The organism is Streptomyces sp. G-G2 (genome assembly GCF_030063135.1).
In the GTDB taxonomy this organism is placed as follows: Bacteria; Actinomycetota; Actinomycetes; order Streptomycetales; family Streptomycetaceae; genus Streptomyces.
In genome coordinates, this window is sequence record NZ_JASISO010000021.1 from 1 (window position 1) to 57405 (window position 57405).

Annotated in this window: 48 protein-coding genes, 1 tRNA gene and 5 pseudogenes (1 of these 54 only partly in view); 30 read left to right on the forward strand and 24 right to left on the reverse strand. The window is 72.4% G+C overall.

The window, feature by feature from the left end:
- Positions 1–122 precede the first annotated feature (122 nt).
- The 3 genes and pseudogenes from QMF80_RS18030 to QMF80_RS18040 form a co-directional block, all read right to left on the reverse strand.
- Positions 123–305: pseudogene (locus tag QMF80_RS18030) on the reverse strand (SUMF1/EgtB/PvdO family nonheme iron enzyme); the annotation flags it as partial.
- Between the two features lie 73 nt (positions 306–378).
- Positions 379–663 (reverse strand): annotated as a pseudogene (locus QMF80_RS18035) (sulfatase-like hydrolase/transferase); the annotation flags it as partial.
- Between the two features lie 28 nt (positions 664–691).
- On the reverse strand, positions 692–1060 hold the full coding sequence (locus QMF80_RS18040; protein WP_283454484.1) for a hypothetical protein: 369 nt from the start codon (positions 1058–1060) through the stop codon (positions 692–694).
- 692 nt (positions 1061–1752) lie between these two features.
- On the opposite strand from QMF80_RS18040, the gene QMF80_RS18045 reads away from it, so the two are divergent.
- Positions 1753–3387: a glycoside hydrolase family 71 protein gene (locus tag QMF80_RS18045; protein WP_283454487.1), complete on the forward strand. Its 1635-nt coding sequence runs from the start codon at positions 1753–1755 to the stop codon at positions 3385–3387.
- Between the two features lie 219 nt (positions 3388–3606).
- Complete coding sequence (locus QMF80_RS18050; protein WP_283454489.1) at positions 3607–4758, forward strand: aminotransferase class V-fold PLP-dependent enzyme; 1152 nt, start codon at positions 3607–3609, stop codon at positions 4756–4758.
- 26 nt (positions 4759–4784) lie between these two features.
- Here the strand turns inward: QMF80_RS18050 and cobF are convergent, their stop codons facing one another.
- Entirely contained in the window at positions 4785–5537 is a 753-nt protein-coding gene (cobF, locus tag QMF80_RS18055; RefSeq protein WP_283454491.1) for a precorrin-6A synthase (deacetylating), read from the reverse strand.
- Between the two features lie 33 nt (positions 5538–5570).
- Here cobF and QMF80_RS18060 point away from each other — a divergent pair, with 33 nt between their 5' ends.
- The 4 genes from QMF80_RS18060 to QMF80_RS18075 all read left to right on the forward strand — a co-directional run bounded on the left by QMF80_RS18060 (position 5571) and on the right by QMF80_RS18075 (position 8984).
- Positions 5571–6326: a (Fe-S)-binding protein gene (locus QMF80_RS18060; RefSeq protein WP_283454493.1), complete on the forward strand. Its 756-nt coding sequence runs from the start codon at positions 5571–5573 to the stop codon at positions 6324–6326.
- 116 nt (positions 6327–6442) lie between these two features.
- Positions 6443–7957 carry a lactate utilization protein B gene (locus QMF80_RS18065; RefSeq protein ID WP_283454495.1) on the forward strand — a complete coding sequence of 505 codons (1515 nt, stop codon included), beginning with the start codon at positions 6443–6445 and terminating at the stop codon, positions 7955–7957.
- Positions 7954–8586 (forward strand): LutC/YkgG family protein, encoded by a 633-nt coding sequence (locus tag QMF80_RS18070; RefSeq protein WP_283454497.1) that lies wholly within the window; start codon positions 7954–7956, stop codon positions 8584–8586. Before QMF80_RS18065 ends, QMF80_RS18070 begins: the two co-directional genes overlap by 4 nt.
- Positions 8587–8591: 5 nt before the next feature.
- Entirely contained in the window at positions 8592–8984 is a 393-nt protein-coding gene (locus tag QMF80_RS18075; RefSeq protein WP_283454499.1) for a VOC family protein, read from the forward strand.
- Positions 8985–8990: 6 nt separating this feature from the next.
- Here the strand turns inward: QMF80_RS18075 and QMF80_RS18080 are convergent, their stop codons facing one another.
- A complete protein-coding gene (locus QMF80_RS18080; protein ID WP_283454501.1) occupies positions 8991–9479 on the reverse strand; it encodes a DUF309 domain-containing protein in 489 nt (162 codons plus the stop codon).
- Between the two features lie 107 nt (positions 9480–9586).
- Between QMF80_RS18080 and QMF80_RS18085 the strand changes: the two genes are divergently transcribed.
- Positions 9587–9660, forward strand: a tRNA-Pro gene (locus QMF80_RS18085).
- Between the two features lie 98 nt (positions 9661–9758).
- Here QMF80_RS18085 and QMF80_RS18090 read toward each other — a convergent pair.
- Together QMF80_RS18090 and QMF80_RS18095 are read right to left on the reverse strand one after the other, a co-directional pair.
- Positions 9759–10997 (reverse strand): site-specific integrase, encoded by a 1239-nt coding sequence (locus tag QMF80_RS18090; RefSeq protein ID WP_283454503.1) that lies wholly within the window; start codon positions 10995–10997, stop codon positions 9759–9761.
- 1 nt (position 10998) lies between these two features.
- A complete protein-coding gene (locus QMF80_RS18095; protein WP_283454505.1) occupies positions 10999–11313 on the reverse strand; it encodes a helix-turn-helix domain-containing protein in 315 nt (104 codons plus the stop codon).
- 798 nt (positions 11314–12111) lie between these two features.
- Here QMF80_RS18095 and QMF80_RS18100 point away from each other — a divergent pair.
- From QMF80_RS18100 to QMF80_RS18115, 4 genes are all read left to right on the forward strand, one after another.
- Positions 12112–12333: a hypothetical protein gene (locus QMF80_RS18100; RefSeq protein WP_283454507.1), complete on the forward strand. Its 222-nt coding sequence runs from the start codon at positions 12112–12114 to the stop codon at positions 12331–12333.
- A 181-nt stretch (positions 12334–12514) separates the two neighbouring features.
- Complete coding sequence (locus QMF80_RS18105; RefSeq protein WP_283454508.1) at positions 12515–12904, forward strand: hypothetical protein; 390 nt, start codon at positions 12515–12517, stop codon at positions 12902–12904.
- Positions 12905–13458: 554 nt separating this feature from the next.
- A complete protein-coding gene (locus tag QMF80_RS18110; protein WP_283454510.1) occupies positions 13459–14238 on the forward strand; it encodes a transposase in 780 nt (259 codons plus the stop codon).
- Positions 14239–14277: 39 nt separating this feature from the next.
- Positions 14278–14592: a transposase gene (locus QMF80_RS18115; protein WP_283454512.1), complete on the forward strand. Its 315-nt coding sequence runs from the start codon at positions 14278–14280 to the stop codon at positions 14590–14592.
- A gap of 8 nt (positions 14593–14600) precedes the next feature.
- Here the strand turns inward: QMF80_RS18115 and QMF80_RS18120 are convergent, their stop codons facing one another.
- Positions 14601–15014 carry a HEAT repeat domain-containing protein gene (locus tag QMF80_RS18120; RefSeq protein WP_283454514.1) on the reverse strand — a complete coding sequence of 138 codons (414 nt, stop codon included), beginning with the start codon at positions 15012–15014 and terminating at the stop codon, positions 14601–14603.
- Between the two features lie 194 nt (positions 15015–15208).
- Here QMF80_RS18120 and QMF80_RS18125 point away from each other — a divergent pair, with 194 nt between their 5' ends.
- Complete coding sequence (locus QMF80_RS18125; protein WP_283454516.1) at positions 15209–16744, forward strand: hypothetical protein; 1536 nt, start codon at positions 15209–15211, stop codon at positions 16742–16744.
- 268 nt (positions 16745–17012) lie between these two features.
- Here the strand turns inward: QMF80_RS18125 and QMF80_RS18130 are convergent.
- Positions 17013–17328: pseudogene (locus QMF80_RS18130) on the reverse strand (aquaporin); the annotation flags it as partial.
- 88 nt (positions 17329–17416) lie between these two features.
- Here QMF80_RS18130 and QMF80_RS18135 point away from each other — a divergent pair.
- Positions 17417–18469 (forward strand): enoyl-CoA hydratase/isomerase family protein, encoded by a 1053-nt coding sequence (locus QMF80_RS18135; RefSeq protein WP_283454518.1) that lies wholly within the window; start codon positions 17417–17419, stop codon positions 18467–18469.
- Positions 18470–18493: 24 nt separating this feature from the next.
- Here QMF80_RS18135 and QMF80_RS18140 read toward each other — a convergent pair whose 3' ends face one another.
- Complete coding sequence (locus tag QMF80_RS18140) at positions 18494–21226, reverse strand: ATP-binding cassette domain-containing protein (protein ID WP_283454519.1); 2733 nt, start codon at positions 21224–21226, stop codon at positions 18494–18496.
- A 74-nt stretch (positions 21227–21300) separates the two neighbouring features.
- On the opposite strand from QMF80_RS18140, the gene QMF80_RS18145 reads away from it, so the two are divergent.
- On the forward strand, positions 21301–22110 hold the full coding sequence (locus QMF80_RS18145) for a TetR/AcrR family transcriptional regulator (RefSeq protein WP_283454522.1): 810 nt from the start codon (positions 21301–21303) through the stop codon (positions 22108–22110).
- On the opposite strand, the pseudogene QMF80_RS18150 reads toward QMF80_RS18145, so the two are convergent.
- The 5 genes and pseudogenes from QMF80_RS18150 to QMF80_RS18170 all read right to left on the reverse strand — a co-directional run.
- Positions 22101–22289 (reverse strand): annotated as a pseudogene (locus QMF80_RS18150) (short-chain dehydrogenase); the annotation flags it as partial. The gene QMF80_RS18145 and the pseudogene QMF80_RS18150 overlap by 10 nt on opposite strands.
- 214 nt (positions 22290–22503) lie before the next feature.
- Positions 22504–23862, reverse strand: a complete 1359-nt coding sequence (lysA, locus tag QMF80_RS18155; RefSeq protein WP_283454524.1) for a diaminopimelate decarboxylase — start codon at positions 23860–23862, stop codon at positions 22504–22506.
- Positions 23863–23872: 10 nt separating this feature from the next.
- Positions 23873–24199, reverse strand: coding sequence for an SAV_915 family protein (locus QMF80_RS18160; protein WP_283454526.1), 327 nt, complete (start codon positions 24197–24199; stop codon positions 23873–23875).
- Between the two features lie 218 nt (positions 24200–24417).
- Positions 24418–24989: pseudogene (locus QMF80_RS18165) on the reverse strand (hydrolase).
- A 59-nt stretch (positions 24990–25048) separates the two neighbouring features.
- On the reverse strand, positions 25049–25495 hold the full coding sequence (locus QMF80_RS18170; protein WP_283454528.1) for a MarR family winged helix-turn-helix transcriptional regulator: 447 nt from the start codon (positions 25493–25495) through the stop codon (positions 25049–25051).
- A gap of 120 nt (positions 25496–25615) precedes the next feature.
- Between QMF80_RS18170 and QMF80_RS18175 the strand changes: the two genes are divergently transcribed.
- Positions 25616–26398, forward strand: coding sequence for a hypothetical protein (locus QMF80_RS18175; RefSeq protein ID WP_283454530.1), 783 nt, complete (start codon positions 25616–25618; stop codon positions 26396–26398).
- A 68-nt stretch (positions 26399–26466) separates the two neighbouring features.
- A complete protein-coding gene (locus tag QMF80_RS18180) occupies positions 26467–27765 on the forward strand; it encodes a cytochrome P450 family protein (RefSeq protein ID WP_283454552.1) in 1299 nt (432 codons plus the stop codon).
- A gap of 116 nt (positions 27766–27881) precedes the next feature.
- Here QMF80_RS18180 and QMF80_RS18185 read toward each other — a convergent pair whose 3' ends face one another.
- The 7 genes from QMF80_RS18185 to QMF80_RS18215 form a co-directional block, all read right to left on the reverse strand.
- Entirely contained in the window at positions 27882–28967 is a 1086-nt protein-coding gene (locus QMF80_RS18185; protein WP_283454554.1) for an alpha/beta hydrolase, read from the reverse strand.
- Between the two features lie 331 nt (positions 28968–29298).
- The gene (locus QMF80_RS18190) at positions 29299–30159 is read right to left on the reverse strand and encodes an anti-sigma factor (protein ID WP_283454556.1); all 861 of its coding nucleotides are present in this window, start codon (positions 30157–30159) and stop codon (positions 29299–29301) included.
- Positions 30156–30728, reverse strand: a complete 573-nt coding sequence (gene sigK, locus QMF80_RS18195) for an ECF RNA polymerase sigma factor SigK (protein ID WP_283454558.1) — start codon at positions 30726–30728, stop codon at positions 30156–30158. The genes QMF80_RS18190 and sigK overlap by 4 nt, the downstream gene beginning before the upstream one ends.
- A 61-nt stretch (positions 30729–30789) precedes the next feature.
- Entirely contained in the window at positions 30790–31989 is a 1200-nt protein-coding gene (locus QMF80_RS18200; protein WP_283454714.1) for an oxygenase MpaB family protein, read from the reverse strand.
- Between the two features lie 56 nt (positions 31990–32045).
- Positions 32046–33077: a polyprenyl synthetase family protein gene (locus QMF80_RS18205; RefSeq protein WP_283454560.1), complete on the reverse strand. Its 1032-nt coding sequence runs from the start codon at positions 33075–33077 to the stop codon at positions 32046–32048.
- The gene (locus QMF80_RS18210; protein WP_283454562.1) at positions 33070–33390 is read right to left on the reverse strand and encodes a hypothetical protein; all 321 of its coding nucleotides are present in this window, start codon (positions 33388–33390) and stop codon (positions 33070–33072) included. Before QMF80_RS18210 ends, QMF80_RS18205 begins: the two co-directional genes overlap by 8 nt.
- Positions 33391–33695: 305 nt before the next feature.
- Positions 33696–35372, reverse strand: coding sequence for a ricin-type beta-trefoil lectin domain protein (locus QMF80_RS18215; RefSeq protein ID WP_283454564.1), 1677 nt, complete (start codon positions 35370–35372; stop codon positions 33696–33698).
- Positions 35373–35554: 182 nt separating this feature from the next.
- On the opposite strand from QMF80_RS18215, the gene QMF80_RS18220 reads away from it, so the two are divergent.
- From QMF80_RS18220 to QMF80_RS18255, 8 genes are all read left to right on the forward strand, one after another.
- The gene (locus tag QMF80_RS18220; RefSeq protein ID WP_283454566.1) at positions 35555–36211 is read left to right on the forward strand and encodes a TetR/AcrR family transcriptional regulator; all 657 of its coding nucleotides are present in this window, start codon (positions 35555–35557) and stop codon (positions 36209–36211) included.
- 16 nt (positions 36212–36227) lie between these two features.
- Positions 36228–37148: a serine/threonine dehydratase gene (locus QMF80_RS18225; protein ID WP_283454567.1), complete on the forward strand. Its 921-nt coding sequence runs from the start codon at positions 36228–36230 to the stop codon at positions 37146–37148.
- Between the two features lie 541 nt (positions 37149–37689).
- Complete coding sequence (locus QMF80_RS18230) at positions 37690–39021, forward strand: ABC transporter substrate-binding protein (RefSeq protein ID WP_283454569.1); 1332 nt, start codon at positions 37690–37692, stop codon at positions 39019–39021.
- On the forward strand, positions 39018–40034 hold the full coding sequence (locus QMF80_RS18235; protein WP_283454571.1) for a carbohydrate ABC transporter permease: 1017 nt from the start codon (positions 39018–39020) through the stop codon (positions 40032–40034). Before QMF80_RS18230 ends, QMF80_RS18235 begins: the two co-directional genes overlap by 4 nt.
- The gene (locus QMF80_RS18240; protein WP_283454573.1) at positions 40031–40906 is read left to right on the forward strand and encodes a carbohydrate ABC transporter permease; all 876 of its coding nucleotides are present in this window, start codon (positions 40031–40033) and stop codon (positions 40904–40906) included. The genes QMF80_RS18235 and QMF80_RS18240 overlap by 4 nt, the downstream gene beginning before the upstream one ends.
- A 50-nt stretch (positions 40907–40956) precedes the next feature.
- Positions 40957–43992 (forward strand): alpha-mannosidase, encoded by a 3036-nt coding sequence (locus QMF80_RS18245; RefSeq protein ID WP_283454575.1) that lies wholly within the window; start codon positions 40957–40959, stop codon positions 43990–43992.
- A 258-nt stretch (positions 43993–44250) separates the two neighbouring features.
- On the forward strand, positions 44251–46266 hold the full coding sequence (locus QMF80_RS18250; protein WP_283454577.1) for an NADPH-dependent 2,4-dienoyl-CoA reductase: 2016 nt from the start codon (positions 44251–44253) through the stop codon (positions 46264–46266).
- Positions 46267–46324: 58 nt separating this feature from the next.
- Entirely contained in the window at positions 46325–46765 is a 441-nt protein-coding gene (locus tag QMF80_RS18255; RefSeq protein ID WP_283454579.1) for a PaaI family thioesterase, read from the forward strand.
- On the opposite strand, the gene QMF80_RS18260 is transcribed toward QMF80_RS18255, so the two are convergent.
- Positions 46747–47118, reverse strand: a complete 372-nt coding sequence (locus QMF80_RS18260; RefSeq protein WP_283454581.1) for a cupin domain-containing protein — start codon at positions 47116–47118, stop codon at positions 46747–46749. The two genes, QMF80_RS18255 and QMF80_RS18260, sit on opposite strands and share 19 nt — an antisense overlap.
- A gap of 150 nt (positions 47119–47268) precedes the next feature.
- On the opposite strand from QMF80_RS18260, the gene QMF80_RS18265 reads away from it, so the two are divergent.
- From QMF80_RS18265 to QMF80_RS18275, 3 genes are all read left to right on the forward strand, one after another.
- The gene (locus tag QMF80_RS18265; protein ID WP_283454583.1) at positions 47269–48303 is read left to right on the forward strand and encodes a PHP domain-containing protein; all 1035 of its coding nucleotides are present in this window, start codon (positions 47269–47271) and stop codon (positions 48301–48303) included.
- 33 nt (positions 48304–48336) lie between these two features.
- Positions 48337–49305: an isopenicillin N synthase family dioxygenase gene (locus QMF80_RS18270; protein ID WP_283454585.1), complete on the forward strand. Its 969-nt coding sequence runs from the start codon at positions 48337–48339 to the stop codon at positions 49303–49305.
- A 71-nt stretch (positions 49306–49376) separates the two neighbouring features.
- The gene (locus QMF80_RS18275; protein ID WP_283454586.1) at positions 49377–50243 is read left to right on the forward strand and encodes a helix-turn-helix transcriptional regulator; all 867 of its coding nucleotides are present in this window, start codon (positions 49377–49379) and stop codon (positions 50241–50243) included.
- A 12-nt stretch (positions 50244–50255) separates the two neighbouring features.
- Here the strand turns inward: QMF80_RS18275 and QMF80_RS18280 are convergent, their stop codons facing one another.
- Positions 50256–53684, reverse strand: coding sequence for an endo-alpha-N-acetylgalactosaminidase family protein (locus tag QMF80_RS18280; protein WP_283454588.1), 3429 nt, complete (start codon positions 53682–53684; stop codon positions 50256–50258).
- Positions 53685–53989: 305 nt separating this feature from the next.
- Here QMF80_RS18280 and QMF80_RS18285 point away from each other — a divergent pair, with 305 nt between their 5' ends.
- The 3 genes from QMF80_RS18285 to QMF80_RS18295 all read left to right on the forward strand — a co-directional run.
- On the forward strand, positions 53990–55255 hold the full coding sequence (locus QMF80_RS18285) for a Gfo/Idh/MocA family protein (RefSeq protein WP_283454590.1): 1266 nt from the start codon (positions 53990–53992) through the stop codon (positions 55253–55255).
- Between the two features lie 196 nt (positions 55256–55451).
- Positions 55452–55853 (forward strand): SH3 domain-containing protein, encoded by a 402-nt coding sequence (locus tag QMF80_RS18290; protein WP_283454591.1) that lies wholly within the window; start codon positions 55452–55454, stop codon positions 55851–55853.
- A 163-nt stretch (positions 55854–56016) separates the two neighbouring features.
- On the forward strand, positions 56017–57405 hold the 5' portion of the coding sequence (locus QMF80_RS18295) for a HelD family protein (protein WP_283454593.1). Its footprint extends 882 nt past the window's final position; only the first 1389 of its 2271 coding nucleotides appear in the window; it begins with the start codon at positions 56017–56019; its stop codon lies beyond the right edge, outside the window.

Below are 57405 nucleotides of genomic sequence, written 5' to 3' on the forward strand. Positions count from 1 at the left end.
CTGTGCCGGATCCTCGCACTCACGGCGGCGATCTGGCACAACGACAAGACTGGGCAGCCGGTCAAGCGGTCACTGATCGCCTACGACCACTGACCGCAACGACACCCCTTGGACTCATTCATCTAGGGCAGGTTCAAAAGTCCCGCCCGGTCCGCCGGCCGCGGGTCCGCGGCCACCCGGAAGCCGATGTTCCCCGCCGAGCTGTCGGGGGTGTTGCGGGTACGGGCCGCGACCCGGTAGCGGTTGCAGTACGAGTCGTGGCACATGTGCGAACCGCCGCGCATCGCCCGCTCCGGGGCGTCCGGCGCGAAGCGGTCCCGTGCGGTAGCCCGCGCCGCTCAGGTACCGCTGCACGGTGGTGTGCTGGTCGAGACTGTAGGAGGCCGAGTTGTTGCGCACGCCGTGGTGGTGCGCGTGGCGGCCGGAGAAGACGGGGGACCGCGACGGTGCGCAGAGCGGGGTCGCGGAGTGCCCGTGGGTGAAGGTGACGCCCTGGCCGCCGAGCCAGTCGGTGGTCCGGGGGATCGCCCAGTCGGTGTGCTTGGGCTGGTCGTCGGTGACGATCAGCAGGATGCTGGGCCGGGCACCGGACGCGGTCCGGCCCGCCGCGGGGGTGGCCGCCCGCTCAATGCCCGGGGCGTTGCGGTCCCGTCGCAGTCCCATGGCGGCGTTGTGGCGGGGGGGATTGCGGTCAGAGACGGTGCACCCGCTCCTGCTCCAGCGCCAGCGGGTACCGTCCCGCCGCCAGGATCCGTAAGCCCGGCGCCCGCGCGAGCAGCATCCGCAGCCAGCTCAGGGCCTCGGGGGTCAGCCGGTCGGAACCGTCCAGGACGAGCAGCATGTCCCGCTCGGCGAGCCAGGACGCCGCGTTGGCGGACCCGTACGGCAGGTAGGGCATCCCCGGTACGGAGCCCAGCGCGGCCACCAGCTCGCGGACCCCGGAGGCGTAGTCCAGGGTGACGACGGCGACCCCGTCGCAGAAGTTGGACGTGAGCCGCCGGGCCATCTCCCGCACGAGCAGGCTGCGCGGCCCGCCGAACCCCCCGGTGACGGTCAGCACCCGCCCCCGCCGTACGGCGGTGAGCAGCCGGGACAGCTCGGCGGACGTCGCCGGTAAGGTCCCCGTACCCGTCCCTGCACCCGTGTCCGTTCCTGCTCCCGTGTCCGTCCCTGACCCCGTGCCCGTCCGCGTGCCCGTCCCCGTGCGTCTCGATGCGTGTTCGGGTTCCCCCATCGGCACGATGCCCCCCATTGCATGCGTGGCCAAGCGCGGCAAGAGGGTTGATTCGAGCCGCATGCCGTCGATTATCCGCCACTGGGGGCTTAAGGCCAGGGGAATTTCGGATTCCGTCGAAGCCTCCAGGAGGCCGGGTCCGCTCGGGGCCACGCGGGCCGGTGCGTAGGACCGGACGGCGCCAACCCGCCTGTGACGACCGCCTGTTCGGGCGCGTGTTCCCTTCATCCGGGGGAGAGCCGGACGCGAAGTCCGCGCCGTCCGCCGGCCGTCAGGACGCGTTCCCGGACAGGTGCCAGGGCGAGAGCCGGGGAAGTCGTTCGGCGTAGTCGCTGTGGTCCCCGTGACGTACGTGCCGGGGCCCTCACCCGGAGAACGGTTGTCCGGATGAAGGGAATCGGCTCTACTGCTGTGCAGCCCCCGCACGGGGCATATTCCGGGAAGGGATCCAGATGAGAGCGCAGCGCCGGAGACGACCCTTATCGCACCGACGCCGTGCGGGCTTCCGGGGCAGATCCGTGCTCGCCGTGCTCCTCTCGGCCTTCTTCCTGGTCGGCGTCTGCGCCGCGACCGGGATCGCCTGGGACCCCTTCTCGGTGAGTTCCCGCCACGACCGTTCGGCGCCCGAGATCGGCGCCCCCTGGTCCGTCGGTCCCGAGGGCCGCTCGGGGACCGGGTCCGGAGCCGGTGCGGCGGCCGACTCGGCGGCGCCGAACGGCAGTCCGGCCCCCGACGGCACCGCGAGCGACGCCGCCCCGCCCGGCCGGGGAGCGGGGGACACCGCCGGCCAGCGGTCCGCGGGCGCGCTGCCCTTCGACCTGCCCGCCGCCGCCGACCTGCGCTCGGGCCGCAAGCTGGTCTTCGCCCACTACTTCACCCCCTACCCGCTCTCCCTGGACAACGCCAGCGCGGACAGCGACTACTACACGCGCAACTACCTCGCCCCGAACGGGGAGAACGGCAAGCACGAGCGGTACGGCGGACTGCTGCGCGACCGGCCGCTGCCCGTCCAGCCCAAGGACGGCAACTGGCAGCTGGCCAACCTCCAACAGGAGGTGCGCACCGCCCGCGCGGCCGGGATCGACGGCTTCACCCTCGACCTGCTCTCCCTCTCCGGCGCGAACTGGGACCGCGCCAACCTGCTGATGGAGGCCGCCCGTTCGGTCGACCCGGCCTTCAAGGTCATGCTGATGCCGGACATGACCTCCCTCAGGACCGACGCCCCGGCCGTGCTCGCGGACGCGATCGCCGCGCTGGGCAGGGCCCCCGCCGCGCACCGCCTCTCCGACGGCCGCCTCGTCGTCTCGCCCTTCAAGGCGGAGGAGAAGAGCCCCGCCTGGTGGACCAAGGTCATGGACCGCCTCAAGGCGAAGCACGGCATCCGGACCGCCTTCGTCCCGCTCTTCCTCGACTTCGGCGCGAACGGCGCCCAGTTCGCCCCCATCAGCTACGGGTTCTCCGAGTGGGGCAGCCGCAGTTACGTCGGCCAGGACGGCTCCGCCAGTGACGTCCAGCGCACCCACGGCCAGGGCAAGATCTGGATGCAGCCGGTGTCGGTCCAGGACGCCCGCCCCAACCAGGGCGTCTACGACGAGGCGGGGAACACCGCCACCCTGCGGGCGACCTGGACGCACGCCATCGACGACGGCGCCGACTGGGTGCAGCTGACCACCTGGAACGACTACTCCGAGGGCAGCCAGTTCGCGCCCTCGCTGCACAACGGCCACGCCTATCTGGACCTCAGCTCCTACTACCTGGCGAAGTTCAAGACCGGCGCCTGGCCGAAGATCGTCCGGGACACCCTGTACCTGAGCTCGCGGACCCAGTTCGCGGCGGCGGACCCGACCGGGGCCCAGTCCCTGGTGATGTCCCTGCGCAAGGGCAGCGCCGCCCCCCGGGACACGGTGGAGGTGCTGAGCTTCCTGACCTCGCCCGCCACCGTCCGTACCACCGAGGGCACCGCGCACGACACCTACGACGCCGGGGCCGGGGTGCACTGCGAACTGCTGCCGCTGCGCACCGGCACCAGCTCGGCCCAGGTGGTGCGCGACGGGAAGGGCGGGGCGCAGGCGGAGCTGCCGTATCCGGTGGACCCCAAGGTCGAGGTGCAGGACCTCCAGTACTACGCGGCCACCAGCGGCCGGAAGCCCTAAAGGAGAGGGCTCCGGCTCCGGGGCGCCTCGTCGGGCGGGTCGCGCCGGACGGCCGGGTGGCGGAACTCGGCGCGGGCGGCGCCCTCCCGCAGGCCGTGCGGCCGTCCGCCGTGGCGTAATTGGCCCTTCCGGAGCACGCGGGCACCCCCGCATGATCCGGAAGGACAGCGCCGCCGTCCGGCGGACCCGCTTTACCGCGCCGCACACCCGGAGGTATCCGTGACCGAGCCCACCACCCCGTCCGCCTTCCCCGGCGGGGCCGGCCTCTTCCGCCTGGACCCGGACATCGCCCACCTCAACCACGGCTCCTTCGGGGCCGTGCCGATACCGGTCCAGGACGCCCACCAGGCACTGCGCGAGGAAGCGCACGCCGACCCCGACGCCTTCTTCGTCGAAGCCCCCGACCGGGTGGCCGCCGCCCGTACCCGGATCGCCGCCCACCTGGACCCGGACGCCGACCCCGAGACGATGGCCTTCGTCTCCAACGCCACCGAGGGCGCCAACCTCGCCCTGGGCGCCCTGCGGCTCGCCGAGGGCGAGGAGATCCTGGTCACCGACCACGGCTACGGCACCGTCGTCGAGGCCGCCGCCCGCCGCGCCCCGCTCACCACCGTCTCCCTCGACCCGGCGCTGCCCGACGAGGACGCCGTACGAAAGGCCGTACTGGCCGGGCTCACCCCGCGCACCAAGGTGGCCGTCCTCGACCACATCAGCTCGCCCACCGCCCGGGTCATCGCCTCGCCCGGGCTCCTCGCCGACCTCGCCGAGCGCGGGATCACCACCGTCGTGGACGGGGCGCACGCCCTCGGGATGCTTCCCGATCCGCTCGCCGGGCGGGCCGACTTCTGGTTCGGGAACCTGCACAAGTGGGGGTACGCGCCGCCCGGCAGCGCGGTGCTCGCCGTCGCCGACGCCGAGCACCGGGCCCGGATCCGGCCCCTCGTCCCCTCCTGGGAGCACCACCGGGGCTTCCCGCGCGCCGTGGAGGGCCGCGCCACCGTCGACTACACGGGCTGGCTCGCCGCCCCCGAGGGCCTGGACCTGCTGGCCCGGCTCGACGCCGCCACGGTGCGCGCCCACAACAGCGCGCTGGCCGCCTATGGGGCGGCCCTGCTCGCCAAGCTGCCCGGACTGGTCCCGCTGCCCCACACCGAGGGCCTGGCCATGCGGGCCCTGCGGCTTCCGCCGGGCATCGCGGAGACCCAGGACGGCGCCCGGGCCCTGCGGGAGGAGATCGCGGCGCGGCTGCGCATCCGGGTCCTGGTCTGGCCCTGGCCGGGCGGCGGCGGCATCCGGGTCTGCGGTCAGATCTACAACCGGCCGCAGGAGTACGAACGCCTGGCGGCGGGGCTCGCCGCGCTGCTGGGCTGAGCAGCGCCGTCGCGGTCCGGCCCGGCTCAGTTCCGGCGCAGCAGGTACGTGTCCATGATCCAGCCCTTGCGGGTCCGGGCCTCGGTGCGCAGCTCCTCGATCCGCGCGGCCACCTCGGCCAGCTTCCCCGAGACCAGGATCTCGTCCTCGGTGCCCACGTAGGCGCCCCAGTAGATGAAGAGGTCCTGGTCGAGGTGGTGGGTGAAGGCGTGCCGGGCGTCCAGCATCACCACCACGTCGTCCACGTCCTCGGGCCAGCCCTCGGCGAGGCGCCGCCCGGTGGTGATCTGGACGGGACGGCCGACCCGGTTCAGGTTGGTGCGGTGCCGCGCCAGCAGCGCGGACACGCTGCTGATCCCGGGTACCACCTCGTGCTCGAAGGCCACCCGGCCCCGCTCCAGCACCTCGTCGAGGATCGCCAGTGTGGAGTCGTACAGGGAGGGGTCGCCCCACACCAGGAACGCGCCGGTCTCCCCGTCCGCGAGGTCCTCGGCGATGAACCGCTCGAACAGCTCGGCCCGCGCGCTGCGCCAGCCGTCCACCGTCGGGGTGTAGTCGGCGGGGGTCCGGTCCCGGTCCGGGTCGCGGCCCTCCACCAGCCGGTGCCCCGGGCGTGCGTGCGCGTCGAGCATGGCCCGCCGTAGCCCGGTCAGGTCCGCCTTCTCCTCGCCCTTCTCCAGGATGAGGAACGCGTGCGCGGCGCCGATCGCCTTCACCGCCTGGAGGGTCAGGTGGTCCGGGTCGCCCGCGCCTATGCCGATCACTGAGAACTTTTTCACCGGGCCATTCTGCACCCGGCTATGGTGCGGGTCATGCGGGTCGCCCTGTTCGTCACCTGCGTCAACGACGCGCTGTACCCCTCGACGGGGATCGCCGTCGTGCGGCTGCTGGAGCGGCTGGGGGTCGAAGTCGACTTCCCCGCCGGGCAGAGCTGCTGCGGTCAGCCCCAGTACAACACCGGATACCGGTACGAGACCGAGCCACTGCTGCGCCGTACGGCCGGGGCCTTCGCCGGGTACGACCACGTGGTCACCCCCTCCGGTTCCTGCGCCGCGATGCTCCGGGAGCACTACCCGAGGATCGGGCGACGGGCGGCGGCGGAGGGCCGGAGCACGGAGCTGGCCGACCTGGCCGCCGGTCTGGCGCCCCGGGTGTACGAGCTGACCGAGTTCCTGGTGGACGTCCTCGGGGTGACCGACGTCGGCGCGTACTTCCCGTACCGGGTCACCTACCACCCCTCCTGCCACGGGCTGCGCTCCCTCGGCCTCGGCGACCGGCCGCGCCGCCTGCTGGCCGCCGTCAAGGGCCTCGAACTGATCGAACTCCCCGGCGCCGAGGAGTGCTGCGGCTTCGGTGGGACCTTCGCCCTCAAGAACCCCGAGGTGTCGGCCGCGATGGGCGCCGACAAGATCCGCCACGCCACCGGCACCGGCGCCCAGGTGCTGTGCGGGGCCGACAACTCCTGCCTGGCCCACCTCGACGGAACCCTGCGACGGGCCGGGAATCCGCTGCGCGCCCTGCACCTCGCCGAGATCCTGGCCGCGACCGAGGAGGACCCCGCGCGATGACCGGCACAGAAGGGAGGGGAGGCACGGAACCTGCGGGACGCACGGCACCTGCGGGACGCACAGCACCTCCGGGACGCACAGCACCTCCGGGAGGCACGGAACCCACGGACCTGGGCATGCCCGCCTTCCCGCAGCATCCGCCGCGCCCGCAGCATCCGGCGCAGCCGTCGGCCCCCGGGGATTTCCCGCCGTTCCGGGCCGCCGCGCGGGAGGCCGTACGGGACACGACCCTGGGGGCCAACCTCCGCCGCGCCACCCACACCATCCGCGACAAACGCGCCCGCGCCGTCGCCGAACTCGCCGACTGGGACCGGCTGCGCGCCGCCGGAAAAGCGGTCAAGGACCACACTCTGCGCCATCTCGATCGCTACCTGCTCCAGTTGGAGGCGGCGGTCACCGCTGCGGGCGGCGCGGTCCACTGGGCGGCTGACGCCGCCGAGGCCAACCGGATCGTCACCGGCCTCGTGCTGGCCACCGGAGAGCGCGAGGTGGTCAAGGTCAAGTCCATGGCCACCCAGGAGATCGGCCTCAACGAGGCACTGGAGGCCGCCGGGATCGCCGCCTACGAGACCGACCTCGCCGAACTCATCGTGCAGCTCGGCCACGACCGGCCCTCCCACATCCTGGTCCCCGCCATCCACCGCAACCGGGGCGAGATCCGCGACATCTTCGCGTCGGAGATGGGCCGTTGGGGCCGACCCGCGCCCGACGGCCTCGGCGACGACCCCCGCGAACTCGCCGAGGCGGCGCGGCTGCACCTGCGCGAGAAGTTCCTGCGCGCCAAGGTCGCCGTCTCCGGAGCCAACTTCATGGTCGCCGAGACGGGCACGATGGTCGTCCTCGAATCCGAGGGCAACGGGCGGATGTGCCTCACCCTCCCCGAGACCCTGATCTCGGTCGTGGGCATCGAGAAGGTCGTCCCCACCTTCCGTGACCTGGAGATCTTCCTCCAGACCCTGCCCCGGTCCTCCACCGCCGAACGGATGAACCCCTACACCACGATGTGGACCGGCACCACCGAAGGCGACGGGCCCCGCGCCTTCCACCTGGTCCTCCTCGACAACGGCCGCACCGACACCCTCGCCGACGAGGTCGGCCGCCAGGCCCTGCGCTGCATCCGCTGCTCCGCCTGCCTCAACGTCTGCCCGGTGTACGAGCGCGCGGGCGGCCACGCCTACGGCTCCGTCTACCCGGGCCCGATCGGCGCCATCCTCAGCCCCCAACTCCGGGGCACAGCCAGCGGGATCGACGCCTCCCTGCCCTTCGCCTCCACCCTGTGCGGGGCCTGCTACGAGGTCTGCCCGGTCGCCATCGACATCCCCGAGGTCCTGGTCCACCTGCGCGAACGCGTGGTCCAGGGCGGCCCGGTCACCCGCGAGGGCGTCCGGGTACGGATCCGGCCCGCCCGGGGCCACGCCGCCGAGCGCGCCGCGATGCGCGCCGCCCGGCTGCTGCTGGAGCGCCCGGGCGCGCTGCGCGCGGGGGAGCGGCTCCTGGCCCGCGCCCGCAGGCTGCGTCCAGACCGGCTGCCGGGGCCCGGCCGGGCCTGGACCGACACGCGCGAGCTGCCCGACCTCCCGGCGGAGCCGTTCCGCGACTGGTGGGCCCGGGAGCGGGGAGGCCGTACATGAGCGGCAGGGAACGCGTACTGGCCCGGATCCGCCGCGCGACGGCGGGCTCGGGGCCGGCGGCCGAGGTCCCCCGGGACTACCTCCGCGTCCACGGCGCCCGTACCCCCGAGGAGTCGGCGGACCTGCTCGCCGCCCACCTCGCCGAGTACCGGGCCACGGTGCACCGGGTCGCCGGGGACTGCCTCGCGCCGCTGCTGGCCCGGCTCCTGCGCGAGCGGGGCGCGCGGACGGTCCTCGTACCCGACGGGCTGCCCGCGCACTGGCTCGCGGCGGCGGACCCCGCCCGGGTGCCCGACCGAGCGGCCGCCACCCCGTACGAACTGGACGCGGTGGACAGCGTGGTGACCGGCTGCGCCCTCGCGATCGCCGAGACCGGCACGATCGTCCTCGACGGCGGACCCGGCCAGGGACGGCGCCGGATCACCCTCGTCCCCGACCACCACATCTGCGTGGTCCGGGTACCGGACCAGGTGGTGGACTCGGTCCCGCACGCCCTGCCGCTGCTGGACCCGACCCGCCCGCTGACCTGGATCTCCGGCCCCTCGGCGACCAGCGACATCGAGCTCGACCGGGTGGAGGGCGTACACGGCCCCCGCGCCCTGGAGGTCGTACTCCTCACCGCACAATAGGAAGCATGTCAGCGCACATCGCCCTCACCGCACTCCTGGTCCACGACTACGACGAGGCCATCGACTTCTACACCCGCGCCCTCGGCTTCGACCTGACCGAGGACGCCGAGCGCCCCGACGGGTCCCGCTGGGTCGTGGTCCGCCCGCCCGGCGCCCGGGAATCCGCCCTCCTGCTGGCCCGCGCCAAGGACGACGCCCAGCGCTCGCGCGTCGGGGACCAGACGGGCGGCCGGGTCGGGTTCTTCCTGTACACCGACGACTTCGCCCGCGACCACGGCCGGATGACCGCCGAGGGAGTCCGCTTCCTGGAGGAGCCGCGCCACGAGGCGTACGGTTCCGTCGCCGTCTTCCAGGACCTCTACGGCAACCGCTGGGACCTGCTCCAGCCCGCGTCCTGACAGCTCTTAGGACGCGGAACCGCCACCGCGCAGCCGGGGCGCCTCGCGCGCCGCGTCGACCACCGCCCCGTCCGCGACCCGGTGGGCCAGCTCTCCGGCCCACCGGACCAGGCCCGGTACGTCCATCCCGTGCGCCCCCGGCACCTCCGCGAGGGAGGCCGCGCCCCGGCGGAGCAGCCGCGCCCCGCCCACCGTGTTCCCCCGCGCCGCGTGGGTGAGCCCCACGGCGAGCTGTGCCAGCCCCCGCCACAGCGGAGCCTCGGCCTCCGGCCCCGACTTCCAGGCGTCCTCGAACACCTCGTGCGCGTGGAACGGCATCCCCGCGTCCAGCAGCCGCTGCGCCTCGCGCACCGTCCCGCCGGGAGTCCGCCGCACCCCCTCGGGTTGCCGCTCGACGCCCGCCGCCCCGTAGGGCAGGGGTCGCCCCAGCCCGTCGCGCGGACGCGCACTGCGCGCCCGCCCCGCATCGTCCCGGTCTCTCGCTTCCGCTGCCACACCCCCATCCTCGCCCCACCCCGTCACGGATGCGTACGCACCCCTCGGCGTGGGGTAATGTTTCCCATGCAACGCCGCCCGGGGGAAACCCCAGGTGACAGAGGCACCGGGACGTGGCGCAGCTTGGTAGCGCACTTGACTGGGGGTCAAGGGGTCGCAGGTTCAAATCCTGTCGTCCCGACTCGAAAGAGTCGAGGTCAGGGGCCGTTTTGGAGCAATCCAAAACGGCCCCTTGATCGTTTTTGGGGACCAGTTGGGGACCAGGACGGTCAGTGCGGGTCAGATCGCGGCGACGGCCGTGACTGGCAGCGAACGAGGTGCACGGAGCGCCATGAGGTGCGCAGACAGCGCGGCACCAGCTGCGGTGATCTGGCCGGCGTCGGGGTGCAGGTAGCGCTGAGTGGTAGTCAGCGAGCCGTGCCCGGCGATCTTGCGTAGGACGTGAAGCGGCACGCCGGCGTCGGCGAACCAGGTCAGTCCGGTGTGCCGCAGGTCGTGTCGTCGTAGGTGTTCGAAGCCGAGTTCCGTGACGACGTCGTCCCAGTGAGTGGCGTCGCGCAGGACGGCGGTGGAGATGCGACCGCCACGCGGTCCGAAGAAGATTCCGGGCATCGGGGTCATTGCCGACGGCCAGCAGCCGCTGGGCGACCATCGGCCGTACTTCTTCGATGAGGGGTACCTTGCGGGCGCGCTTTCCCTTGGTGGCTTTGTCGACGAGCCCGCCTTGGGCGGGGGTGGTCTGCCGTCGTACGGTCCAGATCCAGTTGTCGGTGTCGATGTCTCCTTGACGCGGACTCCGGATACCTCACCGATGCGGGCTGCTGTGGATGCGGCGAAGGCGACGACGTCACCCCAGCCCTGGTATTGGCCGTATGAGCGAGCGACCAGGGCTTTGGCGAGGGCCTGGAGGGTCTCCCAGTCCGGCAGGGCCAGCGCACGCGGATCGTTCAGTTCGTCCTCGACCTGCTGGTACTGGCGCTGCCAGCCGCTGACCCAGGCAGGGTTGACCTTGATGAGACCGTCGCGAACGGCCTGCTCCATGACGCGAACGAGGACGGCGATGGTGTTCTTCACGGTGGAGCGGCTGAGCTCGTCTGCGATCCACCGGTAGACGGTGCGGTCCACGGCGCCGTTGGTGATCATCCGAACCGGCAGGTGCCCGAGGGAGGGCACTACGCGCAGACGCCAACCGGCCATGTAGGGGTCGAGCGCCTTGAGTTCCAGCCCTCGAAGCGCGAGGTCCATGTTCGCGGTGCCGTAGTCGGCCAGCGGCATGGTGGCAAGCGACGGGTTGATGCCGGCCTGGGCGGCCTCGACCAGGGCCGAGATCCACTCCTGAGCTTCGTCCTCGGTCTCCTTGGCTTCGGAGACGGACTTGCGGGACTTGGTCTCGGGGTCCCGCCAGCGCACGCGTGCCCGGTAGGGCGAAGGGCGATTGGGCCGGTACTCGACATCAGCGGTGAGACGGACCCCGATCGGAACGGCTTCGACAGCGGCGGTGGGGGGCGCTATCGCCATGTCATGCCGCCTGTTCGGGATCGACACGGCGACTGCGCAGCCAGTGCTCGACGTCAATCGCGCTGTAGAGGGTGACGCGATCGGACACAGGGACGAACGGCGGCCCTTGTAGGGGTCGGGACGTGCGCCAGCGACGTAGCGTAGAGGGATCGACGTTCAAGATGCGCGCGAGCTCGTCGGTCGTGCGCCATTGGCCGGTGACCAGAGCCGGGGAAACGTTTCGTCCGCTCTTTGCGGATTCCTGGGATGACATGGGGTCCTTGCGATGGCGCAGAGCGCCGATCGGGCGAGTCGGTGCAAGAAGCAGGTCGGTCACGCTCCCCTGGGCGGAGGAATGGTGGGACGATGACCATAGGGGGAACGTTTGAAAAGTCCAGCGAAAAGCCACCGAGTTCGCACACGGAGAACAACTCCTCCGGCGGTGCGGTCGGCTTAGGGCCCATCCGAGGCGTCGGTTGCTCTCGAGGGTCCGCCGCTCACCGAGCGGTCACTGCGCCCAACCGGGACGATTTCGCCCTGCGGGGGACGGCGCGGGGCGCCCCGTTTGGTATGTGGCGCGGTGGTTGGCTTGGTCCAAAGAGTTCTGGGGGCCGCGGCGCTCCCGTAGCAGGGCGGCGCTAGGGAATATGAGATCGAAGCTGTGTCATCGGACGGCAGATGCCTTTCGGCTAGGGGGCAGGGAAGCAGCGGTGGAGTTTCGATCATCTACGCGATCCCCGGTTTCGGAAACCGGGGAATCCCAGCTATATTCCGCCGTGCATCAGCTGGCAAGGCGGCTGAATTGACCAACCGTCAGGCATGGCGTCGGCCGCAGGAGCATTGGGTGCTGTGGCTCAGGTCCCGGTAGTTCGCTACCTGGGGTCACGAGCACCGCTTGAGGTCGAGCTCCGGGGAGCAAGGGCGCGCGGTCGTTCCGTGGCTGGGGCCCGGAGTGATGGTCGTCGGTGGAGGGCCTCAGAACTGGGGCTCTGCCGACGGCGCGCTTGCGAGCGGCTGCAAGTCGTTGCCAGCCCAGAAACAACCAGCCTGGCCCTGCTGGCCAGGGCCAGAGCACTATCACCGCTGATAGCGGCCTGGCCCTACCCGCAGGGCCGGACCTGGGAGACTAGGGATCATGACCGACCGTCGACCGCTCTCGCTGCCCGCCTTCTCCGAGCCCGCTTCCGACGCTCCCGTACCCGCCCAGGCGGGTGGGCGCCGGCTGATGCCGGTCGAGCAGGGCGCCGACTTCCGCCAGCCGCCCGGCGAGACCGAGCCCGAGCCCGCACCCGCCCCGGCCCGACGTCCGCTCGCCCCCGGCGGCCTCACCTTCTCAGACCCGGACCGCCATATCTGAGCGCTACCACCACGGGTTGCGCCACGTCCAGGACCAGCTCACCACCTAGCCCCACCGCCCGGTGTGCCAGTGCCTCCACCTGGACAGTAGTCGTAGCCGGCCCGGCTCCCGCCTCGGATATCGTGTTCCTCTACGGGGTGCCATAACGGATGTGACGCCCCCCACCGGAGGTAGTCAGCGTATGAGTTCAAAGCGCAGCAAGAATCCAGCCCTGCCCGTACTTGACGACGCCTTCCGACTCGCTTCGGTCAAGGACGCCGAAGAGTCCACCCGTGACTTGGCCGCGCGGCTGGCCACCACCGAGCTGCGCCGCGTTTCCCACCCGGGCCGGGTCACCTGGGAGCCCACCGATCAGGCCGAGCCCGTACCGGCCCCGCCGACTGTGGTCGACGGTGACGGGGACCTGTGGCTGCGGGACCGGGGCACTGGCACCTGGACCATGCCCGAGTTCAACCCGAAGGATTTCCCGGCCCGCTGTGGCGAGGTTCTGACGTGGAACCAGCTTGCCCGCGAGTTCGGCCCGCTGACCGCACTGGCCGACGACCGCCGCATCGGCGGCGGCCGGCGCTGACCGCGCAGCCTTCTGGGATGACCGCGCCCCTGAAGCGCCCGTTACGGGTAGCTGGGAGCTCCAGCTCACCGCCGAGCTCGACGATGGCGGCGAGCAGGTGAGCGTGGTGGTGGCGTGCGACGGCCTCGAGCAGGGTGGTGCGGGCCTGGCGCCACCCGATGTCCTCGGTGCGGCCGGCGTCGGTGGACCAGCCGGGTAGCGGTCGGCCTTTAGTTGCCGTGGTGAGCGCGCGGCCCAGCTCGCCGATCGACTGCTGCCAGTCGGCCAACTGCCCGAGCAGGCCGCGCACCAGCTCGTCGACGGCGGCCGCCGGGCCGGCGCCGAAGGCCCGCGCTTCGGCAGCGGCCTCGGCGAGGACGTCTTCGTCCAGGTCCTCGAGGGCCTCACGCCACGGAGCGGCCGCAGCGTCGAAAGCGGCCGGGGCGGCGTGCAGCTCGGCGTCGAGAGCGGCGGGCGCCCCGGCGAACGGCTGTGCCGCCGCATGCACCTCGTCGCCGGACGCGCTCGACTGCTGGAGCTCCTGGAGCCTGCGCCGGTGCAAACGAGCCCCGCGAGTGCTCGGCGTCGACGAGTTCGCCTTCCGTAGGGGTCGGACCTACGGAACCATCCTCGTCGACGTGGAGGCCGGTCGAGTGGTGGATGTTCTGCCCGACCGGACCTCCGAGACCTTCGCCACCTGGCTGCGCGAGCATCCAGGCGCCGAGATCATCTGTCGCGACCGGGCCTCGGCCTACACCCGTGCGATCAAGGAAACGGCGCCTGACGCTGTGGAAGTCGCCGACCGCTGGCACCTGCTCCAAAACCTTGCCGCCGCAGTGGAGAAGACCTGCCACCAGCACCGCGCCTGCCTGCGCAAACGTGTCGACGAGGTGACCAACCGTATCCCGGAGGCGCCGCCTCTGATGCGGCTCCCGCTCCACGAACTACCGCGAACGCCGATCATCGACCGGACCCGGCACCGCCACGCTGATGTGCAGAAGCTCGTCGCCGCAGGCTGGACCATCAGCGCCATCGCCCGCCGTCTCCATCTCGACCGCAAGACCGTCCGGCGCTTTCGGGACACCGGCCTCGACCAGCTCCTGGCCTCAGCAAACGAACGCCAGCCGGCCGGAGTGCTGGAACCGTTCAAGCCGTACCTGAACACCCGCTTCACCGAAAGCCTCGGCCAGGTCAGCGGCAGCCGCCTCTTCCTGGAGATCTGCGAGCGCGGCTACCGAGGCAGCCGCCAAGTCGTACGCAGACACCTCACCGCTCTCCGCGCCGGCCACGCCGAACCCATCCGCGCCGACATACCCAGCCCCCGCAAGATCACCAGCTGGATCATGCGACCGTAAGACACCCTTCCACCCGATCTCGAACGCAGTCTCCTCGACGTGCGGATCGCCTGCCCGGACATCGCCCGCGCTTGCGACCTCGCCCGAGCCTTCGCTGAGCTCCTCCGACACCGGCGCGGGTTCCTGCTGACCGAGTGGATTCGCCAGGCCGAGCTGGACGCCCCGAAGCCAGTGAGCGGCTTCGTCGGCTTCCTCCGACAAGACCTCCATGCCGTCACCGCCGGACTCACCCTCCACTGGAGCTCAGACATCGTTGAAGGCCACGTCAACCGCGTGACAACACTCAAGCGAGCCATGTACGGCCGGGCATCCTTCACGCTCCTCCGGACCCGGATCCTCACTCAGGGTAAGTAGCGATCAGGTCACCGCAGCGGTTCGAGAATCCTGCGGGCCTCCTCGCTCACGGCTCTGTCTTCATCGGATGTCAACGCCGAGCACAGCACTGCGAGCCGTTCCCAGTCCTCCTCGGACTGACCGCAGACATTGAGGATCGCAGCATCAAGGTGATCGCCGGCATCGTCATCCGCGCTGGCGAGCGCGGTCAGCACCATGCGCAGACCGAGCACGTCCCCGCGTTCGAGCAGAGCCTCCGCCGTCTCCTGAGTGACGAACGTGTCGCGATCATCCAGCAACAGCCGGTGCAGGACCTCGGCTACCTCGGGAACCTCCGCGACGGCCGCCAGACTCCGGCCTGAGGCCGCTCTAACAGACCATGACGCCGAAGTGGCCTCCTGAAGGAATGGGGTCAGCTCGTCATGAGACTCGGAACGGGTCATGCCCCTCTCAGGGCCCCTTCTTGATTTCATGACCAATCGGGTGATGTCGGAAGGGATGAATGCCTGAATGAGGGGCCGCGGGTTATAACGTTTGATGCGTCATTAGGCGGTGTTAAACGTGTCGGGCCGATGCCGAGCTGAGACGGCCACTCCCGCTCGTCGAGGGCCGCGGAATCGCCGAGGAAGGCCAATACATGAAGGCACACGTCAAGATGCGCCAGGGGAATAGCAGAGCGGGGCATCCCTCACTGTCACGGACTCTCCTGACGGTGGGGTTGTCGATGGTCACCGCGACCGCGCTCGGAGTGGGCAGCGCCGAGTCGGCGTCTGCCGTGTCGGGACCCCATCAGCCGATCGCCTGTCCTTCGAGCCAGTCCTTGAACAACTACGCCACCGCCGACAACGTCTCGGCCGCCTTCACGAACAGCGGGAACACCACCAGCTACAAGTTCGACTCCCTCAAGAACGAGAACCCGGTCGGCGGGGTTCCAGGCCTGATTGACTACTGTGTCTACCCGGGAAACACCCAGCCCACCAATGTCACAGCGCAGGCAGCGGGGGCCAACGGCGCGGCGTGGATCGGTGCCACGAACCCCGATCATTTCGCGTTCTCGCGCCCGGACAGCGACCCGAGCAACATCCCGCTGGACGGAACCTCCACCACGATGGGCACCGCCACGTTTAGCGGCGCGGCTCCGACCAGCCAGAGCATCCTGCTCCACATCAACGACGCTGATGTGTGCCAGTCCCTCTACGACGGCAACATGCCGGGAAAGCCCGGCCACCACGACGGTAACATGCCGGGAAAGCCCGGCCACCACGACGGCAACAAGCCGGAAAAGCCCGGCCACCACGACGGCAACAAGCCGGGAAAGCACAACAAGAACAAGACGTGCTTCGTCAAGCCCACTCCTCCCTCAACCGCCTGCGACTTCGGCGGTCGGGCCCCCGGCACTGTCTACAGCGCCATCCCCACGAACTTCCCTGCCTGCGATCCCGCACCCAGTGAGGCTTTCGAGGCGCAGCAGGTGAGCGAGTTCGGCGACGAAGTCGGACTCAGTTCGACGGGGAACCTCAGATCGCTGACGGTCGACTTCCAGAGCTTCGGGTGCGGCACAAGCGGGCACTGGTACTCGGGCGACTGCGTGACGACCCCCGGAGCGACGTTCACTCACCCGATCACGGCGAACATCTACGCCGTGGACAACAGCAACCCGGTTCCGAAACCGGGTGCGCTCCTCGCCACGGTCACCCAGAACCAGACCATCCCCTACCGGCCCACAGCCAGCCCGGGATGTACCGGAGCCGACGCGGGCAAGTGGCTCAACCCCGCCAACAACAGGTGCGTGAATTCCATCCCGCAGCTGCTCACATTCAACTTCCCAGCCGGGACCGCCCTGCCCAGCCAGGTCATCTGGACAGTCGCGTTCAACACAACGCACTACGGCTACAACCCCATCGGCGAGAACACGACCTGCTTCCAGGCCACCACGACCAACCCGAATGCCCCTGGGTGCCCCTACGACTCGCTCAACGTCGGGACGAAGACCTATCCCGGGGCGCCTTACGTCGGAACTGACATCGACCCGAACGGGGCCTTCCTCAACTCCTCCTCGACCGGGGCTTACTGCGACGGTGGAGCGGGTGGCACCGGTACCCTCCGGCTGGACACGGCACCGACAGACTGCTGGGCCGACTTCAAGCCGCTCGGAGAAATCCGCATCGCATGACCGGGGAAACCGTGTGCTCCTGAACCCGGCGACTCATTCGCGGTGACATCTGCGCCTTGAGCGGAGAATGCACCGTGAATACCGGTCTGGCCCGTCACACCTTCGCGGTGACGGGCCAGACTGCTGTCGCGGGTCGGCCTGCCCACTGAGGAGCACGCGCAAGTCGCCGGGATGACGCCGAGCTGGACGGCGCCACCCTTGGCACGGTGCGGCCCGGGGATCACCCGTGCTTTCCTGCCCGGGCGTTGATGATGTCCGTGAGCCCTTGCAGCTCGCGGGCGTTGACGCCCGCGCCGCCGCGGCGGGCGGTCCACCACTCGGCCAGCGTCACGCCGGGTTGAAGTGGGCACCGGAGACCGGTCCGAGGAGGGCGATGAGGACGCCGAGGCCGAAAACGGTCGCGGTCGAGTTCGCGAGCAGCTGCAACGCGACGTCGTCGGTCAGCTTCGTGGCCTGGATCCCGGAGCCGACCACGACCGCGACGAGGGGGTGCCGACCAGCTCGGCGGCCGCACGGGCGACCAGCGGGTAGTCAGGCCGCAGTACGGTACTCCGCGCCCGCCCCGGTCCGCGGGTTCGGCACAATGGCGGTGGCGGCGGGAAGCCGGAGACGACGTGCGGCGCGCCGCCCCGGCACGGTCCGTCGGCCGTCCGCACCAGGGAAGGAACACTGATGAGCGCCGAGGACGACACGGTCCTGCTGACCACCGAGGGCCCGCTGGGCCGGATCACCCTCAACCGCCCCCGGGCCCTGAACTCCCTCACCCGGCCCATGGTGCTGCGGATCGCGGCGGCCCTGACCGCCTGGGAGCACGACCCGGCGATCTTCCAGGTCCTGCTGGACGGCGCGGGGGAGCGGGGGCTCTGCGCGGGCGGCGACATCCGCGCCATCCACGACGACGTCCGTGCGGGCGGTTCCGCCTCCGAGGCGTTCTGGCGCGACGAATACCGGCTCAACGCCAGGATCGCGGGCTACCCCAAGCCCTACGTCGCCCTGATGGACGGCATCGTGATGGGCGGCGGGGTCGGGGTGTCGGCCCACGGCAGCGTCCGGATCGTCACCGAACGCTCCCGCGTCGCCATGCCCGAGACCGGCATCGGCTTCGTCCCCGATGTCGGCGGCACCCACCTGCTCGGGCGGGCCCCGGGCGAGCTGGGCACCCACCTCGCCCTCACCGGCGCCGCCGTGGGGGCGGCCGACGCGCTGCTGTGCGGGCTCGCCGACCACTTCGTCCCCGCCGACCGGCTCGACGCGCTGGCCGCCGCCCTCGCGACCGCGCCCGTGGCCGACGTACTGCCCCGGTACACCGCGCCGGCTCCGGAGGGCGAACTGGCGGGGCGGCGCGAGTGGATCGACCGCTGCTACGCCGCCGACACGGTCGAGGCGATCGTGGAGCGGCTGTCCGGCCACGGCGACCCGGCGGCCAAGGAGGCCGCCGAGACCATCCTGGCCAAGTCGCCGACCGCCCTCAAGGTGACGCTGGCCGCCGTCCGCCGGGCCCGCGTCCTCGGCTCCCTGGAGCGGGTGCTGGCGCAGGAGTTCCGGGTCTCCTGCGCCATGCTGACCGCGCCCGACCTGGTGGAGGGCATCCGCGCCCAGGTGGTCGACAAGGACCGCAGACCCCGCTGGTCCCCGGCCGCGCTGGAGCTGGTCGCGGACGCGGAGGTCGAGCGCTACTTCGCCCCGCTCGCCGCGGACCGCGAACTGCGCCTGGGCCCCGGCTGACGGTGCCCGAGGGGACGCGGGCGCCTACGCGCCCACGTACTCCCGCAGGTGACGGGCCGTCAACGTGTCAGCCTCGGCGACCAGTTCGGCCGGTGTCCCCTCGAAGACCACCCGGCCGCCGTCGTGCCCGGCGCCCGGGCCGATGTCGATCAGCCAGTCGGCGTGGGCCATGACCGCCTGGTGGTGCTCGATGACGATCACCGAGTTGCCGCTGTCCACCAGCCGGTCGAGCAGCGCGAGCAGCTTGTCCACGTCCGCCATGTGCAGACCGGTCGTCGGCTCGTCCAGGACGTACGTCGAGGACGTCTCCGCCATGCTGATGGCCAGCTTGAGCCGCTGCCGCTCACCGCCCGACAGGGTGTTGAGCGGCTGGCCGAGCCGGACGTAGCCGAGACCCACGTCCATCAGCCGGCCCAGCACCGCATTGGCCTGCCCCGTCGGGAAGAACGCGTGCGCCTCGGCCACCGGCATGTCGAGGACCTCGCTGATGTTCTTCCCGCGCAGCCGGTAGGTCAGCACCTCGGGCGTGAACCGCTTGCCCGCGCACTCCTCGCACACCGAGGCCACCCCCGCCATCATCGCCAGATCGGTGTACACCAGCCCCAGGCCGTTGCAGTTCGGGCAGGCTCCCTCCGAATTCGCGCTGAACAGCGCCGCCTTGACGCCGTTGGCCTTGGCGAACGCGGTACGGACGGGGCCCAGCAGACCGGTGTACGTCGCCGGGTTCGACCGGCGCGAACCGCGGATGGGGGATTGATCGGCCACCACCACGCCCTCCCGGGCCGCGAGATGGCCGTGGATCAGAGAGCTCTTGCCGGAACCGGCGACCCCCGTGACCACGGTGAGCACCCCGAGGGGCACCTCCACGTCGACGTCCTTCAGGTTGTGCAGGTCCGCCCCCTTGACGGACAGCTGTCCCCGGGGCGTACGCACCGACTCCCGAAGCCGCGCCCGGTGTTCGAGGTGACGGCCGGTCAGCGTGCCCGAGGAGCGCAGCCCCGCGACGTCGCCCGCGTAACAGAGCCGACCGCCCTCGGTGCCCGCGCCGGGGCCGAGGTCCACCACGTGGTCGGCGATCGCGATGACCTCCGGCTTGTGCTCGACGACGAGGACGGTGTTGCCCTTGTCGCGCAGCCGCAGCAGCAGGCCGTTCATCCGCCGGATGTCGTGCGGGTGCAGACCGGTGGTGGGTTCGTCGAAGACGTAGGTCACGTCGGTGAGCGAGGAGCCGAGGTGGCGGACCATCTTCACGCGCTGCGCCTCACCCCCTGACAGGGTGGCGGAGGGCCGGTCGAGGCTGAGGTAGCCGAGCCCGATCTCCACCAGTGAGTCCAGCAGTTCGGTCAGGCCGGTCAGCAGGGGCGCGACCGCCGGGTCCTGGATGCCGCGGACGAAGGCGGCGAGGTCGCTGATCTGCATTCGGGCGCAGTCGGCGATGTTCACCCCGGCGATCCGGGAGGACAGCGCGGCGGCGCTCAGCCGGGTCCCGTCGCAGTCCGGGCAGTCGGTGAAGACCACGGCCCGGTCCACGAAGGCCCGGATGTGGGACTGCATCGACTCGCGGTCCTTGGACAGGTAGGTGCGCTGGATCCGCACGACCAGGCCCTCGTAGGTGAAGTTGTTGCTGCCCACCTTCACCTTCACCGGGCCCGTGTGCAGGAAGTCCGCCCACTCCCGCTCGGTGAAGTCCCGCAGCTTCTTGTCGACGGGGTAGAAGCCGGAGCCCGCCATGATCTGCCAGGGCCAGGAGTCCACCGCGTAGCCGGGGACGGTGATCGCGCCCTCGGCGAGGCTCAGTTCGCGGTCCACCAGCTGGTCGACGTCGATGTCGGAGATGCGGCCGATGCCCTCGCACCGCGGGCACATGCCCTCGGGCGCGTTGAAGCTGAAGGCGCTGGAGGTGCCGACGTGCGGGGCGCCGAGGCGGCTGAAGATGATCCGCAGCATGGTGTAGGCGTCGGTGGCGGTACCCACGGTGGAACGGGAGTTGGCGCCCATCCGCTCCTGGTCCACCACGATCGCGGCGCTGAGGTTGTGCAGCGCGTCCACGTCCGGGCGGCCGAGGCTGGGCATGAAGGACTGGATGAAGGCGGTGTAGGTCTCGTTGATCATCCGCTGGGACTCGGCCGCGACGGTACCGAAGACGAGCGAGGACTTGCCCGAGCCGGAGACCCCGGTGAAGACGGTGAGGCGGCGCTTGGGGATGTCGAGGGAGACGTCCGCGAGGTTGTTCTCGCGGGCCCCGCGCACCTGGATGACCTGGTGACTGTCGGCGGAGCCCGCCTCGGACCCGGCCGTACCGGTGGCCGCGGCGGTTCCGGGGGCTCGGGCGTTTCCGGCCGCTGCGGCGTTCCCGGTGGCTCCGGTGGCGGGCTCGGTGTCCGTGCCGGGCCAGTCGACCAGCTCGATGATCACGCCGTTCGGATCGGAGACGAGGAAGAGCCGCTCGCCCCAGGGCTCCACGCGCGGCTCCAGGACGATCTTCGCGCCCTCGGCCCGCAGCCGTTCGTACTCACCGGGCAGGTCGGCCACGGTGAAGGCGAGCATCACCCCGGACGCGCGCTGGTGGCGGTACTCCTGCGGCAGCACCTCCAGGCCGCGCCGTACGAAGACCACGTGCGGCCCCTGCGGGTGCGCGAGGGAGGCGAAGCCGTCGGCGGCCATCACCTCGCGGTAGCCGAAGTGCCTGGCCAGGAAGTCGGCGGAGGCGGTGACATCGTCGACGGTCAGGGATATCGCGGTGCTGGCGATCTGCACGGAACTCCTCGCGGGGCGGTGTGTCGAGCCTTCTCTATACACTGTACTCTATACGCTGTACAGAGATATGGCGGATGGTTTTCGGAGAGCGGGGCGACATGGCGGCGACGGACCGGAGCGGAGCGGGGGACCCGGCCCGCACGCTGGAACTGCTGTGGCGGGAACCCGGCCACGGCCGCGCCGGGCGCGGCCCCCGCCAAGGCCTCAGCACCGACGCCGTGGTCGCGGCGGCGACCGCCCTGGCCGACGCCGAAGGGATCGAGGCGCTCACCATGCGCGCCCTGGCCCAGCGACTCGGGGTCACCCCGATGACCCTCTACACCTACGTCCCGGGCAAGGCCGAACTGCTCGACCTCATGCTCGACGACGCCTACCGGCACATGACCCGGGGTGCCACGGCCCCCGCCGCCTCCTGGCGGGAGCGCGCCGAGGCGGTGGCCCACGACAACCGGGCCCTGCTGCGCGCCCATCCCTGGATCGCCTCCTTCGCGGTGGTCCGGCCGCCGCTCGGCCCCGGGCTCATCGGCAAGTACGAGCACGAACTGGGCGCCTTCGAGGGGCTCGGGCTGGACGACCTCGCCATGGACGCCGCCCTCACCCACCTGCTCGCCTTCGTCCTGTCCACCACCCGCGCGGCCCTCGCGGCCGAGGCCGCCGCACGGGCGGGTGAACAGAGCGACCAGGAGTGGTGGGAGACGGCCGGCCCCCTGCTCGCCCGGGTCCTGGACCCGGAGCGCTACCCCCTGGCCACCCGGGTGGGCAGCGCCGCGGGCGAGGCGCACGGGTCGGCGTACAGCCCGGAACACGCCTACCGCTTCGGCCTGACCTGCGTCCTGGACGGCCTGGAGTGCCTGATCGGGGGCCGGGCGCCCGCTCAGCGGTAGCCCGTGGTGCCGGCCGGACGGCCCGGGTCCCGCACCTCGACCATGTACCGCCAGGCGTCCGGACGGCTGTCGTCCAGGTCGGTGAAACCGTAGCCCCCGGCCAACTGCCCGCTGGAGAGCGACTGCCCGTTCCAGCGCGCCCGGTCCGGGTCGACGGCCTGCGCCGCCACCGCCCGCCCGCCGCCGTGACCAGCTCGGCCGTCTCCTCGACGGTCTCGGGCCGGTCGTACTCGGAACGGCGGCCGCGGGTGCCGCGCCCCGTCCCGTACACGGTCGCGCCCGCCACGCCCGGGTCCGCCCCCGCGACCAGGGCGAGCCGTCCTGTCAGCGCTCGCTTTATACCGCGAGCGTACGACCGGCCACTGACAACAACGCCGCCCGCCGCCGCGCTCGCTACAGGCCGATGTCCCGGCGGCCCATGTCGTCGAGGGTCTCCCGGCGCACCAGGGTGCGCGCCACCCCGTCGCGGACCGCGATCACGGGCGGCCGTCCGACCAGGTTGTAGCCGGAGGCCATCGAGAGGTGGTACGCGCCCGCCGCGGGCACCGCCAGCAGGTCCCCGGGGCGTACGTCCCCGGGCAGCGCCACCGAGTCCGCGAGGACGTCGCCCGCCTCGCAGTGCCTGCCGACCACGGTGACCACGGCGGGACGGGCTGCGGAGTGGCGCCCGATCAGCCGGGGGGCGTACCGCACTCCGTACAGGGCCGGACGCGGGTTGTCGCTCATCCCGCCGTCCACCGCCACGAACGTACGCTCCCCCGTGCGCTTGACGGCGAGGACCCGGTAGACGGCGATCCCGGCGGGACCGGCGACGGCCCGGCCCGGCTCGATCGCCAGGCGGGGCACGGCCAGGCCCGCCCGCGCGCAGCCGCGCGTCAGCTCGGCCCGGACCCGCGCCGCCAGATCGGTGATGTCCAGACTGTCCTCGCCGGGGCGGTAGGCGATGGCGTGACCACCGCCCAGGTCCAGCTCGGGCAGCTGGACGCCGTACCGGTCGCGGACCCGGGCGAGCAGCCCGATCAGCCGGCGCACGGTGGCGACGTACGGCTTGGCGGAGGTGATCTGCGAGCCGATGTGGCAGTGCAGGCCCACGAGTTCGAGGCTCGGCTGGCGCAGGATCCGGTCGATCGCGTGCCGGGCGGAACCGTCGGCGAGGGACAGGCCGAACTTCTGGTCCTCGGTGCCCGTACGGATCTTCGGATGCGCGCCCGCGGCGATCCCGGGAACCACCCGGACGAGTACTCTCTGCCGCTCGCCCGGGCCCATCGCGGCGGCGATCCGGGCGATCTCGGCGGGGGAGTCGATGACGATCCGCCCGACCCCGAGCCGGATCGCGGTCCGCAGGTCCTCCGGGGTCTTCGCGTTGCCGTGCAGCACGATCCGCTCGGCCGGGAAACCCGCCGAGAAGGCCAGCATCAGCTCCCCGGCCGAGCAGACGTCCAGGCCCAGGCCCTCCTCGGCGATCCAGCGGACCATGGCCCGGGAGAGGAAGGCCTTGGCCGCGTACAGCACGTCGGCGTCGGGGAAGGTGGTGCGGTAGGCCCGGCAGCGGGCCCTGACCTCGGCTTCGTCCAGGACGTACAGGGGAGTGCCGAACCGGTCGGCGGACTCGGTGAGGGAGACCCCGGAGACGGTCAGGTCGTCGTGCGGGGCGGGGCGGGTGGAGGCGGGCCAGACCGACAGCCAGCCGGTGTCGGGCGTGGTGGTGTGGGTGAGCCGGGCGACGTGGGTGAAGCTCGCGAGCGCGGTCATCGGGTCCTCCTCAGCGGGCGCGGGCCGGGACCGGGGCGGCGGGAGCCGGGGTCCACGGGGGCGCGGGCGCGGGCCGCCCGGCGGGCTGCTTCGCGGAGAACGGCGGGTCGACGGTGAGCGTCGTGATGCCGAGCGGGGCGGCCAGGGCGCGCAGGGCCGGTTCCGAGAGCCGGATCCAGGGCTGCGCCGGGCCGAGGGCGGCGGTGAGCCGCTCGGTGGAGGTGAAGGCGACGGCGGTACGGACGCCGAGGGGGGTGCGGAAGAAGCGGGTGGCGCAGCCGGGGCCGTCGGGGCGGCCGGGCCGGACCGGGACGAAGAGCGGTGAACGGGCAGGCATGTGGGCTCTCCAGGTGCGGGCGTCGGGGTGCGGCCCCGACCGGTCCGGCCGGCGCCGCGCTTCGACGCTATGCCCGCGACGGGGTCCCTCGCCCCTTCCCCTGACGGGGACTTGACGCGGGCGCCCCGATCGCTGACGCCTCCCTGACGCCCGCCCGACGCCCGCCCGACGTCCCCGGGCGGAGCTCGGCCGCGGAGGCCGGGGTCAGGAGGCCGGGGTCAGGCGTCCAGCGCCGCGATGATCTCCGCGGTGGAGCGGACGCGGCCGAGGCGCGGGAAGATCTTGCCGAAGGAGTGCGCGTGCGCGTCGGCGTCCATGTCGGTGGTGGCGTCCTCGGCGAAGACCACGCCGTAGCTGTTCTCCCAGGCCGCGCGGGCGGTGGACTCGACTCCGATGCTGGTGGAGATGCCCGCCAGGACGATCCGGGTGACCCCGCGGCGGCGCAGCTGGAGATCCAGGTCGGTGCCGGTGAAGGCGCCCCAGTGGCGCTTGGTGACGCGGATGTCGCCCTCGGCCGGGAGGCCGGCGGGGAGTTCCGAGAAGGCGGCGGGCGGTGCGGTGAGCAGGCCCGGGAGGTCGGATTCGGCGCCGGGCAGGTCGCCGCCGTCGGGGGACCACGCGACGTTGACGAGGACCACCGGGAGCCCCTTGGCGCGGAAGGCCCGGCGAGTTCCACCGCCTTCTTGAGCACGTCGCCGGAGGGGCGGGCGGTGGGCAGGGCGAGGATGCCCTGCTGGAGGTCGATCAGGACGAGGGCGGTGCGCGCGTCGAGGTTCAGGTCAGCGGTCATGAGGGTCTCGATTCCTTCTCGGAGGACTGTGGTGCTCGTACTCGGGATCGGGCTCGTGCTCAGGCCTCGGCGTCCGCGTCGGCGAGGCGTTTGAGCAGGACGATCGCCTCCCGGAGGGTCTCGCGTTCGGCCTCCGTCAGGCGCTCGGCCAGCAGCTCGGCGAGCCGCCCGTACCCGGCTTCGCCGCGTTCGCGGACGGTCTCCCGGCCGCTCTCGGTCAGGGCGATGATCTGCCGCCGCCCGTCGATGGGGTCGGGCGTCCGCTCGACGTACCCTGCCGCGCGCAGCGCGTTCACGGTGGCGATCATCGACTGCGGCCGGATCCGCTCGGCCCGGGCCAGCTCGGCGGCACTGGCGGGGCCCAGGCGGTGGAGCTGCTTGAGCGCCGCCACCTGCGACAACGACATGCCCTCCGAGGCAGCGAGCCGCATCTGCCGGACCACCATCCGCACGGCCAGCTGGAGTTCTTCGGCGGTCTCCCGCAGTCGGCGCTGTTCGTCTGCCATGGCGCGACCTTAGAGGATCGGCAGGTAAACTGCCAAGTTAGCCTGTCGATAACCTCGGCTCCCGTCATGGCTGGAACGGCCGTCTTTCCCGCCCGGCGCGCGCCGGATAGACCTGCGTGCATGAGTGCAGCGGACATGACGAGCTTCGACGAGGCCTACGTACTGCCGGACCCGCGCGCGTACTTCGCCCAGCTGGGTCCGTACGAGTACCAGGCGCCGCACCACGCGCAGCAGGTCTTCCGGGATCTGCTCGCCGAACTGCCGCCCGGGGAGCGGGTGATGCTCGACCTCTGTTGCTCCTACGGGATCAACGCGGCGCTCGTCAACCACGACGTGACCCTCGACGAGCTGTACGAGCGCTACACCGGGCCCAAGGCGGCCGAGCTGAGCACACCCGAACTCATCGAATGGGACCGGGAGTTCTATGCGGGCCGGCGCCTTCCCGAGGCGGCCGGGTCCATCGGGGTCGACATCTCCCGGCCCGCCGTGGGGTACGCGCTCGCCGTCGGCCTGCTCGACGAGGGCTACTGCGAGAACCTGGAGACCGGGGACCCGGACACGGAACTGTCCCGGGCCGCGGCCGGGGCCGGGCTGATCACCGTCACCGGCGGCGTCGCCTTCCTCACCGAGCGGACCTTCGGCCGCCTGCTCTCCGCCGTCGCCAGGCCCGTCCCGGTGGCCGCCTTCGTCCTGCGCACCGTCGACTTCCGGGCCGTCACGGCCTGCCTGGAGTCCCACGGGCTCGCCGTTGAGCGGAGCACGGACACCTACCCGCAGCGGCGCTTCACCGACCCCGGCGAGCAGCGCCGCGCGGTCGAGGCCGTCACCGCGCTCGGTGAGGACCCGACCGGCAAGGAGGGCGACGGCTGGTACCACAACCGGCTGCACCTCGCGCGGGCTTGAACAATCCGACGTCCAACCCGCACTGTTGGCCGGGATCCACCCCTACGGTCAGGAGAGCCGGATTGAACATGCCCGAGCAGCCAGCGCACCCCGCCGCTCACCCCGCCGCGGACCGAGCCGGGACCGCCTACGCGATCGACCCCGCGGGCGGCTGCCCGCACGCGCTCAACGCCCGGCTGCTGGCCCGGGGCCCGGTGGTCGAGGTCGTGCTGCCCGGCGGGGTCCCCGGGGCGGTCGTACTCGGCCACGAGGAACTGAGGGAGTTCCTCGGCCACCCCGATGTCGCCAAGGACGCACGGCACTTCACCGACCTGCGCGAGGGCCGGATCGCCCCGGACTGGCGGCTGCGGGTGTTCGCCAACGCCCAGGGCATGCACACCGCCGACGACGGCGACCACCGCAGGCTGCGCTCGCTCGTCGGCAGCGCCTTCGGGGTCCGCCAGGTGGAGCGGCTGCGTCCCCGGATCGAGGCCTTGACCGACGAGCTGCTCGACGATCTGGGCCGGGCCGCGGCCGAGGACCCGGACGGGGTGGCCGATCTGCGCCGCCACTTCGCGCTCCCGCTCCCGATGGGCGTGATCTGTGAACTGCTCGGCGTGGAACCCGAACACCGGGGCAGGCTGCACGAGTTGTCGCACAAGGTGATCGTCGCCACCGACATCCCACCGGCGGAGGCGATGGCCGCCGTGGTCGAACTCGTCGAGCTGATGGGTACGATCGCGGCTGCCCGTGGCGCCCGCCCCGGCGACGACCTCACCAGCGCGCTGATCGCCGCCCGCGCGGCGGACGGCGACCGGCTCAGTGAGGCCGAACTCATCGGCACCATGCGGCTGATGCTGGTCGCGGGCCACGAGACCACCCTCAACCTGATCTCCAACGCGGTCCGCGCCCTGTGCGCCCACCGCGACCAGCTGGCCCTCGTCATGGCGGGCGGGGCGACCTGGTCGGACGTGGTGGAGGAGACCCTGCGCTGGGACGGACCGGTCAGCTGGTTCCCGTTCCGCTACCCCACCCGCGACATCACGCTAGGCGACACCCTGATCCCGCGCGGCACTCCCGTCCTGGCGGGCTACACGGCCGCGGGCCGCGACGAGCGTACGTACGGCCCCGACGCCTCCCGCTTCGACCTCACCCGGGACACCACCCGCCACCTCTCCTTCGGCCAGGGCGCGCACTTCTGCGTGGGCGCCCCGCTCGCCCGGATGGAGGCCACGATCGCTCTGGAACGGCTCTTCACCCGGTTCCCGGACCTCGACCTCGCCGTCCCGGAGCCCGAACTCCCGCACCAGCGCAGCTTCATCGGCAACAGCGTCGAGACGCTGCCGGTGCGTCTCGACGCCGTCCGCCCCGGTTCCGTCAGCGGCTGACGGGCCTCCCCCGGGCGCCCCTCTCGACGGCCGTGGGCTCCTCCCGCGGCCGGTCCCGGAAGGCGCACGGCCGCGACCCAGACCGCGGCCGCGGCTCCGACTGCGTCCTTGTCGTCTCAGCCGCCGCCGGGCGCGGCGAGCTCCGTGCTCAGCCACCCCAACGCGTCCGGGTACATCCCCGCCCAGGTCTGGAAGTTGTGGCCGCCCGTCGGGCGTACGAGGGTCTTGACCCGGACGCCGGTGCCCTCGGCGGCCTTCGCGAAGGCGGCCAGCTCCTGCGGCGGGCTGTCCTTGTCCTGCGCGGAAGTGGCCAGGAACAGCCCGACGTCGGGCCTGCCCGCATGCCGTACGAGCCACAGCGGGCCGTTGCGCCGGCGCAGTACGGGGTCCGCCAGCACCTCGGGGTCCCCGCCGAGCGGGTCCGGGTCCAGGGCCGCGCCCGCGCGGAACACCTTCGGGTACTGCAAGGGCAGCTTCGCCGCGCAGTACGCGCCCGTGGAGATCCCCATCAGCCCCCACCCCTTGGGCTCCGGCAGCGTACGGAAGTTCCGCGCGACCAGCGCCGGTACGTCGTCCGCGAGCCAGGTCGCCACCTTGCGCCCCGGCACGTCGCTGCAATCGGTGTTCACACCGCCCGGATAGATGTCGGGGATCACCAGGATGAACGGGTGCGCCGCCCCGAGCCCGACCAGCTCCTCCAGGGCGCCCGGCATGGAACCCAGCTCCAGCCAGGACCGGGGCGAGCCGGGATAGCCGTGGAGCAGCATCAGCACCGGGAAGCGCGTCTTCTCCGCGCCCGGGGCGTCGTACTCCGGGGGAGTCCACACGATCACCTGTCCGGCGAGCCTGGAGTGCGTGCCGCGGAAGTAGGTGCTGCGGGTGCCGTCGCCGCCCGTGGTGAACTTCGCCCGCCCCGGCGGCGGGCCGGTCATCGTGGAGGCGCTCTGCCCGTTCTCGGTGCCGAGGAGGTCGCTCCAGGAGGCGTAGAGCCCGTAACTCCCGTTGATCCAGGTGGCCACGACACAGATGGCGGTCAGCTGGCACAGCCCCAGCATCAGCACCCTCGCGGGCCACCGCACCCAGCCGGGGCCGGGGATCCTGTTCCACAGGAACAGGGCGGCCAGCATCGCGAGGACCGTGACGGCGATCAGCGTGACGAGGAACGAGGTGCTGGTCAGCTCCACGGCATCGGCTCCTGACATGCGTGATGCGCCTGTCCCGCCAATCTACGACGGGCCCGCGCACCCGGCGCGGCGCGCCGCGCGGTCCCGCTCACGCCGGTCCCGGCCGACGGGCCCGCAGCGTTCCTCCGAGTGGCCGACACCCGAGTGGCCGACACCCGCCCGGCCGACGCCCGTACGGTCGGGCAGCGCGCCTCCGACAGGCACGGCCGCGAGCCCACGGCGGCCCACACCGCTGAGGGCGCCGTCGGCGCGGGGCGGCTACTGCCCGACCGCCCGCACACAGGTCATTCGGAGCCACCGGGCGACCGGCTCGGTGTGGTCTCCCGCTGCGGCGGCCAGCTGCGGCGGCTCAGGCGGCGGGGAAGGCCAGCACCACCAGCGGGGCCGAGGTCGGGGCGGGTGAACCGCCCGCCGGTTCCAGGGTGACGCCCACCCCGGTGGCCGCGCCCACCGGGCCCGCCAGCAGCGCCGGGGCATCGGGCCGGGCCGGGTCCATCAGCCCCGCCGGGCGCATCGAGCCCGCCGGGTCGGCGAACCACAGCTGGTACACCCGGCCCGCGGGCGGGGCCGCCATACCCGAGGCCACGAAGACGGCCCGGCCCCGGTCACGGGAGACCACCACCGTGCCCGTGGCGCCGCCGCCCGTGAGGCTTCCGGTGACGAGGCGGGCGTCCGGCGCGGACAGCACCCCGGCCAGGGAGGCCGCCCGGGCCTGCGCGACCCGGGCCGTCTCCCGCGCGGCGTCGGCGCTCTGGTACTGCCACAGCGCGAGCCCGCCCAGTCCGGCCGCCGCCGCCAGGCACGCGGCCAGCGCCCATCGGGCCCAGGGCGCGGGGGCCCGGTGCCGCGCACCCCCCGGCGCGGCGGCCGGACGATCGGGGGGTCCGGCGGCGGGACCCGCGGGCGCGGAAGACTCGCCGGGCGCAGCCGCAGCCGCAGCAGCCGACGCCGCAGCCGACGCGGGCTCGGCCCGGATCCGGCGCAGCACCGCCTCGCGCAGCTCCGGCGGCGGGGTCACCGCCACCGCGCGCCCCAGCAGCGCCGCCGTCTGCGACAGCTCCCGCACCTCCTGGACGCAGGACGGGCAGTCCGCCAGGTGCGCTTCGAACGCGGCGCGCTCGGGTTCGTCGAGGGCGTGCAGGACGTAGGCTCCGGTCGCCGCGTGCGGGTCGGCGCCCCCGGCGTCGTACGCGCGCTCGTCCGTGCTCATGACCCGCTCACCCCCAGGCAGCCCCGCAGCCGCAGCAGCCCGTCGCGCAGCCGTGTCTTGACGGTACCCAGCGGCACCGACAACACGTCCGACACCTCCCGGTAGGTCAGGCCCCGGTAGTAGGCCAGGGCCACCGACTGGCGCTGCAGCTCGGTGAGCGCGGCCAGGCAGTGGCGCACCCGCTCCCGTTCCAGCCGGTCCTCCACCGCCTCGCTGACCTGGTCGAACGCGGGCAGCGCCGACTCCAGCCGGGCGGCCCGGCGCTCCCGGTCGGCCGAGGCCTGCGCGGAGCGGACCCGGTCGACAGCCCGGCGGTGCGCCATCGTGAGCACCCAGGCCATCGCGGTCCCCCGGTCGCGGCGGTAGCGCCCGGCGGTGCGCCACACCTCGACCAGCACCTCCTGGGCGACCTCCTCGGCCTGGGCCCGGTCGCGCAGGACCGCGCGGGCCAGGCCCAGCACGGACCCGCTCACGGCCTCGTAGACCGTGACGAAGGCGGCCTCGTCGCCCTGGGCGACCCGGCCGAGCAGGTCGGGCAGGCCGTCGCCGACCCGTAGTACGTCCTCCACGGCTCGATCCTGCCACTGGACGGCCCGTTCCACCCGATCTTCACCCCGCTCCGGGTCGGGCTCACCCGGCAGGGGAGAGCCCCGCGGAGGTGGCGGGCGGGGGGACCCAGCGGCCCGAGCGCGGCGGCCTGACGTCGTACTCGGACTTCAGCTCGGCCGGGATCGCGTGGTGCATGACCCGGCCCCGGGTCAGCGCGGACAGCTCGAACCCGGCGAGCAGCGACCCCGCCTTGTCGAGCGCCCACTCGGCGTACGGACTGCTGTCCTCGATGGTCTCCAGCAGCCCGAGGACGACGGGCACGGCCTTCGCGGCGGTGTCCCAGCCGCTGCGCGGGATCTCCAGCCACGCGGCGATGGTGTCCCCGACCAGGAAACGGATCGTGGCGGGCACCATCGGGTCGAAGAGGGTGCCGGGCACCACGTCCTCGTACATCCGCATCAGCTGGGCGTTGAGCGCGACCCCCTCGGGCGAGGGGCCGAGATTGCGCAGCAGGTACAGATCGCAGTAGGCGCGGGCCTCGGTGAGGTTCTCCGGTACGGCCGACATGTCGCAGCCCAGCATGTACGCCACGACCCGCCACGCGTAGAAGTAGGCCTCCGCGCCCTCCTCGCTCATGTGTACCCCGAGCCGGTGCATCGCGTCGAGCACCAGGATCGAGAAGAGGATCTGCCCGCCGATCATGTCCTCCTGGCAGATGGGGATCCCGTCCGCCGCCAGGTCCCAGTGGCCGCCCTCGCGCAGGTGGTGGCGGACCGCCGCGTGCAGCAGCCGTACCTTCTGGGCGGCCGGGATGAACGTGCTCCCCTCGGCGAAGGAGTTGGTCCGCATGAGGTACGTGACGAACTGGCCGGTGTTCGCCATCCGCCGGGAGGGATAGGAGAGCGAGTGGGTCGAGGCGAGCAGCCGGGACATCCGGGGAACGGCGTAGGTCACGGGCATCGCCGCGAAGGACAGGCCGGTGTTGATGTGGGCCGCGTTGTCCATGAAGAACAGCCGGGCCCGCTCCATGACGTCCCAGTCCACCCAGGCGGGCGGCATGGCCGTCGCCTCGAAGTACGCCGCGGCCGCGGCCGGGAGCCGGCCGGGGAGTGGGTCCCCGGTGGTGGAGAAGAACCGCATCAGGGTGTTGAGGTCGCCGACCTCCCCGCGCCGGAACATCGCGGCGACGGTCTCGTCGGCGAGCGGGTCGCCCTGCTCGCGCAGGGCGTCGAGCGCGTCGTCGTCGTAACGGGCCCGGGGCGGCGTGGTGTTGTCCGTGATCACTTCAGTCCTCGTCCTTCTCGGTCTCGTTCGGGGGTGTGAGTGGTGACGGAACGTCAGGAAAAGCGCCGGGCCGCCGTATCGGCCAGCCCGCGCAGGGCGGCCCGCGCCTCGGACGGCATCGGTACGGTGTCCAGCGCTCCCACGGCCCGCGCGATCCGCTGGTCGATCAGCGCCTCGACCCGCTCCCGGGCCCCGCTGCGCTCCATCAACTCCCGCACGGTCGCGGCCTCGTCCTCGCCGAGACCGGGATCGCCGACCAGCTTGCCGAGCAGTCTGCGGTCGTCCCGCGCGCACGCCGCCGCGGTCAGGGCGAGCAGCGCGGTCGGTTTGCCGTGCCGCAGGTCGTCCAGGTTCGACTTCCCGGTTTCGGCCGGGTCGCCGAACGTGCCGAGGAGGTCGTCGCGCAGTTGGAAGGCCTCCCCGAGGGGGAGCCCGTAGCCGGAGAAGGCGTCCAGCAGGGCCCGGGAGCCCCCACCGAGGGTGGCGCCCAGGTGCAGCGGCCGCTCCACCGTGTACTTGGCCGTCTTGTAGCGGGCCACCTCCAGGGACTCCGCGACCTGGAGCGGGCGGTCCGGGGCGTCGGTGCGCAGGACCTCCAGGAACTCGCCCGCCATGGTTTCGCGCAGCAGCGTCGACCAGAGCGGCCCGGTGCGGGCGAGGTAGGCGCCGGGGAGCCCGCACGAGGTGAAGACGTGCCCCGCGTACCCCATCAGCAGATCGCCCAGGATCATCGCGAGGGCGGTGGCCCGCCGCCCGGACGCGGCGAATGCGGCGTGCGCGGTGGGCTGGCCGTGCCGCGTCCGGCTGTCGTCGATGATGTCGTCATGGGTGCAGGCCGCCGCGTGGACCAGCTCCATCGCGGCCGCCGCCCGGATCACACCCTCGCAGTCGGGCTGGCCGCAGGCCCGCCAGCCCCAGTACAGGAACGCGGCCCGGATCCGCTTCCCCCGGGCCAGGGAGCGGCGCAACTGCTGCGAGAGGAGCGAGAGTTCGGCGTGCACGTCGAGGAGCGCGGCCTCTTCCTCGTCGGCGAGACGGACGAGCACGTCGTCGATGCGCCCCTTGAAGCCGCCGTGGTCATGCACGTGGATGACCGGCCCGCTCGGCGGCCCGGCGCGCCATGGTCTCCAGGTAGTTCTCGGACCCCGCGGCGGCCCGCTGGGTGGCCAGCTCACCGCGCTTGCGCAGCTCTACCACCCCGTCGTTGAGCAGCTCGCGCAGATCGGAGCGGCGCAGCACGCCTTGGGCCCGCTCGGTGGACTCGCGTAACTGATCGAGCGCCATGTCGGCGACTCCGGCGGCCAGGTAGGTCAGCAGTTCCAGCGCGGCGGCGGGCTTGCGGGCCCCTTCGGCGGCCGGATCCGTCGGCCCCGGCCGCCCCTGCTCGGTCTCGGACATGATCGGTTCACTCCTGTGGCGAGGCGGGCGCGGGCGTCACAAGGGGCGGCCACCGGACGTCTCCGGTGGCCGCCCCTGATGGTGTGCGTCCAGTCAACCCGCACCGCCGCCCGCGCGGCCCCGCGCACCCCGCGCGCTCCCTCGCACGGGGACGGAGATTCCCACGGGAGGGTGAGGATCACCGTATGAGCTGATCACCGGACGGCGTGTGGTGTACCAGGCGTCCACCCGTGCTCCCTTCACCCGCCCGGACCGGCCTGGGATCGGACCGGCCTGGGACCGGACCGGCCTGGGACCGGACGGCCTCAGACGGGCATCGCCCACGTCTGGTCGATCCGGTGGTCACCGCAGGCGGCCAGCCCCAGCCGACCGGTGCCGGCGGCCTGCAGGCACAGTCCGCTCCCGCCCTCGACCAGGGAACCGTCCCGCTGCGCCATCCAGTGCTGCCTGCTGGCGCCCGTCGTCTCCGGCTCGTCGGCCGGGCACGCGGCCAGCTCCACCCGGCCGTCGGACCCGCTCGCCGTCAGGCACGCGCCCGCCAGCCGCAGCGTCGCGTCGCGTTCCAGCACCCACCGCTGGTCGTCGCCGCCCGTGCAGGCGGACAGCACGACGGCGCCCACGCCCTCCGTGTTCTCGCCGTCCACGCACCGTGCGCCCTCGCCCGTGATCTGACCGGTCGGCGTGGCCGCGGCGCAGCCGCGCGGGCTCAGCCGCCAGACCGCCGTGTCGTGCGCGGCCACCGTCGTGCTCAGCGTGTGCACGACCTCCTCGCGCCGCCCCGACCACAGGTCCTGGGCGCCCACCACGCATCCGCGCAGCCCGAGGCCGGCCAGCGGCAGCGACACCTCCCGCGCGCCGCCCGACCGGTTCAGCACGGCGACCGCCCGGTCCCCGTCGGCGAGCGGCCGGACCAGGACGTCGAGGGTGCCGCTGGAGGACACGACGGCGCCCTGACGGCCCATCGGGTCCTGGTCCAGCGCGATCATCCGGGTGTTGCCGAGCGCGTCGAGGCCGCCCCGGGTCAGCTTGGAGACGTCCGAGGACAGGATGAACGGCGCCGCCATCATCGCCCACAGGGCGACCTGGCTGCGGCCCTCCGCGTCGGTGAGGCCGGGCGCCCCGGCGAGCAGGAAGTCCGGGTCGTTCCAGTTACCGGGCCCCGCGTACCGGGTGAGCCAGCGGTTGTACCCGTAGTTGCCCAGTACGGAGGCCCAGCGCGAGGCGGTGGGCGCGGTGGGGTTGTACACCTTGATGTCGCGGCCCTCGCGCCACAGTTGACCCGTCTCGCCGACCCAGCCGAGCACCTTGTGCCAGTCGGCGCTGCCCCATTCGCCCTGCTGGAAGTAGGCGGGGGCGGAGGCCGAGAGGACCATGTCGCGTCCGCTGCCGCGCAGCGCGCGGGCGACGGAGGTGTAGGCGTCGCGGTAGGCCCGCTCCTTCGTGGTGCCCGGAGCCACGTACAGGTTGCAGCCGTCCATCTTGACGTAGTCGACTTTCCAGGACGCGAACAGCCGGGCGTCCTGCGCGAAGTGGTCCCGGCCGCCGCCGTCGGGGACACCGCTGCCGGGGTAGCGCTCGCAGGTGAGGAACCCGGCGTCCTCGTAGATGCCGAACTTCAGCCCCTTGCCGTGCAGGTGGTCCCCGAGCCAGGCCATGCCGTGCGGGAACTTCGCCCGGTCGGCGACCAGGTCGCCCTTCTCGTCCCGGCTCCTGGTCATCCAGCAGTCGTCCACGGTGACGGTGTCGTAGCCCTTGGCGGCGAGACCGGTGGCGACGAGGGCGTCGGCGTTCGCGAGGACGGTCCGTTCGTCGATGTCGCACATGTAGTGCGCCCAGTTGTTCCAGCCCATGGGCGGGGTGAGCGCGAGCGGGGTGTCCGAGGTCGCGGTGGGCTCGGCCGCCGCCGGGACGGGGGCCAGTGGGACGGCGATCAGGGCGGCCGCGATGAGGCAGGGGAGCGACGCACGCAGGCGAGGCGGCACGGGAACTCCTTGACGTGGGGCGACGGGCGACGGGGCAGTCGTGCGCCCAGTGCAGCGGTGCGACTACCCGCTGTCAACATAAGTCGATGTTTGAGGCCCAATGACCAGCAATATGGCCGCGATCGGCGTGGATGCGGGCCGTTGATACGCTGTATGTTCCGACGTCTGTTACGGTGTATCTCATGCCGAGACGATCAATGGCCCTGGACCGCGCGACCCCCGCCGTCATCGCGGTGGCCGCCCTGCGGATCCTCGACGACGAAGGGCCCGCGGCCCTCAGCTTCCGCGCCCTCGGCGACCGGCTCGGCGTCTCGCACGCCACCGTCCAGCGCCGCTGCGCCGACCTCGCCGGGCTGCTCGACCTGTGCACCGAACACCTCGCCGCCCAACTGCCCGAGATCCCCGCCGGGACCGGCTGGGCCGAGGCCGCCGAACTCCGCTTCACCAGCCTCTACCAGTTGCTCACCGCCCACCCCGGACTGCTGGTGCTGCGCGGCGGCCGCCCCTGGCTCGGCCGCCAGCTGCTGGCCCGGCTCGTCGAACCGGCCATCGCCGACAGCGTCGCCGCGGGGATGACCCCCGCCGAGGCGATGACCTGCTACCGGCGGATGTACCTGCTGACCCTCGGCAGCGCCGCCTTCGTCGACCACCGCGACCCGGCCGGGGCCACCGCCGCCTCCCGAGCCGCCCTGGCCGCGCTCGACCCGGCCCGCTTCCCCACGCTGAGCGGCGCGGTGGCCGACGTGCTGCCCGCCCTCACTGACCACGAGGTGTACTACGGCGCCCTGCGCCAGCTGATCGGGGCGGCCGACCCGGACCGCCCGCAGGCCCGCCCCTGAACGGAGCCCCACCCGCATGGAAACCCAGCTCGACTACGCCGCCGTCCGCGCCGCCGCGCACCGGATCGCCGGAGGCGTCCGCCCCGCCGCCGTCGTCCCGGCCGCCGAGGGGGTCTGGTTCGCCCTGGAGTACCTCCAGCACACCGGCTCCTTCAAGGCGCGCGGCGCCCGCAACTTCCTCGCCGCCCACCAGGAGGCGGGCACCCTCCCCGAGGCGGGCGTCACCATAGCGTCCGGCGGCAACGCGGGCCTGGCCTGCGCGTGGGCGGCCCGCGACCGGGCGGTCCCGGCCACCGTCTTCCTCCCCGAGACCGCCCCGCGGGTCAAGGTCGAGCGGCTGCGCGGGTACGGGGCCGAGGTCCGGCTCGTCGGCGAGCGGTACGCCGAAGCGCTCGCCGCCTGCCAGGAGTTCGCCGCCGCCACCGGCGCGCTGAGCAGCCACGCCTACGACCACCCGCTGATCGCGGCGGGCGCGGGCACCCTGCTCGACGAGATCCGGGCCGGGCTGCCGGGCCTGGACGCCGTGGTCGTCGCGGTGGGCGGCGGCGGGCTGTTCGCGGGGGTCGCCACCGCCGCGCGCGAGCACGGGGTACGGGTGGTCGCGGCCGAGCCGGAGAACTGCCGGGCGCTGAACGCCGCCCTGACGGCCGGTCATGTGGTGGACGTACCCGTGGAGTCGGTGGCCGCCGACTCCCTCGGCGCCACCCGGGTCTCCGGCGCAGCCCTCGAGGCGGCCCGGCATTCGGGCGTCAGCTCGGTCCTGGTCGCCGACTCCGCCATCACGGCCGCCCGCCGCGCCCTGTGGGAGGACCACCGGATCGTGGTCGAGGCGGGCGCGGCAACGGCGTTCGCGGCGCTGCGGGGCGCGGCCGGGCCGTTCGGCGAGCGGGTGGCCGTCGTCCTGTGCGGGGCGAACACCGACCCCGGGGACCTGTGACCGCACCGCTCGACCGGGCCCGGCCGGGCCCACCGCCCGGCCCCGCGGGTGCCGGTGGCGCTCTCCTCGGGTGCCGGTGGCGCTCTCCTCGGGATGCCGCCGGGCCGTCTCCCCGTACCCGGGTGAGGCGGTCCGACCTCGAACGACGGCCGCCGGGTGACCGGGCCTTCCGGCGGGCGCGCGGGACCGTCCGCCCGCGGAGGCCCACACGCAGGTAAAGCGGTTTTGCCCCACGTCGGGTAAAGCGCATTAGTGCAATCCTTCGCGAACCGCCGTGAAGAAGTCAATCCTTGACGCGGCGGCCGGTTCGTTATCGAATCGATACCACCTTAACGGGTTCTGTGACTAAAGCGCATCAGTCCAGGTCAGACCCCTATTGATTGAGTGACTTCCGGGCTGTATGGAAGGGCGCCCATCGTGATTCAGGACGTAAGTGCGTCCGGCCATCGGGACCTTGGGCACATTGACGTGCAGTTGTTTTCGGACGACCGTGGGCATCGCTCTCCGGCAGCGAGGCCGGATCTCTCCGAAGGCGGCGACGATGACCCGATCGAACCTGACCCGTACAGCCCTCGCCACCCTGGTGGCGGGCACCCTCCTCGGTGCCTCCGCGTGCGGCATGAGCGGCGGCGCGGACGTGAAGGAGGCGGCGAAGACGGGCAAGGTCAGCGGTGAGATCACCTTCCGGACCTTGCAGTTGAAGCCCAAGTTCACCGGGTACGTCCAAGGCGTCATCGACGCGTTCGAGAAGAAGTACCCGGACGCCAAGGTGAAGTGGGAGGACGTCCCGGGCGACGGCTACAACGAGAAGCTCGTCGCCGACGCCCAGGCGGGCGCCCTCCCGGACGTGGTGAACCTTTCCACGGACTCCTTCCAGCTCCTCGGCGACCGGGGCATGCTCGCCGACGTGGCCAAGCTCGACGGCGAGGTCGCCAAGGACTACGTGCCGGGCGCCTGGGAGCAGTTCAAGCTGCCGGGCAAGGGCGACGGGGTCTACGCCTACCCCTGGTACGTGACCCCGGAGATCCTCACCTACAACAAGGACCTCTTCGTCAAGGCCGGCCTCGACCCGGAGAAGCCACCCACCACCATCGAGCAGTTCTTCGACTACGCCGACCAGATCGCCGCCCGGTCCGGCGGCCAGTACTCCGCCTTCATGGCCGACCCGAAGGGCCGTCTCCCCGGCGACTGGCAGAAGATGGGCGTACCGATCCTCAACCCGCAGCAGGACAGCTTCGTCTTCGACACCGACAAGGCCGTCGCCTGGGTCGAGCGGATGAAGGACCTGTACGCCAAGGGCGCCATGCCCAAGGAGTCCCTGCTGAAGTCGGACGACATCAGCCAGCTCTACGGCGCGGGCAAGCTCGTCTTCGGACCCGGTTCCCCGGGCTTCGTCAAGGACATCAAGCAGAACGCCCCGGCCGTCTACGCCGGCACCCACGTCGCGGGCGCGGTCACCGGCACCCTCGGCCACATCGGGATCTACGCCCAGTCCCTCGGCATCCGCAAGGACACCAAGCACCTGGACGCGGCCACCGAGTTCGCCAAGTGGGTCACCAACGGCCCCAACCAGGTCGAGTTCTCCCGGCACGCCACCATCTACCCGTCCAACGCCAAGGGCCTCGCCGACCCGCACTTCTCGGACCGGGGCGACGGCAAGGACGCGGAGACGACGGCCCGCGCGGTCGGCGCGGAACAGCTGAAGACCGCCCAGTTGGACGCCAACACCCCCGTCCAGTGGACCAACCAGGTCGGCGACGCGGTGGTCCGCGAGGTGCAGAAGGCGATCAACGGCGAGCAGGACGCCCGTACGGCAGTGAAGAAGGCGCAGGAGGAGGCCAACAAGGTGCTCGCCCGGACGGCGCAGAAATGACCCTGGACGCCCACGCCCCCACCGACCCACGCCCCGACCCTCCCACCGGCCCCCGCCCCGACCTCCACGCCGAGTCCCGCCCGGTCCCCCGCTCCGGATCGGGACGGGCGAAGCGGGCCGCGGCGGCGGAGACGGGCCTGGTCCACCGCACGTGGTGGACCCCCTACCTCTTTCTCGCCCCCGGCCTGGTCATGGTGACGCTCTTCAGCCTCTGGCCGTTCGTGAACACCGTGATCCTCTCCTTCACCAACGCCCAGATCCTGCGCGGCGGCGGGTTCGTCGGCTTCGAGAACTACACCCGGGCCTTCGATGACCCCGACTTCTGGGTCGCCACCGGCAACAGCGTGCTGTACCTCGTGGTGGTCGTGCCCTGTCTGGTGTTCCTGCCGCTGGGGCTCGCGGTCCTGGTCCGGACGAAGGTTCCCGGGATCGGATTCTTCCGGTCCGCCTTCTACACCCCGGTGATCGCCTCGGCCGTGGTGGTCGGCCTGATCTGGCAGTGGGTGCTGCGCAGCGACGGCCTGGTCAACACCGTCTTCCAGCAGCTCAGGGTGATCTCCGAGCCGATCCCCTTCCTGACCGACAGCCGCATGCTGCTCTTCTCCGCGATGCTCGTGACCGTGTGGAAGGGCCTCGGCTACTACATGGTCTTCTACCTGGCGGCCCTCGGAAACGTCTCCACCTCGCTCTACGAGGCGGCCGCGATCGACGGCGCGGGTCCGGTCCGGCGCTTCTTCAGCATCACCGTCCCCCAGGTGAAGCCGATGATGCTGCTGGTCGGCACCCTCTCCGCGATCTCCGCGCTGCGGGTGTTCACCGAGATCTACATCCTCGGCGGGGAGAGCGGCGGTCCCGGCGGCGGCGCCCGCACCCTGCCCTTCCTCATCCGCCAGGTCGGCCTCGGCTTCGCGGGGGAGACCGGCTACGCCGCGGCCATCTCCATCCTGCTGTTCCTCCTGACGCTGGTCTTCAGCCTGCTGGGCCACCGTCTCTCGAAGGGAGACGAGAGTTGAGCACCCTGGCCTCCCTCGGCACGAAACCCGTCAAACGGGCGGGCGCGGACCGCCGGCGGTACCTGATCGGCCTGACCGGCCGGTACCTGACCCTGCTTCTGATGCTCGTCGTCATGGTCGGGCCGATCGTCTGGCAGTTCCTGACCTCGATCCGCGGCCGCACCGAGAACGTCTACGACGGGGTCCTGCCCTCGCAGCCCACGCTCGACAACTACGTCCGGGTCGCGGAGTCCTTCCCGCTCCTGCAGTACGTCGGCAACACCCTCGTCGTGGCGGTCCTCGCGATCACCTCGAACCTGCTCTTCGCGGCGATGGGCGGGTACGCCCTCTCCCGGGCCGGATGGAAGGGCCGCAAGGCGGTCTTCACGGTGCTCGTGGCGACCTTGATGTTCCCCTTCGAGTCCGTGATGATCTCGATGTTCCTGACGGTCCGTGAGATGGGCCTGGTGGACACCCTCGTCGGGGTCTGGCTGCCCGGCGCCGTCTCCGTACTCAACATCATGATCATGCGGGCGGCGTTCCTCTCCGTGCCCCAGGAGGTCGAGGAGGCCGCCGTCCTGGACGGGGCCAACGAATGGACCCGCTTCACCCGGGTCTTCCTCCCGGCCGCCAAGGGCGCCCTCGCCGTCGTCTGCATCACCAGCTTCATGGGCGCCTGGGACGACTTCCTGTGGCCCCTGCTGGTGCTCACCAACAGCGACCACTACACCCTGCAACTCGGCCTGAAGAGCCTGGCGGGCGCCACCACCGTCAACGACCAGCGGATCATCGCCGCCGGTGCGATGGCCGCGCTGCTCCCGATGATGCTGCTCTTCTTCGCCCTCCAGCGCTTCTTCTTCAAGGGCGTCGGCGAGGGCGCCGTCAAGACCTGAGCCCCCCTCCTCCGCACCCGCCCGCCACCTCCTCTCCTGGAGCAGCCGTCATGCACGACGACCGCAGCATCACCGAACACCGCCTCCGCCGCGTCCTCAAGGAGCGCGTCAAGCCCGCCGTCCACTCCCGCTCGGTCCCGCTGACGGTGGAGCGCTGGGAGGCCCCCGGCGAACCCGTCCCCGTGGCCGAGGGCCTGGCGGCGGACTACGAGCCCTGCGTGACCGGCGACAGCTGGGGGCCGGCCTGGGGCACCACCTGGTTCCGCGTCACCGGCACCGTCCCGGCCGAATGGGCCGGACGTACCGTGGAGGCCGTACTCGACCTCGGCTTCGACCGGATGATGCCCGGCTTCCAGTGCGAGGGACTGGTCCACACCGCCGAAGGGGCCGAGGTCAAGGCGCTCAACCCCTACAACGACTGGGTCCGCGTCGCCGACCGCGCCGAGGGCGGCGAACGCGTCGAGTGGTACGTCGAGGGCGCCTCCAACCCCGTCCTCGTCGACCACGGCGTCACCTACGAGGGCGACCGGCTGACCAGCGGCGACCAGCCGCTATACCGGCTGGCCCGGATGGACCTCACCGTCTTCGAGGCCGAGGTGTGGGAACTCGTCCAGGACCTCGAAGTCCTCTACCTCCTGATGACGCAGCTCTCCGAGGGCGACGCGCGGCGCTACGAGATCCTGCGCGCGATCGACTCCGCCCTGGACGCGATCGACCTCACCGACGTCCCCGGCACCGCGGCCACCGCCCGCGAACGGCTCGCCGGGGTCCTCGCCGCCCCCGCCAACGCCTCCGCGCACCGGATCAGCGCGATCGGCCACGCGCACATCGACTCCGCCTGGCTGTGGCCGCTGCGCGAGACCGTCCGCAAGGTCTCCCGCACCACCTCCAACATGGTCAACCTGATGGACGAGCACCCCGAGTTCGTCTTCGCCATGTCCCAGGCCCAGCAGCTCGACTGGATCAAGACCTACCGGCCCGAGCTGTTCGAGCGGATCAAGAAGAAGATCGCCGACGGCCAGTTCGTGCCCGTCGGCGGCATGTGGGTGGAGTCCGACACCAACATGGTCGGCGGCGAGGCCATGGCCCGGCAGTTCCTCTACGGCAAGAAGTTCTTCCTCGACGAGTTCGGCATCGAGACCCGCAACGTCTGGCTGCCCGACTCCTTCGGCTACACCGCCGCGATGCCGCAGATCGTCAAGCTCTCCGGCTCCACGTGGTTCCTGACCCAGAAGATCTCCTGGTCCCAGGTCAACAAGTTCCCCCACCACACCTTCTGGTGGGAGGGTATCGACGGCACCCGGGTCTTCACGCACTTCCCGCCGGTCGACACCTACAACTCCGACCTCGGCGGCGAACAGCTGGCCCACGCCGCCCGCAACTACCAGGAGAAGGGCCGGGGTTCACGCTCCCTGGCACCCTTCGGCTGGGGCGACGGCGGCGGCGGACCCACCCGCGAGCAGCTCGCCCGCGCCAAGCGCCAGCGCGACCTGGAGGGCTCGCCCCGGGTCGAGATCGAGCGCCCCGACGCCTTCTTCGAGAAGGCCCACGCCGAATACGAGGACGCGCCCGTCTGGGCCGGAGAGCTGTACCTGGAGCTGCACCGCGGCACCTACACCTCGCAGGCCAGGACCAAGCAGGGCAACCGGCACAGCGAATCACTGCTGCGCGAGGCCGAGCTGTGGTCGGCGACCGCCGCCGTCCGGGTCCCCGGTTTCGGCTACCCCCACGAGGACCTGGAGCGGATCTGGAAGGTGGTGCTGCTGCACCAGTTCCACGACATCCTGCCCGGCTCCTCCATCGCCTGGGTGCACCGCGAGGCCCGCGAGACCTACGCGAAGCTGCGCGCGGAACTGGAGGCCATCACCGGCGCCGCCCAGCGCGCCCTGGCCGGCGAGGGCAGTACCGAACTCGTCTTCAACTGCGCCCCGCACGCCCGCCGCGGGGTCCCCGCCGGTGGCGCGGGGGTACCGGCCGAGGCGGCGGCGCCCGTCACCGTGACCGGCCGGGCGGGCGGCGGCCACGTGCTGGACAACGGGCTGCTGCGGGTCGCCGTGGACGGACGCGGGCTCGTCGTCTCGGCGTACGACCTGGCGGCCGGGCGGGAGTCCGTCGCACCGGGCGGGGCCGCGAACCTGCTCCAGATCCACCCCGACTTCCCGAACATGTGGGACGCCTGGGACATCGACGCCTTCTACCGCAACAACGTCACCGACCTCGTCGCGCTCGACTGCCTGGAGGTCGCCGAACACAGCCCGCGGGCCGCCACCGTCCGCGTCACGCGCTCCTTCGGCGAGTCCACGGCGGTCCAGTCGCTCACCCTGCGGGCCGGTGCCAAGACCCTCGACATCGTCACCGAAGTCGACTGGCACGAGACGGAGAAGTTCCTCAAGGCCGCCTTCCCGCTGGACGTGAAGGCCGAACGCTCCGCCTCCGAGACCCAGTTCGGGCACGTCCACCGGGCCACCCACACCAACACCTCCTGGGAGGCCGCCAAGTTCGAGATCTGCGCCCACCGCTGGATCCAGGTGGAGGAGCCCGGCTGGGGGGTCGCCCTGCTCAACGACTCGACCTACGGACACGACGTCACCCGGGACATGCGCGCCGACGGCGGCCAGACCACCACGGTCCGGCTGTCCCTGCTGCGCGCCCCCCGCTACCCCGACCCCGAGACCGACCAGGGCGCCCACATCCTGCGGTACTCGCTCGCCCCCGGCGCGGCGGTCGGGGACGCGGTCCGCGAGGGACACTGGCTGAACCTGCCCGAGCGCACCCTGACCGGCGCGACCCCGGTCGCCCCGCTGGTCACGGTCGACGGGCCCGACGGGGACGCGGTGGTCGTCGAGGCGGTCAAGCTCGCCGAGGACGGCGGCGGCGACGTGATCGTCCGGCTCTACGAGTCCCGGGGCGGGCGCGCCCGGGCCACCCTGCGCCCCGGCTTCGCCGTCACCGCGGCGGTCGAGAGCGACCTGCTGGAGCGCTCGCTGCCCGCGACGGAGGCGCTGGGAGGGCCCGGCCCGGACGGCGCGGTCTCCCTCGTCCTGCGCCCGTTCCAGATCCTCACGGTCCGGCTGCGCCGGGTCTGACCAAGCGGCCCGGGGCCCCGGCTCCCGGTTCTCCGACCAGGGGAGCCGGGAGCCGCGCCCGTGGCGGGACGAAGGGACATTCCGGCATTTTTGCCGCTCCTTGAGAGGTGAGGTCCGCCACACGTTCCACCGGGGAGGCCCGCGCGCCCCGCCATCCCTGGTCCGAGCGCCCTCGAACCCGGTTATGCACCTAGTTGCAAAAGGCTGCGCGGCTCGCTACAACAGGGTCATCACCCCCGCGCGAGGAGGCGCCCCCGCATGAGCCACTACCCCCACCTGATGACCCCGCTGGACCTCGGCTTCACCACCCTGCCGAACCGCGTGATCATGGGCTCGATGCACACCGGCCTGGAGGAGCACGAGCGCGGCTTCGAGCGCCTCGCCGCCTTCTACGCCGAGCGCGCCCGCGGCGGCGCGGGCCTCATCGTCACCGGCGGCATAGCCCCCAACGACCAGGGCCGCCCCTTCGAGGGCGGCGCCCGCCTCACCACCGAGGCCGAGGCCGCCGAACACCGGGTGATCACCGACGCCGTGCACGCCGAAGGCGGCCGGATCGCGATGCAGATCCTGCACTTCGGCCGCTACGCCTACCATGCGGACCTGGTCGCCCCCAGCGCCCTCAAGGCCCCCATCAGCCCCTTCGTCCCGAACGAGCTGACCACCGACGAGGTCGAGCAGACCGTCGAGGACTTCGTCCGCGCCGCCCGTCTCGCGCGCGCCGCGGGCTACGACGGTGTCGAGATCATGGGCTCCGAGGGCTACCTGATCAACGAGTTCATCGCGGCCGCCACCAACCGGCGCACCGATGCCTGGGGCGGCTCCTACGAGAACCGCGTCCGCTTCCCGCTGGAGATCGTCCGCCGCGCCCGCGAGGCCGTCGGCGAGGACTTCATCATCATCTACCGGCTCTCCATGCTGGACCTGATCCCGGGTGGCTCCACCCTCGACGAGGTCGTCCAGCTCGCCAAGGAGATCGAGGCGGCGGGCGCCACCATCATCAACACCGGGATCGGCTGGCACGAGGCCCGCATCCCCACCATCGCCACCTCCGTCCCGCGCGGCGCCTACACCTGGGTCACCCAGCGGCTGATGGGCGCGGTCTCCGTCCCGCTCGTCACCAGCAACCGCATCAACACCCCCGAGACCGCCGAGCGGCTGCTCGCCGAGGGCCGCGCCGACCTGGTCTCGCTGGCCCGCCCCTTCCTCGCAGACGCCGACTTCGTCGCCAAGGCCGCCGCCGGCCGCTCCGAGACCATCAACACCTGCATCGGCTGCAACCAGGCCTGCCTCGACCACACCTTCAGCGGCAAGATCACCAGCTGCCTGGTCAACCCGCGCGCCTGCCACGAGACCGAACTCGTGCTCTCACCGACCCAGTTGAAGAAGCGCGTCGCCATCGTCGGCGCGGGCCCCGCCGGACTGGCCTGCGCCGTCTCCGCCGCCGAACGCGGCCACGCGGTCACCCTCTTCGAGGCCTCCGGCCACATCGGCGGCCAGCTGGACATCGCCCGCCGCATCCCGGGCAAGGAGGAGTTCGAGGAGACCATCCGCTACTACGGCATCCAGCTCGCCGAGCGAGGGGTCGAGGTCCGCCTGGACACCCGCGCCGACGTGGCCGCCCTCACCGGCTACGACGAGGTCGTCGTCGCCACCGGAGTCACCCCCCGCACCCCCGCCATCGAAGGCGTCGACCACCCCTCGGTGGTCACCTACCTCGACGTCCTGCGCGACGGCGCGCCCGTCGGCGACCGGGTCGCCGTCGTCGGCGCGGGCGGCATCGGCTTCGACGTCGCCGAGTTCCTCACCGACAGCGGCGAGGGCGCCAGCCAGGACCCCGCCGTCTACTTCCGCCACTGGGGCGTGGACACGACGTACAGCGGACCCGGCGGACTCGTCGCCCCCGAACGCCCCGCGTCCCCGCGCCAGGTGCACCTGCTCCAGCGCAAGGCCACCAAGGTCGGCGCCGGGCTCGGCACCACCACCGGATGGATCCACCGCGCCGAACTCAAGCACCGCGGCGTGGTGTCCGTCGCCGGGGCGTCCTACGACCGCATCGACGACGAGGGCCTGCACATCACCGTCGACGGCGAACAGCGCCTGGTCCCCGCCGACACCGTGGTCCTGTGCGCCGGACAGGAGCCGCGCCGCGCCCTGTACGAGGAGCTGGTCGCCGCCGGGATCGGCGCCCACCTGATCGGCGGCGCGGACGTGGCCGCCGAGCTCGACGCGAAGCGCGCCATCCGTCAGGGCACCGAACTCGCCGCGCGCCTCTGACGGTTCGCCCGGTACGGGGGGTGTTGTGGCGGCCGGGACCGGCCGCCACAATCACCCTGTGACACAGACCCCCCCGGCCCCCACCCCGGCCTTCACTCCGGCGGACGGCGAGAAGATCCTCGCCGAGAACTTCGCCCCCTGGGTGCTCGACCTCGCCCTGACCGTCCTCGAAACCGGCCCGGAGGTCACCGTCCTGCGCCTGCCGTGGTCGGACCGCCTCGCCCGGGACGGCGGCAGCATCAGCGGCCAGGCACTCATGGCCGCGGCCGACACCGCCACCGTGCTCGCGATCTCTGCGGCCCGCGGCGCGTACGGCCCGATGACCACCGTCCAGCAGTCCACCAGCTTCCAGCGCCCGGTGACCGGCGCGGACGTCATCATCCGCGTCCGCGTCACCAAGCTCGGCAAGCGGATGGCCTTCGCCGACATCACCATGACCCCCGAGGGCGCCGCCGAACCCTCGGCGACCGCCTCCACGGTCTACGCGCTGCTGGGCTGAGCGTAGGTTCCGTACCCGGTCCAGTCGAGGGCCACGCAGGGTTCGTCGCCCACCACCCAGGCGTCGTGCCCGGGCGCGATCTGCATGAAGTCGCCCGGGCCGACCTCGGCGCTCTCGCCGCCGTCCATGACGATCTTCATCCGTCCGCTGACGACGTACCCGGTGTGGGCCGCCTCGCAGCTGTCCGTACCTGCCAGCGGCTTGATGTGCTCGGACCAGCGCCAGCCGGGCTCGAAGACCGCCCGGCCGACCGGCCCGCCCTGCGTCTCCAGCAGGTCCAGCCTGCCCTTGCCGTCCTGGAACGGCCTCGTCTCGTCCGCGGAGTCAAAACTCCGGACCAGCAGTCCGGTCATGATCCACCGCCTCACGGTGAGAACGGCCCCGAGTCCGCTTCCAGCCTACGCGCGTCGCCGTCCCCCGGCCGGGATGCCCGCCCGCCCCTCCCTTGCCACACTGGTGGGACGCGGCGCACGGCAGCACGGGCGCGCGGCAGGAGGTGGCGCATGGACCCGGTCGCGGCACTGAGCCGGATCGCCTTCCTGCTGGAACGCGCCCAGGCCCCCACCTACCGGGTACGGGCCTTCCGCGGCGCGGCCGCGGCCCTCACCCGCATGGGACCGGCCGAGACCGCCGAGCGGGCCGCCGCGGGCACACTGGAAGCCGTCAAGGGCATCGGCCCCAAAACCGCCCGGGCTGTCGAGGAGGCCCTCGCCGGGAGCGTCCCCGGCTACCTCGGCGTACTGGAGGACGAGGTCGCCGCACACCCCGTGGGGCCGCCACCCAGCCCCGGGGCCGCCGCGCTGCGCGCCGCCCTGCGCGGCGACTGCCACCTGCACTCCGAATGGTCCGACGGGGGCAGCCCCATCGAGGACATGGGCCGGGCCGCCGCCGGCATCGGCCACGACTGGGCCGTCCTCACCGACCACTCGCCGAGCCTGACCATCGCCCGCGGCCTCTCCCCGGAGCGGCTGCGCGAGCAACTGGACGCCGTCGCCGCGCTGAACGCCACCTGGGCGCCCTTCCGGCTGCTCACGGGCATCGAGTGCGACATCCTCGCCGACGGATCCCTCGACCAGGAACCGGAGCTGCTGGACGCCCTCGACGTGGTCGTCGCCTCCGTGCACTCCAAGCTCCGCATGGACGCTCCGGCCATGACCCGCCGCCTGCTGAACGCCGTACGCAACCCCCTCGTGGACGTGCTCGGCCACTGCACCGGGCGCCTGGTCACCGGCCGCACCCGGCCCGAGTCCACCTTCGACGCGGCGGCCGTCTTCGCGGCCTGCGCCGCATCCGGTACCGCCGTGGAGATCAACAGCAGGCCGGAGCGGCTGGACCCGCCCCGCAGGCTGCTGCGCCGGGCCGTCGAGGCGGGCACCCTCTTCGCGATCGACACCGACGCGCACGCCCCCGGCCAGCTGGACTGGCAGCCCCTCGGCTGCGAACGGGCCGCGGAATGCGGGGTACCGGCCGAGCGGGTCGTCAACACCTGGACGGTGGACGGGCTGCGAGCATGGACCCGGACCCGCCGTCCCCCGTGACGGAGCCGCCGCCGACCGGAAAGCAGGCCGTACATGACGCGTTCACCCGTTCCCGTGATCGATCTGCGGCCCTGGCGCTCCGGTGGCCCCGGCGCCCGGGCGCGTACGGCCGCCCGCGTCGACCGGGCGCTCCAGGAAGCGGGTTTCCTGCTGATCACCGGGCACGGCGTCGACCCCGTCCTGCCCGCCCGGATCCGGGAAGCGGCCCGCTCCTTCTTCCGGCTCCCCGCCGGGGCCAAGGCGCCGTACGCCGTCCCCGTCGGCGGCCGGGGCTGGCTCGGCCCCGGCGCGGAGGCCAACAGCTGCGCCGAGGGCGCCGCCTCCCCGCCCGACCTCAAGGAATCCTGGTCCTGCGCGGCCGAGGACCCCACCGGGGACCCCGAGGTCGACGCGGAGTGGTTCCGGCCCAACACCTGGCCCGCCGAAGTCCCCGCGCTGCGTCCCCCGGTCACGGAGTACCTCGCCCGGATGCGGGCCCTGTCGGACGAACTCCTCGAACTGCTCGCCGTGGCCCTCGGCGCGGAAGAAGACCTCTTCACCCGCCACACCGGCCACCCCACCTGGGGGTTCAACGTCAACTGGTACCCGGGCACCGACCGCGTCGGTCCACCCCTGCCCGGCCAGTTCCGCATCGGCGCGCACACCGACTTCGGCACCGTCACCGTCCTGGACCGCGAGCCGGGCGCGGGCGGACTGCAGGTCCACACCGACAGCGGCGGCTGGCAGGACGCCCCCTGGGACCCGGCCGCGCTGACCGTCAACATCGGTGACCTGATGGCCCGGTGGACCGGGGACCGCTGGCGCGCGGGCCGCCACCGGGTGATGCCGCCGCCCGCCGAGGCACCCGCCGAGGAACTGCTCTCCCTCGTCTACTTCTACGAGTGCGACGCGCACACCCGCGTCGAGTCCCTGCCCGCGCCCACCGGCCGCGTGGTCCACGGCCCCGTCGACTCCCACCTCTACCTGCGCGCGAAACTCGACGCGATCACCGTCACCCCCTGACGGCCCGCCGCTCGACCGCCGGACCCCGCGCCCCCTTGAGGCCGCGCCCGGTCGTGGATCACAATCCGCAGATGTCCGCCCCCATGCCGACGCCGTCCGATCCGCCGCCGTACAGCAGCTGGATGCGGTACTTCGCGCCCACCGTCAACCACCGCCGCCTCGGCCTGGTCTGCCTCGGGGTCGGCCTCCAGCGGGGCGCGCTGCCCGTCGTCGGCCCCCGGGCCCTCGACCACCACGTGGCGGTGGTCGTCACGCGCGGCCGGGGCTGGTTCAGCCACGGCGGCCGGCCCCCGCAGGAGGTGGTCGCGCCCGCGCTGCTGTGGCTGGTGCCCGGGGTCGTCCACCACTACGGGCCCGACCCCGGCACCGGCTGGGACGAGAGCTTCGTCGACTTCGCGGGCCGCAGCGTGGAGGCGTACACCGACCTCGGGTACATCACCCCCGACCGGCCCGTGGTCCCGCTCAGCGAGACCGCCGAGGTGCGCCACATCGTCGACGGGATCGTCCGGGCCGCCCGGCGCGGCGGCCCGCTCCTCGACGTGGAGGCCGCCGCCGCCGTCCACGGCCTGTTCGTCGCCCTGCGCTACGCCCGCGCCGAGGTCTCCCGGCACGGGGACGCCGTCATGGACACCCTCGCGCGCGACGCGCTCCTGCCGATATCGGTGGCCGAGCACGCCGCGCGCCTGGGGATGCCGCTGTACGCACTGCGCGGCGCGGTACGCCGCAGTACCGGCGAGGGGGTCAAGGAATACCTCCTCGGGATCCGGCTCAGCCGCGCCAAGGAACTCCTCGCCCGCACCGACCTGCCGGTCGCCGGAGTCGCCCGGCGGGTCGGGTACGAGGACGCGGCCTACTTCAGCCGCCTGTTCAGCCGCCGGGTGGGCGTGGCCCCCGGCCGCTTCCGCGACCAGCAGGCCCTGCCCCGGCAGGGCCGGTGAGTCCGTCCCGGATCACGGCAGGTAGCCGATGTTCAGCTCGGCCACCGACGTCCAGGCGTTGCCCGCCACCTCCCTCGTGGCCCTGAGCTTCACGTAGCGCGCGGAACGGGCGGCGAAGGAGACGTCCTGCTGCGCCGCGGAGTTGACGAAGGTCCCCGAGGCCGCCGCCGTCCAGGTGACCCCGTCGGCGGAGGTGAGGACCTGGTAGTCGGCGATCCGGCCGTTGCTCTGGCTCTGCCGGGGCAGGCAGTGCAGCGCCGACACGTTGTACGACGCCCCCAGGTCCAGGGTGATCTCGTGCGGCATCGGCGCGGTGGCCTGGTACCACTGCGTGTGCCAGAGGGTGGCGGGGTCCCCGTCCAGGACGTTGGCGCCCCGGCCGTTCTCGCCCGCGGTCTCCTCGCTGTCCACGGCCTTGACGCTCATCCGCGACTGCGGGACGAGCAGTTCACCGCCGCCCACCGGGCCGAGGTCGTCCACCGCGAGGTCGTCCAGGACGAAATCGGCTTCGTTGTGGGAGTCCTCGGCGCTCACCTTGCGGATCCCGATCCAGGCGTCCGCCCCGGCCGTGAAGGTCTTGGTGAAGGTGGTCGCGGTCCGGGCCTGGCCCAGCGCGGTGGCGCTCTCCGCGCTCCCGGCGCCGGTGATGAACTGGTAGTCGCCCGCGAACCCGTTCTCGTAACCGAAGCTCACCTTGTACGCGTGGCCCTGAGTCAGCCGCAGGGTCTGCGGCAGGGTGCGGTAGACCAGCCCGGTCCGCTCCTCGTGCGACTTCAGCGAGTTCTGCCCGCTGATCACGTCGTCGACGAGCTTCCCGCTCCAGCCCGCCTGGGTGTAGGGCGCGTTGCGCTGGGCGATGTGCGTGCGCGGATCCGTGGCCGAGCCGCCCGCGCCACCGAAGGCGAAGGGGCCCCAGCCCGCGTCGACGTTCTCGAAGTCCTCGGTGAACCAGTGCCCGCCGAGCGGGGAGCGCGCACCGCGCACCACCCGTACGTCGTCCAGGGCGACCGTGCCCGCGCCGGCGGCGGCCGACAGCTGGAGCGTCGCGGTGGACTGGCCCGCCGGTACGTCGAAGAACACCTTCATCCGCTGCATTTTGGTGCCGTTCTTCTCGCTGCCGCCCAGGTTGTTGGTCAGCGGCGAGGAGTCGGCGTAGACGGAGGCGGCCGTCCCGCCCGTCGGACTCACCTTGAGGGTGGCGGGCCGCCCGGCGGCGGTGGACACCCACACGGAGGCGGCGTACGTCCCGGGGGAGAGGCCGGTGAGCTGCTGGGACACGCTCGGCGCGGTGTTCGGGGCCAGCGTCAGCTCGTTCTGGCCCTGGGCGTTGCGGGTGACGGCGGCGCCGGTCCCGGTGACGTTCCAGGCGTTCAGGTTCCCGGCGTAGAAGGAGGGGTCCTTGACCGGGGTGCCCTCGCCCCACCGCGGGTCCGCCTGCGCGGGCGCCGCGCCGTCGGTGACGACGTACGGGGTGCGCGCGGCGGCGTTGATGGTCACCTTGCCCCCGCTGACCGGCAGGTCGGCGACGAACCGCCGCCCGGTGTCGGTGAGTTCGTACAGTCTGGGCGCGCTCCACCCGGTCGGCAGGGTCCAGGTGGTGGCGCCCGCCTTGTCGTTCCAGTGGTAGAGCTTCCCGTCGCGCGGCAGCAGGTAGGCCGAGCCGGCCAGCACCGTGCGTCCGGCCGTGGTGATCTTCCGGGCGCCGCCGGCGGTGGTGACCGAGGTGCCGTTGGCGAGGGTGACCGTGTCGGCCGTCCACTTCACGATCGGCGATTCCTGGAGGTACTTGGTCGGCAGGTTCGTGGCGAAGGTGGTGTTCAGGAAGGCGGTGTAGTCCCTCTTGCCCTGCCAGCCCTCGTACGCGCTCACCTCGGCCCCGCCGAGCAGCGGGTTGCGGGCGATCCAGTCGTCCTTGGTGTGGTTCGCGATGAAGCGGGTGATGGTCGAGTTGATGCCCTTGAGGTCACTGCCGCCGTAGTCGACGTCGGCCGCCCAGTGGTGCCAGAGGGACTGCTCGGTCAAGGTGTTGGGGAATTCGGTGGCCAGCTGGTAGCCGAGTCCGCCGATGTCCCGCTCCAGCTTGCGCGAGACGTAGCCGTCGCCGTACCAGACGTCCACGTAGAGGAAGTCCAGGCCGGGCGCCGCCGCCTTGAGGTCCTTGAGCCGCTTCAGGCGGTCACCGGACTGGCCGTCCTTGCGGGTGTCGACGTAGTACGACTGGTCCAGCCAGTCCCAGCCGAGTCCGCCGCTCTGGTGCGCGGGATCGAAGGTGGCCGAGACCGGGTACTCCTCGGTCGCGTTGATGTGCACGCCGAAGTCCGCGTTGTAGGCGTGCCCGGCCGTGGTCAGCGCGTTCAGCCTGGCCGCGCCGCCCAGCTTCGTCCCGATGTTCTTGTAGTCCATGTGCGCCGAGTCGTGGCCCTCGGAGGCGTACCCCTTGAGCAGGACGAACTGGCCCAGCCCGTCGGTGGCCAGCGCCACCCGCTTGGTCTCGTCGAGGGTCTCCGCGAAGGGATGCGTGGCCTGCGAGGCGAAGTTGAACGGGATCCGCTGCACCACCCGGTCGGCGGTCTGCTGCCAGCCCGTCGGCGGGGTCCAGATGTCCCGGTACGCGATCGCCGCGTCCTGCCAGTCCACCACCGCGTCGGCGTTGCGGTCGCCCGTGATCGCGATCCGGGCGTACGGCAGCGGCTCGGGGTCGTCCAGCGGGGCGCCCTGCGCCCGGTACAGCCAGTCCCCGCTCCACAGGCCCGCCCGGCGGTAGGCGCCCTTGTCGGTGACCTTCTCGCTGATCCGGCCGTTCTCCCGGGCCGTGCCGCCCGACGGCTGGTCGTACTGGGAGTTGGAGTCGATCGCGGCGGCCAGCCTGCCGGTGTTGACCAGCCCGTACATCACGGTCCTGGCGGCGGCGTCGGCCGGGGTGCTCGCGGTCACCGGGGTGAAGGTATCGCCCGTCCCCGTCGTGGCGGTGTACATCGCAGCCGTGGACAGGGCCGCCCCGGGCTGGTCGCTGCGCACGCTGACCAGGTTGTGGTCGGGGATGGAGAAGCTGCGCACCCGCAGCGCGGCGGTGTCCTCGATCGCCGTCACCTTGAACTCGACGACCGAACCGGTCACCGACAGGCTGGACTTGACGCTCACCCCGGAGAAGGTCATGACGTAGTCGACGCCGGAGACACCCGGGGTGGAGGTCACCGCCGGGGTGTAGGGGGTTCCGTTGACGAGGACGGTGGAGAGGGTGTCCTCGTTGCCGTTCAGCACGTCACCGGTGGCCCGCCGGGTGTAACTGATCACCCTGGGGAAGGCGGGGTCCACGCTGACGGACAGGTCGGTCGAGCTGATGGTCAGGGGCGTGGCCGCCATCGCGGTGGGCACGGCCACGACCAGGGTGGCGATGAGCCCGGCCACCGCGGCTGCGGCGGGCCAGAGGGGGGTGCGCATCGGACCTCCGGGAGTCGGCGCTGGCTGCGCGGAAGGCCGCACGACATGGAGACCGGCCGTCCGCTCACTGATCAGCCAGCTTGCGGACCGCCCCCGTGGCAGGCCCATGGACAAAGCGGAGTGCCGTCCTGGACTTCTGGCGGCGGCTTCCGGCCCTTCCTTCCCCGGGGCGCGAACCGGTGGGCGGTGGCGCGCATCGGGCCGGGGCCCGCGGGGCAGGGCTGGCATATGCGCCGAGCCCGCCCGTAGGTCCGCCCGCGCAGCTGCCCGCCCGTACGCCCCTACGCCCGCACCCGGAGGCCCGTATGACCCCGCAGCCCCTCACGCCCGCCCCGCCGGTGACCCTGGCCCTGGTCGGGGCGGGGCTGCGCGGGCTGACGTACGCCCGGCACGCGCACGCCACCGGCGCCGGGCGGATCACCGTCCTCGCCGAGCCCGACCCGGCCCGGCGCGCCGCCGCCGCGGCCGAGTTCGGCGTACCGCCCGAGCGGGTCTACCCGCACTGGGATGCCCTCGCGGCGGCGGGCCGGCAGGCCGACGCCGCGATCATCGCCACCCAGGACCGGATGCACACCGCGCCCGCCGTCGCCCTCGCGGCCACCGGACACCACCTGCTGGTGGAGAAGCCGATGGCCGCCGAGGAGAGCGAGGCCGAGCGGATCGCCGAGGCCGCCGAGCGGCACGGCGTCCTCCTCGCCGTCTGCCACGTGCTGCGCTACACCCCCTACACCCGGGCCCTCAAGGCCCTGTTGGACGAGGGCCGGATCGGCCGCCTCGTCGGCGCCGAACACCTCGAACCCGTCGGCTGGTGGCACTTCGCCCACTCCTTCGTCCGCGGCAACTGGCGCCGCTCGGACACCTCCGGGCCGCTGCTCCTCACCAAGGCCTGCCACGACCTCGACTGGCTCGTGCACCTCTTCGGCCGCACCCCGCGCACCGTGACGTCCTACGGCCGCCGGGGCCACTTCCGGCCCGAGGGCGCCCCGCCCGGCGCCGCCGACCGCTGTACCGACTGCGCCGTCGAACCCGACTGCCCCTACTCCGCGCCCCGCCTCTACCTCGGCTGCCTGGGAGAGCCGCGCCGCGAGTTCTGGCCGCTGTCCGCCGTCACCACCCGGGCCACCGAGGCGGGGGTCATGGACGCGCTGCGCACGGGACCCTACGGCCGCTGCGTCTACGCCTGCGACAACGACGTCGTCGACCACCAGGTCGTCGCCATGGAGTTCGCCGACGGAGCCACCGCCACCTTCACCGTGAGCGCCTTCACCCCCATGGGCGACCGCCGCACCCGCCTGTTCGGCACCCACGGCCACATCGAGGGGGACGGCGCCATCCTGCGGGTCACCGACTTCCGCACCGGCCGCGAGGAGCTGGTCGAGCCCGCCGGGGGAGCGCCCGAAGGCGGGCACGGCGGCGGTGACCTGGCCCTGACCGAGGCGTTCCTGGCCGCCGTGGCCACCGGCGACCGGAGCCTGCTGCTGTCCGGCCCCCGGGTCAGCCTGGCCACGCACCGCCTGGTGTGGGCCGCCGAGCGCGCCCGAGCCCTGGGCGCCCCGGTCGACGTACCGTGACCGCGCAGGGTGGTCGGCCTCCCCCGGTCCGCGCCGCAAGGTCCCCGGCCGGGGCGCGGGTTCACCCGATCGGGCCGGGAATCCGGTGGATCGCGCGGGAGCGGCGGTGCGCCTGCGCGGCGGGGCGCGGGCCTCTCGCCATAGTCGTCCCGGGCGACCGGCAGGGTCGCCGTACGCCCTCGCCCGGGAGCCGCACATGGCCGTCATGCCGACCTCGCCGATCTCGTCGTCCACGCCGTTGGGGCCCGGGTCGCTCCGGGCGGTCCTGGCCCTCACCGCGGGCAGTGTGCTGATCGGCCTGACGGGCGCGGGCGCCGCGCTGGCCGACGGCGCGCCGGGAGCGCGGACCCGGACGCAGCCGGAGTACGCGTTCGGCAAGGTGGTCTCGAAGGCCGAACTGACGGTCCGCAGCAGGCCGGGCACCCGCGGGTACGCGCTGGGTACGTTCGCACCGGGCCAGAAGGTCGAGATCCTGTGCAAGAAGCACGCGGAGCAGATCGACGGCAACGACCTGTGGTACCGGCTGTACAACGAGCGCGACGCATGGGTGTCCGCGCGCTACGTGAAGGACCTGAGCCCGGTGAAGTGGTGCGGCTGAGCCGGGCCCGAGTCCCGCTCCCGCACAAAAGAAATACCCCGGTCGGATTGACGACCGGGGTATTTCTCTGCGTATATTTGATGATTCACGACTTCGGACACTTTGAGGCATGAAGAAGTCATGAACAAGCTTATGGGAACACTGTATCGCGTCGGGAGTGGAATTGTCAACCGCGGAATTCGAGAATGAGCAGCAATTCATCACGGAGCTGTACGACCGCCTCGACGACCTGCGCGAACAGGCCGAAGGCGCCGTACGCGGGGCCCTGCGCGACATCGGGACCGGTTTCCAGGCCCGGCTGGAACGCGACGTCGTGGTCGCCGAACAATCCGGCCTGCTGTCCGCCCTGAACACGGGGGAGAACGGCCTCTGTTTCGGCAGGCTGGAGTTCTCCGACGGCCGCGACCACCACATCGGCCGCATCGGAATCCGCCGCGACGACACCGAGCGCACCCCCCTCGTCCTGGACTGGCGGGCCGACGTGGCGCGCCCCTTCTACCTCGCCACCGGCCACCACCCCATGGGGCTGCGCCGGCGCCGCCACCTCACCACCCGGGGCCGCGAGGTCACCGCCCTGCACGACGAGATCCTCGACCTCACCGACGCCGAGCGCACCGGCCACGAGGGCGCCGACGCGGACGCCGTGCTGCTCGCCGCCCTCGACGCCGCGCGCACCGGCCGCATGCACGACATCGTGCGGACGATCCAAGCCGTCCAGGACCGGATCATCCGCTCACCGCACCGCGGGGTGCTCGTCGTCGAGGGCGGACCCGGCACCGGCAAGACCGCCGTCGCCCTGCACCGGGCGGCGTACCTCCTTTACGCGCACCGCGAGCTGCTCGCCAAGCGCGGCGTCCTGATCGTCGGCCCCGGCCCCGCCTTCCTCGGGTACATCGGCCAGGTGCTGCCCGCCCTCGGCGAGACCGGCGTCCTGCTCGCCACCCTCGGCGAGCTCTTCCCCGGCGAGCGCGCCACCGCCGCCGACCGGCCCGGGGCCGCGGCCGTCAAGGGCCGCGCCGCGATGGCCGACGTACTCGCCCGGGTCGTCAGCGACCGCCAGACGCTGCCGCAGGACGTCCCCGCCGGGCTCGGCGAGGACACCGGCACGGTGCCCGAGGCCGCCCTGGAGATCGACCACGACGACTACGGCACGCTGCTGCTCCACCGCACCATGGCGCACGAGGCCCGCGACCGGGCCCGCGCCACCGGGCTCCCGCACAACCTCGCGCGCCCCTACTTCGCCTTCCGGATCATCGACGCGCTCACCGAGCAGCTCACCGAACGGCTCGGCGCCGACCCCTTCGGCGGCCCCAACCTGCTCGGCCCCGACGACATCGCCCAGCTCGCCAAGGAGATCGCCACCAGCGCCGAGGTGCACGCCGCCATCGACACGCTGTGGCCCGCGCTGACCCCGCAGCGGCTGCTCGCCGAGTTCCTCGCCGAGCCCACGTACCTCGCACCCGACGAGGCGGACCTGATCCGGCGGGACTCCGGCGGCTGGACCCCCGCGGACATCCCGCTCCTGGACGAGGCCGCCGAACTCCTCGGCACG

Coding starts and splice junctions, on each gene's coding strand:
- QMF80_RS18090 (WP_283454503.1), bottom strand. CDS start 10,997: ATGGCGATAGCGCCCCCCACCGCCGCTGTCGAAGCCGTTCCGATCGGG.
- QMF80_RS18185 (WP_283454554.1), bottom strand. CDS start 28,967: ATGTCAGGAGCCGATGCCGTGGAGCTGACCAGCACCTCGTTCCTCGTC.
- QMF80_RS18280 (WP_283454588.1), bottom strand. CDS start 53,684: ATGCGCACCCCCCTCTGGCCCGCCGCAGCCGCGGTGGCCGGGCTCATC.
- QMF80_RS18220 (WP_283454566.1), top strand. CDS start 35,555: ATGCCGAGACGATCAATGGCCCTGGACCGCGCGACCCCCGCCGTCATC.
- QMF80_RS18125 (WP_283454516.1), top strand. CDS start 15,209: ATGAAGGCACACGTCAAGATGCGCCAGGGGAATAGCAGAGCGGGGCAT.
- QMF80_RS18065 (WP_283454495.1), top strand. CDS start 6,443: ATGCCCGCCTTCCCGCAGCATCCGCCGCGCCCGCAGCATCCGGCGCAG.
- QMF80_RS18170 (WP_283454528.1), bottom strand. CDS start 25,495: ATGGCAGACGAACAGCGCCGACTGCGGGAGACCGCCGAAGAACTCCAG.
- QMF80_RS18100 (WP_283454507.1), top strand. CDS start 12,112: ATGACCGACCGTCGACCGCTCTCGCTGCCCGCCTTCTCCGAGCCCGCT.
- QMF80_RS18075 (WP_283454499.1), top strand. CDS start 8,592: ATGTCAGCGCACATCGCCCTCACCGCACTCCTGGTCCACGACTACGAC.
- QMF80_RS18160 (WP_283454526.1), bottom strand. CDS start 24,199: ATGCCTGCCCGTTCACCGCTCTTCGTCCCGGTCCGGCCCGGCCGCCCC.
- QMF80_RS18105 (WP_283454508.1), top strand. CDS start 12,515: ATGAGTTCAAAGCGCAGCAAGAATCCAGCCCTGCCCGTACTTGACGAC.
- QMF80_RS18230 (WP_283454569.1), top strand. CDS start 37,690: ATGACCCGATCGAACCTGACCCGTACAGCCCTCGCCACCCTGGTGGCG.
- QMF80_RS18285 (WP_283454590.1), top strand. CDS start 53,990: ATGACCCCGCAGCCCCTCACGCCCGCCCCGCCGGTGACCCTGGCCCTG.
- QMF80_RS18270 (WP_283454585.1), top strand. CDS start 48,337: ATGACGCGTTCACCCGTTCCCGTGATCGATCTGCGGCCCTGGCGCTCC.
- QMF80_RS18235 (WP_283454571.1), top strand. CDS start 39,018: ATGACCCTGGACGCCCACGCCCCCACCGACCCACGCCCCGACCCTCCC.
- QMF80_RS18070 (WP_283454497.1), top strand. CDS start 7,954: ATGAGCGGCAGGGAACGCGTACTGGCCCGGATCCGCCGCGCGACGGCG.
- QMF80_RS18265 (WP_283454583.1), top strand. CDS start 47,269: ATGGACCCGGTCGCGGCACTGAGCCGGATCGCCTTCCTGCTGGAACGC.
- QMF80_RS18245 (WP_283454575.1), top strand. CDS start 40,957: ATGCACGACGACCGCAGCATCACCGAACACCGCCTCCGCCGCGTCCTC.
- QMF80_RS18250 (WP_283454577.1), top strand. CDS start 44,251: ATGAGCCACTACCCCCACCTGATGACCCCGCTGGACCTCGGCTTCACC.
- QMF80_RS18145 (WP_283454522.1), top strand. CDS start 21,301: ATGGTTTTCGGAGAGCGGGGCGACATGGCGGCGACGGACCGGAGCGGA.
- QMF80_RS18290 (WP_283454591.1), top strand. CDS start 55,452: ATGGCCGTCATGCCGACCTCGCCGATCTCGTCGTCCACGCCGTTGGGG.
- QMF80_RS18225 (WP_283454567.1), top strand. CDS start 36,228: ATGGAAACCCAGCTCGACTACGCCGCCGTCCGCGCCGCCGCGCACCGG.
- QMF80_RS18060 (WP_283454493.1), top strand. CDS start 5,571: ATGCGGGTCGCCCTGTTCGTCACCTGCGTCAACGACGCGCTGTACCCC.
- QMF80_RS18175 (WP_283454530.1), top strand. CDS start 25,616: ATGAGTGCAGCGGACATGACGAGCTTCGACGAGGCCTACGTACTGCCG.
- QMF80_RS18135 (WP_283454518.1), top strand. CDS start 17,417: ATGAGCGCCGAGGACGACACGGTCCTGCTGACCACCGAGGGCCCGCTG.
- QMF80_RS18275 (WP_283454586.1), top strand. CDS start 49,377: ATGTCCGCCCCCATGCCGACGCCGTCCGATCCGCCGCCGTACAGCAGC.
- QMF80_RS18180 (WP_283454552.1), top strand. CDS start 26,467: ATGCCCGAGCAGCCAGCGCACCCCGCCGCTCACCCCGCCGCGGACCGA.
- QMF80_RS18120 (WP_283454514.1), bottom strand. CDS start 15,014: ATGACCCGTTCCGAGTCTCATGACGAGCTGACCCCATTCCTTCAGGAG.
- lysA (WP_283454524.1), bottom strand. CDS start 23,862: ATGACCGCGCTCGCGAGCTTCACCCACGTCGCCCGGCTCACCCACACC.
- QMF80_RS18210 (WP_283454562.1), bottom strand. CDS start 33,390: ATGTCCGAGACCGAGCAGGGGCGGCCGGGGCCGACGGATCCGGCCGCC.
- QMF80_RS18190 (WP_283454556.1), bottom strand. CDS start 30,159: ATGAGCACGGACGAGCGCGCGTACGACGCCGGGGGCGCCGACCCGCAC.
- QMF80_RS18260 (WP_283454581.1), bottom strand. CDS start 47,118: ATGACCGGACTGCTGGTCCGGAGTTTTGACTCCGCGGACGAGACGAGG.